At 69.5% G+C, this 57,671-nt stretch carries 47 protein-coding genes and 1 pseudogene (1 of these 48 running past the window's edge); 22 read left to right on the forward strand and 26 right to left on the reverse strand.

All coding sequences use genetic code 11. The features are described 5' to 3' along the window. Positions 1-158 precede the first annotated feature (158 nt). Together AB0B61_RS52530 and AB0B61_RS52535 are read right to left on the reverse strand one after the other, a co-directional pair. Positions 159-1,061: a universal stress protein gene (locus tag AB0B61_RS52530; RefSeq protein WP_358448974.1), complete on the reverse strand. Its 903-nt coding sequence runs from the start codon at positions 1,059-1,061 to the stop codon at positions 159-161. A 122-nt stretch (positions 1,062-1,183) separates the two neighbouring features. Then, entirely contained in the window at positions 1,184-3,700 is a 2,517-nt protein-coding gene (locus tag AB0B61_RS52535; RefSeq protein WP_358448976.1) for a cation-transporting P-type ATPase, read from the reverse strand. Positions 3,701-4,001: 301 nt separating this feature from the next. Between AB0B61_RS52535 and AB0B61_RS52540 the strand changes: the two are divergent. After that, positions 4,002-4,196 (forward strand): annotated as a pseudogene (locus AB0B61_RS52540) (hypothetical protein); the annotation flags it as partial. Positions 4,197-4,355: 159 nt separating this feature from the next. Beyond that, positions 4,356-4,826 (forward strand): CBS domain-containing protein, encoded by a 471-nt coding sequence (locus AB0B61_RS52545; RefSeq protein ID WP_358448978.1) that lies wholly within the window; start codon positions 4,356-4,358, stop codon positions 4,824-4,826. Positions 4,827-5,049: 223 nt separating this feature from the next. Here the strand turns inward: AB0B61_RS52545 and AB0B61_RS52550 are convergent, their stop codons facing one another. The 5 genes from AB0B61_RS52550 to AB0B61_RS52570 all read right to left on the reverse strand — a co-directional run bounded on the left by AB0B61_RS52550 (position 5,050) and on the right by AB0B61_RS52570 (position 9,820). Continuing rightward, positions 5,050-5,835, reverse strand: a complete 786-nt coding sequence (locus AB0B61_RS52550) for a FadR/GntR family transcriptional regulator (protein WP_358448980.1) — start codon at positions 5,833-5,835, stop codon at positions 5,050-5,052. Continuing rightward, entirely contained in the window at positions 5,801-7,276 is a 1,476-nt protein-coding gene (locus AB0B61_RS52555; protein WP_358448982.1) for a nitrilase-related carbon-nitrogen hydrolase, read from the reverse strand. Before AB0B61_RS52555 ends, AB0B61_RS52550 begins: the two co-directional genes overlap by 35 nt. Before the next feature lie 104 nt (positions 7,277-7,380). Beyond that, on the reverse strand, positions 7,381-8,043 hold the full coding sequence (locus tag AB0B61_RS52560; protein ID WP_358448984.1) for a response regulator transcription factor: 663 nt from the start codon (positions 8,041-8,043) through the stop codon (positions 7,381-7,383). A 4-nt stretch (positions 8,044-8,047) separates the two neighbouring features. Beyond that, positions 8,048-9,187: a histidine kinase gene (locus AB0B61_RS52565; protein ID WP_358448986.1), complete on the reverse strand. Its 1,140-nt coding sequence runs from the start codon at positions 9,185-9,187 to the stop codon at positions 8,048-8,050. A gap of 189 nt (positions 9,188-9,376) precedes the next feature. Beyond that, a complete protein-coding gene (locus AB0B61_RS52570; RefSeq protein WP_358448988.1) occupies positions 9,377-9,820 on the reverse strand; it encodes a helix-turn-helix domain-containing protein in 444 nt (147 codons plus the stop codon). 131 nt (positions 9,821-9,951) lie between these two features. On the opposite strand from AB0B61_RS52570, the gene AB0B61_RS52575 reads away from it, so the two are divergent. From AB0B61_RS52575 to AB0B61_RS52595, 5 genes are all read left to right on the forward strand, one after another. Beyond that, positions 9,952-10,824, forward strand: coding sequence for an aldo/keto reductase family oxidoreductase (locus AB0B61_RS52575; protein WP_358448990.1), 873 nt, complete (start codon positions 9,952-9,954; stop codon positions 10,822-10,824). Positions 10,825-10,880: 56 nt separating this feature from the next. Next, complete coding sequence (locus tag AB0B61_RS52580) at positions 10,881-11,807, forward strand: aminoglycoside phosphotransferase family protein (protein ID WP_358448992.1); 927 nt, start codon at positions 10,881-10,883, stop codon at positions 11,805-11,807. Between the two features lie 253 nt (positions 11,808-12,060). Further along, positions 12,061-12,504 carry an RbsD/FucU domain-containing protein gene (locus AB0B61_RS52585; protein WP_358448994.1) on the forward strand — a complete coding sequence of 148 codons (444 nt, stop codon included), beginning with the start codon at positions 12,061-12,063 and terminating at the stop codon, positions 12,502-12,504. Between the two features lie 57 nt (positions 12,505-12,561). After that, positions 12,562-12,990, forward strand: a complete 429-nt coding sequence (locus tag AB0B61_RS52590; protein ID WP_358448995.1) for a hypothetical protein — start codon at positions 12,562-12,564, stop codon at positions 12,988-12,990. A gap of 165 nt (positions 12,991-13,155) precedes the next feature. Next, complete coding sequence (locus tag AB0B61_RS52595) at positions 13,156-14,052, forward strand: hypothetical protein (RefSeq protein ID WP_358448997.1); 897 nt, start codon at positions 13,156-13,158, stop codon at positions 14,050-14,052. Between the two features lie 11 nt (positions 14,053-14,063). On the opposite strand, the gene AB0B61_RS52600 is transcribed toward AB0B61_RS52595, so the two are convergent. The 3 genes from AB0B61_RS52600 to AB0B61_RS52610 form a co-directional block, all read right to left on the reverse strand. Then, a complete protein-coding gene (locus AB0B61_RS52600; protein WP_358448999.1) occupies positions 14,064-14,366 on the reverse strand; it encodes a glyoxalase/bleomycin resistance/dioxygenase family protein in 303 nt (100 codons plus the stop codon). Positions 14,367-14,376: 10 nt separating this feature from the next. Next, positions 14,377-15,297: a hypothetical protein gene (locus AB0B61_RS52605; protein ID WP_358449001.1), complete on the reverse strand. Its 921-nt coding sequence runs from the start codon at positions 15,295-15,297 to the stop codon at positions 14,377-14,379. A gap of 70 nt (positions 15,298-15,367) precedes the next feature. Further along, positions 15,368-16,411 carry a LacI family DNA-binding transcriptional regulator gene (locus tag AB0B61_RS52610; protein WP_358449003.1) on the reverse strand — a complete coding sequence of 348 codons (1,044 nt, stop codon included), beginning with the start codon at positions 16,409-16,411 and terminating at the stop codon, positions 15,368-15,370. Between the two features lie 174 nt (positions 16,412-16,585). On the opposite strand from AB0B61_RS52610, the gene AB0B61_RS52615 reads away from it, so the two are divergent. The 3 genes from AB0B61_RS52615 to AB0B61_RS52625 all read left to right on the forward strand — a co-directional run bounded on the left by AB0B61_RS52615 (position 16,586) and on the right by AB0B61_RS52625 (position 22,530). Next, positions 16,586-20,614 (forward strand): glycosyl hydrolase 115 family protein, encoded by a 4,029-nt coding sequence (locus tag AB0B61_RS52615; protein ID WP_358449005.1) that lies wholly within the window; start codon positions 16,586-16,588, stop codon positions 20,612-20,614. Between the two features lie 651 nt (positions 20,615-21,265). After that, on the forward strand, positions 21,266-21,955 hold the full coding sequence (locus tag AB0B61_RS52620) for a hypothetical protein (RefSeq protein ID WP_358449007.1): 690 nt from the start codon (positions 21,266-21,268) through the stop codon (positions 21,953-21,955). Beyond that, positions 21,955-22,530 (forward strand): XRE family transcriptional regulator, encoded by a 576-nt coding sequence (locus AB0B61_RS52625; protein ID WP_358449009.1) that lies wholly within the window; start codon positions 21,955-21,957, stop codon positions 22,528-22,530. The genes AB0B61_RS52620 and AB0B61_RS52625 overlap by 1 nt, the downstream gene beginning before the upstream one ends. A 115-nt stretch (positions 22,531-22,645) precedes the next feature. Here AB0B61_RS52625 and AB0B61_RS52630 read toward each other — a convergent pair whose 3' ends face one another. Further along, positions 22,646-23,041, reverse strand: coding sequence for a RidA family protein (locus AB0B61_RS52630; protein ID WP_358449069.1), 396 nt, complete (start codon positions 23,039-23,041; stop codon positions 22,646-22,648). A 125-nt stretch (positions 23,042-23,166) separates the two neighbouring features. Between AB0B61_RS52630 and AB0B61_RS52635 the strand changes: the two genes are divergently transcribed. Further along, positions 23,167-24,141 (forward strand): WYL domain-containing protein, encoded by a 975-nt coding sequence (locus AB0B61_RS52635; protein WP_358449011.1) that lies wholly within the window; start codon positions 23,167-23,169, stop codon positions 24,139-24,141. A 55-nt stretch (positions 24,142-24,196) separates the two neighbouring features. Here the strand turns inward: AB0B61_RS52635 and AB0B61_RS52640 are convergent, their stop codons facing one another. The 4 genes from AB0B61_RS52640 to AB0B61_RS52655 form a co-directional block, all read right to left on the reverse strand. Further along, positions 24,197-26,332, reverse strand: a complete 2,136-nt coding sequence (locus AB0B61_RS52640; protein ID WP_358449013.1) for an RICIN domain-containing protein — start codon at positions 26,330-26,332, stop codon at positions 24,197-24,199. Continuing rightward, positions 26,332-27,645, reverse strand: a complete 1,314-nt coding sequence (locus tag AB0B61_RS52645; RefSeq protein WP_358449015.1) for a ricin-type beta-trefoil lectin domain protein — start codon at positions 27,643-27,645, stop codon at positions 26,332-26,334. The genes AB0B61_RS52640 and AB0B61_RS52645 overlap by 1 nt, the downstream gene beginning before the upstream one ends. 652 nt (positions 27,646-28,297) lie before the next feature. Further along, entirely contained in the window at positions 28,298-28,957 is a 660-nt protein-coding gene (locus AB0B61_RS52650; RefSeq protein ID WP_358449017.1) for a response regulator transcription factor, read from the reverse strand. Continuing rightward, positions 28,942-30,117, reverse strand: a complete 1,176-nt coding sequence (locus AB0B61_RS52655) for a histidine kinase (RefSeq protein WP_358449019.1) — start codon at positions 30,115-30,117, stop codon at positions 28,942-28,944. Before AB0B61_RS52655 ends, AB0B61_RS52650 begins: the two co-directional genes overlap by 16 nt. A 157-nt stretch (positions 30,118-30,274) precedes the next feature. Between AB0B61_RS52655 and AB0B61_RS52660 the strand changes: the two genes are divergently transcribed. Both AB0B61_RS52660 and AB0B61_RS52665 read left to right on the forward strand, forming a co-directional pair. Next, a complete protein-coding gene (locus AB0B61_RS52660; protein WP_358449021.1) occupies positions 30,275-31,192 on the forward strand; it encodes an ATP-binding cassette domain-containing protein in 918 nt (305 codons plus the stop codon). After that, positions 31,189-33,429, forward strand: a complete 2,241-nt coding sequence (locus AB0B61_RS52665; protein ID WP_358449023.1) for an alpha/beta fold hydrolase — start codon at positions 31,189-31,191, stop codon at positions 33,427-33,429. The genes AB0B61_RS52660 and AB0B61_RS52665 overlap by 4 nt, the downstream gene beginning before the upstream one ends. A gap of 331 nt (positions 33,430-33,760) precedes the next feature. Here AB0B61_RS52665 and AB0B61_RS52670 read toward each other — a convergent pair whose 3' ends face one another. Both AB0B61_RS52670 and AB0B61_RS52675 read right to left on the reverse strand, forming a co-directional pair. Further along, positions 33,761-34,705: an acyltransferase domain-containing protein gene (locus AB0B61_RS52670; RefSeq protein ID WP_358449025.1), complete on the reverse strand. Its 945-nt coding sequence runs from the start codon at positions 34,703-34,705 to the stop codon at positions 33,761-33,763. A 246-nt stretch (positions 34,706-34,951) separates the two neighbouring features. Beyond that, positions 34,952-36,433: a hypothetical protein gene (locus tag AB0B61_RS52675; protein WP_358449027.1), complete on the reverse strand. Its 1,482-nt coding sequence runs from the start codon at positions 36,431-36,433 to the stop codon at positions 34,952-34,954. A gap of 314 nt (positions 36,434-36,747) precedes the next feature. On the opposite strand from AB0B61_RS52675, the gene AB0B61_RS52680 reads away from it, so the two are divergent. From AB0B61_RS52680 to AB0B61_RS52690, 3 genes are read left to right on the forward strand one after another with little or no spacing between them, the layout of a single operon-like run. After that, complete coding sequence (locus tag AB0B61_RS52680; RefSeq protein WP_358449029.1) at positions 36,748-37,110, forward strand: hypothetical protein; 363 nt, start codon at positions 36,748-36,750, stop codon at positions 37,108-37,110. An 11-nt stretch (positions 37,111-37,121) separates the two neighbouring features. After that, positions 37,122-37,718 carry a hypothetical protein gene (locus AB0B61_RS52685; protein WP_358449031.1) on the forward strand — a complete coding sequence of 199 codons (597 nt, stop codon included), beginning with the start codon at positions 37,122-37,124 and terminating at the stop codon, positions 37,716-37,718. Between the two features lie 5 nt (positions 37,719-37,723). Beyond that, positions 37,724-41,170, forward strand: coding sequence for a CHAT domain-containing protein (locus AB0B61_RS52690; protein ID WP_358449033.1), 3,447 nt, complete (start codon positions 37,724-37,726; stop codon positions 41,168-41,170). 15 nt (positions 41,171-41,185) lie between these two features. Here AB0B61_RS52690 and AB0B61_RS52695 read toward each other — a convergent pair whose 3' ends face one another. Together AB0B61_RS52695 and AB0B61_RS52700 are read right to left on the reverse strand one after the other, a co-directional pair. Beyond that, positions 41,186-41,404 carry a helix-turn-helix transcriptional regulator gene (locus AB0B61_RS52695; RefSeq protein ID WP_358449035.1) on the reverse strand — a complete coding sequence of 73 codons (219 nt, stop codon included), beginning with the start codon at positions 41,402-41,404 and terminating at the stop codon, positions 41,186-41,188. After that, complete coding sequence (locus AB0B61_RS52700; protein WP_358449037.1) at positions 41,401-41,802, reverse strand: hypothetical protein; 402 nt, start codon at positions 41,800-41,802, stop codon at positions 41,401-41,403. The genes AB0B61_RS52695 and AB0B61_RS52700 overlap by 4 nt, the downstream gene beginning before the upstream one ends. Before the next feature lie 110 nt (positions 41,803-41,912). Between AB0B61_RS52700 and AB0B61_RS52705 the strand changes: the two genes are divergently transcribed. Beyond that, positions 41,913-43,004: a lipase gene (locus tag AB0B61_RS52705; protein WP_358449039.1), complete on the forward strand. Its 1,092-nt coding sequence runs from the start codon at positions 41,913-41,915 to the stop codon at positions 43,002-43,004. 171 nt (positions 43,005-43,175) lie between these two features. Continuing rightward, positions 43,176-43,394 (forward strand): hypothetical protein, encoded by a 219-nt coding sequence (locus AB0B61_RS52710; protein WP_358449041.1) that lies wholly within the window; start codon positions 43,176-43,178, stop codon positions 43,392-43,394. Between the two features lie 40 nt (positions 43,395-43,434). Here AB0B61_RS52710 and AB0B61_RS52715 read toward each other — a convergent pair whose 3' ends face one another. From AB0B61_RS52715 to AB0B61_RS52745, 7 genes are all read right to left on the reverse strand, one after another. Continuing rightward, entirely contained in the window at positions 43,435-44,670 is a 1,236-nt protein-coding gene (locus tag AB0B61_RS52715; RefSeq protein WP_358449043.1) for an epoxide hydrolase, read from the reverse strand. Positions 44,671-44,843: 173 nt separating this feature from the next. Beyond that, positions 44,844-45,650, reverse strand: coding sequence for an alpha/beta hydrolase (locus AB0B61_RS52720; protein ID WP_358449045.1), 807 nt, complete (start codon positions 45,648-45,650; stop codon positions 44,844-44,846). A 94-nt stretch (positions 45,651-45,744) separates the two neighbouring features. Next, positions 45,745-46,698: an alpha/beta fold hydrolase gene (locus AB0B61_RS52725; protein WP_358449047.1), complete on the reverse strand. Its 954-nt coding sequence runs from the start codon at positions 46,696-46,698 to the stop codon at positions 45,745-45,747. Positions 46,699-47,288: 590 nt separating this feature from the next. After that, the gene (locus AB0B61_RS52730) at positions 47,289-48,356 is read right to left on the reverse strand and encodes an MBL fold metallo-hydrolase (RefSeq protein ID WP_358449049.1); all 1,068 of its coding nucleotides are present in this window, start codon (positions 48,354-48,356) and stop codon (positions 47,289-47,291) included. Positions 48,357-48,438: 82 nt separating this feature from the next. Beyond that, the gene (locus AB0B61_RS52735; protein ID WP_358449051.1) at positions 48,439-49,290 is read right to left on the reverse strand and encodes an alpha/beta hydrolase; all 852 of its coding nucleotides are present in this window, start codon (positions 49,288-49,290) and stop codon (positions 48,439-48,441) included. Positions 49,291-49,399: 109 nt separating this feature from the next. After that, positions 49,400-49,873: a cupin domain-containing protein gene (locus AB0B61_RS52740; protein ID WP_358449053.1), complete on the reverse strand. Its 474-nt coding sequence runs from the start codon at positions 49,871-49,873 to the stop codon at positions 49,400-49,402. Between the two features lie 14 nt (positions 49,874-49,887). Next, entirely contained in the window at positions 49,888-50,964 is a 1,077-nt protein-coding gene (locus tag AB0B61_RS52745) for an alpha/beta hydrolase (protein ID WP_358449055.1), read from the reverse strand. 209 nt (positions 50,965-51,173) lie between these two features. On the opposite strand from AB0B61_RS52745, the gene AB0B61_RS52750 reads away from it, so the two are divergent. From AB0B61_RS52750 to AB0B61_RS52765, 4 genes are all read left to right on the forward strand, one after another. Beyond that, positions 51,174-53,468, forward strand: coding sequence for a helix-turn-helix domain-containing protein (locus AB0B61_RS52750; protein ID WP_358449057.1), 2,295 nt, complete (start codon positions 51,174-51,176; stop codon positions 53,466-53,468). A gap of 115 nt (positions 53,469-53,583) precedes the next feature. Then, a complete protein-coding gene (locus AB0B61_RS52755; RefSeq protein WP_358449059.1) occupies positions 53,584-54,255 on the forward strand; it encodes an alpha/beta hydrolase in 672 nt (223 codons plus the stop codon). A gap of 45 nt (positions 54,256-54,300) precedes the next feature. Next, positions 54,301-57,168, forward strand: coding sequence for an AAA family ATPase (locus AB0B61_RS52760; RefSeq protein ID WP_358449061.1), 2,868 nt, complete (start codon positions 54,301-54,303; stop codon positions 57,166-57,168). A gap of 347 nt (positions 57,169-57,515) precedes the next feature. Continuing rightward, on the forward strand, positions 57,516-57,671 hold the start of the coding sequence (locus AB0B61_RS52765; RefSeq protein WP_358449063.1) for an alpha/beta hydrolase. Its footprint extends 645 nt past the window's final position; 156 of the gene's 801 nt are visible here — the first part of the coding sequence; it begins with the start codon at positions 57,516-57,518; its stop codon lies beyond the right edge, outside the window.

Below are 57,671 nucleotides of genomic sequence, written 5' to 3' on the forward strand. Positions count from 1 at the left end.
TACCACCTGCGCGAGTTCCTCAGGCAGGAGCTGTGCTCGCAGGAGTACCCACAGATGATCATGCGGCTCGGGATCACCTTCGACGACAAGGAATCGGTCCGCCGGCCACTGTCCGACGTGCTGGCATGAGAGCCGGGGTCGCGGCACACCGTGGCGGTTCATCCCGGTGGGAACAGCGGTCTCAGATTGGCGGTGGGGATCACCGCGACCGGGCACCAGGCTTCGAGCAGCGCGGTCTGGGTGACCGGTCCCAGCAGCAGGCAGGCGGGTGACTCGTTCCCCCGGGTGCCGAGCACGAGAAGCGTGGCGTCCTTGGCCGAGTCGATCAGCGCGCGCTGGGGCCGCTCGGTCACGAAGTCCGTCCTGACCGGCACATCGGGGTGCCGGCGAGCCAGCTGGGCGGCGACCTCCCGGAAGCGGGCCTCCGCTCCCTTGCGCAGCGCGTGCGAGTCCACGAAGGGAAGCGGCTCCTGCCACGTCGATGATCGGCATTCTCCCCAGCAGCACAGGGCCGTCACGGTGCCGCCGCGCAGCGCGGCCTCGTCCAGAGCGAAGTCGAAGGCCGCCAGGCTCGCCGGCGAGCCGTCGATGCCGACCACGACCCGGACGTCCTGGCCGCTCGGCTGCGGGAGGGGCCGGACGATGACGACCGGCCTGACACTGTGCGCGGGCACCTGTACCGCGGCCGACCCCACTTGCAGGCCATCGAACCCGCCCCGCCCGCGAGTGCCGAGCACGGTCATCTCCGCTTCGCGGGTGGCCTCCAGGAGCACGGCCGAAGGCGTACCTCTCCCCAGCAGCGGCTGGGCATCCACGTCCGGAGCCAGGGCGCGGGCCCGGCGGACGCCATCGTCCACGACGCCGAGGGCGACCTGCTCGATCTGCGCGAGGACCTCCTGTGCGACGGGCCTGAGCACATAGGGCCAGTGCAGAGCATGGCAGACCAGTACGGGGAGCCCGCGCAGCCGCGCCTCTTCGACCGCCCAGCGCAGCGCCTCATGGGTCTCAGGCGAATCGTCGTAGCCGACCAGAATGGGCCGACCAGCGTATCGATCGCTCACCACCGCCTCCTGGAATCTCTCTGTCCATGCGGCATTTCCCCCAGCCGATGAGAAGAGACCCATCGGCGATGAAACTCTTGGCCCTGTCTCGCTTGCCCTCGCCCGCCCATCGGACGTGATGATCAGGTGGCGCGCCGGCGGGATGGGTGCAGGATCCGATCAAGCCGGACGGCGGCGTAGCCGAGGGTGGACAGCGCGGTGACGATCAACAGGTCGCCCAGGGGCAGCGGTTCGGTGCCGAGCAGCTCGCGCAGCGGCGGCACGTACAGGCCCGCGAGCTGCAGGACGAACGCGCCGGCGACGGCGAGCAGCAGCATGGGGTTGGCCAGCGAGCCGGGCCTGGTGCGGGAACCGAGCGCGACGCCGAGCTGGGTGGCGCCGAGGGCGAAGAAGGCCATGCTCTGCCACGGGCGTCCTGTCTGGTGGGCCCAGACGGCGACGCCCAGGGTGACGGCGGTCAGGACGACGGCGATCCGGATCACCCGCTGCCACAGTCCGGCGCCCAGGATGCTCTGGGCGGGCGGCCGTGGCGGGGTGGTCATGGCTCCGGGCAGGGCCGGCTCGCCACCGAGAGCCACGCCCGGCAGTCCGTGCGTGAGCAGGTTGATCCACAGGATCTGGGCGGGAAGCAGGGGGAGCGCGAGGCCGGCGAACGGCCCCAGCAGCATCACCGCGATCTCGGCGGCTCCGCCCGAGAGGGCGTAGACCAGGAACCGGCGAATGTTGGCGTAGACCCGGCGGCCCTCCTCGACAGCCGCGACAACGGTGTCCAGGTTGTCGTCGGCGAGCACGAGGTCGGCGGCTTGGCGGGCGACCTCGGTGCCGCGTTTGCCCATGGCCACGCCGATGTCGGCGCGTCGTAGCGCCGGTCCGTCGTTGACGCCGTCACCGGTCATGGCGAGGGTCTCGCCGCGATCCCGCAGACCCTGGATGATCTCGAGCTTCTGCCCGGGGGTGGCGCGGGCGTACACTCCGGCCCCGGCCTGATCGGACGCTCCGGGGTCCCGGCAGTCCACGACCGGGTCGCCGGCGGCGATGATGCCCAGCTCGGTGGCGACGGCTCGGGCGGTCCCAGGGTGATCGCCGGTGATGAGGAGCGGTCTGATTCCGGCCTGCTTGCAGGCGGCGATCGCGGCGGCCGCGGCGGGACGCGGCGGATCCAGGATGGCGACCAGCCCGAGCAACGACAGTCCGCTCTCCCGCGCTGTGTCCGGGACAGCGCTCAGATCGGTGCTCGCCACCGCCATGACCCGGTATCCGGCCTGGGCGAGCTGCTCGGCGCGCTCGGCCGCGCGGGCCAGCAGCGCGGGATCGTCGGTCAGGACAGGCGCGTGGAGCAGCGCTTCGGGTGCTCCCTTGCAGATCACCCGGCCGCCTCCGCCGGGCAGGCGGTGCACGGTGCTCATCCGCTTGCGTTCACTGTCGAAGGGACGCTCGGCGACGCGCGGGAAGCGCCCCTGCAGTTCCCCGCGGTCCAGGCCGAGCTTGGCGGCGGCGGCGAGCAAGGCCGCCTCCGTCGGGTCGCCCAGCGCCGTCCACTCCTCGCCGACGTCCTGCGGCGGCGACAACCGCGCGTCATTGCACAGTACGGTCGCCGTCAGCAGATCGATGAGGCTCACCGTGTCGAGGGAGTCGCTTACGACCTCGCCGTCGGGCGCGTACCCGGAGCCGGTGATCGTGGCCTCCCCCGTGGGGGTCCAGAGGTGCCGGGTGACCATCCGGCCCTCGGTGAGAGTCCCGGTCTTGTCGGTGGCGAGCACCGTCACCGAGCCCAGCGTCTCCACGGCGGGCAGCCTGCGTACGAGCGCGTCGCGCGCGGCCATCCGGCGAGCTCCCAAGGCCAGGCTCAAGGTCACGACGGCGGGCAGCGACTCGGGCACCGCCGCGACCACCAGACTGATCGCGGTCACCACCATCAGCTCGACCGGTTGCCCACGGACCAGCCCCAAAGCCAGCACCACCGCGGACAGCAACACCGTGACACCGGCCAGCAGGCGGCCCACCCCCATCAGCCGCTGCTGCAACGGCGTCAGAGCGGCTCCCTTTACCATCATGGAGGCGATGCGGCCGCTCGCGCTGGCCGCCCCGACGGCCGTGACCACCGCCCGGCCACGCCCTCGCACCACGACGGTGCCCGAGGAGACCGGATCTCCGTCGGCCTTGTCCACCGGCACCGACTCACCGGTCAAGGACGACTCGTCGATGAGCAAGGCCGCCGACTCCACCACCGTGGCGTCGGCCACGACGATGTCGCCTTCGGCCAGCACCAGCAGATCTTCCACGACGACATCGGCCGCCGGAACCCGTACCTGGGATCCGTCGCGGATCACCCGGGCCTCCGGGGCCGTGAGCTGTGACAACGCCGTGATGGCCCGGTCGGCGCGGACCTCCTGCGCGACCCCGACGGAGGTGTTGACCACGACCACGAGCAGGATGACGGCCGTGTCGGTCCAGTCGCCGGTAACGATGGTCAACGCCGCCGCCACGAGCAGGACGACGATCAGCGGATCGCGAAGCTGGGCGAGCACCCGCCGCCACAACGGAACGGGCGGCTTCTGCGGGAGCAGGTTGGCCCCATCCCGCTCCAGACGCACTGCCGCCTCCACGGACGACAACCCAGAGGGTGCGCGGACCACCATGTCTTCCTCTCTGACCTTGTTGTCGTCCGGTCGGCCACCCCATGCTCGGTGATCTCCTGGACGAACGGCGCGTCCTTGACCAGTCCGAGCCCGTGCACGGTGGGCGCGCCCGGCTCGTCCCCGGCTTGCGATGCCCCCGACGCTACGCACTCCTCATCTGGGCAAACAGAGTCGTTCGGATCCTGTCCGACGGACTTCCGGCCCTATGGCGACGCTCCGCGAGCGGGTCCGATGGAGAGTCGCTGCTGTTGGGCCGCGGGGACCAAGATCTCGGGCGGCAGCCCGACGGCCGGCTTCCTCCCTGGGCGTCGGCACCCGGATCGCCGCGGTCACCGGCACGCTCATGCTGGTCCTGATGTGGGCCGCCGAACTGCCGCTGGCCAACAACCCCTTCATGGACGAACACCTCATCTACGCCGTCGTCCTGGCCGACGCCGGAGCCACGCTCGGGCTGGGCGACCTGCCCATCGTCCGGCGTACCGCCTGGCTGACGTAGCCCGCGACCGAACGCCCACCTCTGGTAACGGAGATGGGCGTTGGCCGGTCGGGGGCTGATTCGGGACCAAAGGCACCTATATCGAGGACTTCGTCCCCGGGTGCCGGCGGGCTTGTTTCGCGAGGCTGGAGGTGGCAGGAAGCCTCGCGAAGGAGACGCATGATGAACATCGAGCTGCTGACGGCGAAGCAGGCGATGAGCAGGATCCTGGTGGCGATCAGGCCCGAGGAGTCGCCACTGATGGCCTGGGAGATGATGCGCCGGGGCGAGGTCCATCACCTGCCGGTCGTTGAGAACGGGCACGTGCTGGGCGTGCTCACCCGCGAGGACGTGGCCGCGTCCTGGTCGGGCGGGCTGGAGGAGCAGTCCAGGCGCCAGGTGCGCGGGCTGCTGGACGGCAGGCGCCGGCCGCGCGTCCAGCCGGACACCTCGCTGCCAGAGGTGGCGGCCGTGATGCTCGACGCCGGATGCGACGCGCTCCCCGTGGTTTCGGAGGAGGGGCTGATCGGGCTGATCACGGCCAGGGATGTCCTCGCCGCGGTCGCCGGCCGGGTCAGGGCCGCCGACAGACCGGGCGAGCTCATCACCGGGATGTTCCACCTCGACCCCGTCCTGCCCGCGGGCGACTGAGCGGATGCCGTGGCGGCCTGTCCCGGATGCAGGTGTCCGTCGGTGAAGGTGTAGGCGTGGGGGAAGACGGAGGCGGCTGAGGTGGTGGTCGATGTTGGACATGCTCATGATCGGCTTTCTGCTCGGCGCGTCCCCCGAGTTCCCTTGGTCCAACTGGTATGACCAGTTGGACCATAACAGGCCGACCTCATCATGGCCAACCCTGGACTGTGCGGGTAAGTGACTAGCCGCGGCCCTTCGCCTGACTCAGCAGCGTCTCGATGTGCTGCCTGGCCATCACGTTCACGCTGAGGTCGAGATCCTTGCCGTAGGTGCGCAACCCCAGAGTGAGGTGCTCGCGCATGTAGCGCCGGGCCCGTTCGACATCCCTGGCCTCGATCGCCTCGAAGATCTCGGGGTGGTGGGGCACACCCGGCTCGCCGATGGCCGGGTCGGAATGCGAGCGGAGCATCATCTCGAACATCATGCCGCTGATCGACGACAGCATGATCCGCAGCACCGGATTGCCGCTCGCCTGCGCGATCGCGTCGTGGAAGTCGAGGTCGGCGTAGGCCTTGTCGACGACATCATCGGCCTTGAGCAGCGCGTCGTTGGCCTGCCGCATCGCGGCGAGCTGGTCGTCGGTGGCCCGCTCGGTGGCCAGCCCGATGATCTCCACCTCGAGCGAGATGCGGGCCTCGATGAGCTGCCGGACCGTCGGCCGTTCGGCCCGGTAAAGAGCGTCGTAGCTGCGGGCCGGTACGGACGACTGCTCCCGGACGAACGACCCTCGACCGGGAGCGACCTCGATCAGGTGCTGCGCTTCCAGCCGCCGCAGCACCTCACGCACGACGTTTCGGCTCGCTCCGAACTGGGCGGCGAGCTCACGCTCAGAAGGGAGCTTGGATCCCGCCTGGATCTCCCCGGCGCGGATGTCGTGCTCGAGCTGACGCGCGATGCGCTCGGTCAGGAGACCTCGGTGGGAACGCGACAGATCATCGCCCATCCGTGCTGACAGGTCGGTGGGCATGCCCCGAAGATACAGGAGCGGGGGAGGGGCGCAGGAATGCCCGGGAGGCGAATATCGCGACCAGCAGGAGGGCGCAGATCCACGCGAACCAGTCGCCGAGCCTGGTGTACAGAGTCGGCACCGCACGATCCGGCAGGTCCGCGGTCACCGACACGAAGGACGTGCCGGTGGTGCGCGCCTCGGCCAGGAGGCGGCCGTGCGGGTCGCTCACGGTCAACGCGCCCTGCCGGGCCGCCCGTGCCACCGCGAGCCCGTTCTCGATGCCGCGCGTGATCGCCATCCGGCTGTGCAGCCACGCGTCGTCATCGAAGTCCCAGGCGGGTACGAACAGCGCGCTCGCCCCGGCGCGCCGATAGTCGCGGACCAGGTCGGGGAAGTCGAGGTCGAAGCAGATCGCGATCGCCCATCGCCGGCCGGATCCGGGCACGAACGCCTGCGCCTGACCGGCCTCGAAATCGCTCTCCAGCCCGGGGACGAGGTGGCGTTTGACGTACTCGACGGGCCGTCCGCCATCGGCGGGGAAGTCGATGGCCGCGTTGTACTCGCGCCCGTCCCTCACGAGGATCAGCCCCGCGACGATGTCGACGCGGTGGCGGGAGGCGAGCCGGGACAGCGGTCCGGCGAGCGACGGCAGGTCCGCGTCATCCACCCGGAACGTCTTCTCGGGAAGGACGACGACGTCGGTCCCGCGCTCGGCCAGGGCCGGGATGCGGCTCACGTATCCGGCCAGCAGGTCGCGCCCTTCGGGATCGGTCAGCGCCACCGGGTCGATCGACCGGTCGGTGGCCAGCAGCGCCACCTTGACCGCCGCCCCGGCCTCGGCCGGTCGTAGCTGCCACCACCCGTAGCCCGTCACCAGGGCCGCGACCGTCGCGGCGACCACGGCGACCCGCACCCGGCCGACCGCACCGGGCCGCAGCAGGACGGCGGCCGTGGCCGCGAGACCCATCAGCACGAACGTCACGCCCCATGGCCCGGTGGCCGAGGCGATCTGGATGACGGGAAGGACGTCGGCCTGGGTATAGGCCAGGCTCCACCAGGCGCCGTTCGGGGTGATCAGCGACAGCGCGTACTCGATGACGACCCACGCGGCCGGGACGACGCCGACGGCCATCAGGGGGTGTCCGCCTAGCGTCAGACCCCGGTAGGCGATCACCACCAGACCGAACAGCAGCGCCGAGCCGACGAGCAGGAGCACGACCAACATCGGCGGGATCTGCACCGTGTTCAGGAAATATCCCCACATGGGGGTCTGGCCGCCGAGCCATGCGAGGGACGCGACGGCCAACGCCGCACGCGCTGAGCAGCGCGGCGCCACGACAAGGATCGGGATCGGCGCGATCCACGTACACCATGGCACCGGCCGCAAGCCGGTACCGAACAAGAACAGCGTGGCCGACAGCACCGCCGCGGCGATCAACCACCATCGTTGTGATCTCATCGAGCAGACTCCTTCGCCAGGGAAACCGCCTCGATACTCCACACCGGCGCCCCGCGCCCACATCGGCGGCGAGAGTGAACTCCGCACTCCCTCTCACGGACGGCTCAGGCGTCGCCGGCGACGATGAGTCCCGACTCGTAGGCGAACACGACCGCCTGCACCCGATCGCGCAGCCCCAGTTTCGTCAGGATCCTGCTGACGTGGCTCTTGACGGTGTACTCGCTGACGACCAGCTGGCCGGCGATCTCCGCGTTGGACAGCCCCCGGGCCACCAGTCGCAGCGTCTCGGCCTCACGGCTGGTCAGCTCGGTGAGGCGGGCGGCCAGCCGGGGCGCCACCCCATGGCCCGGCCGCAGGACCAGATCCTCGATCAGGCGTCTGGTCACCGTGGGCGCCAGCAGCGACTCGCCCGCCGCCACCACGCGCACCGCCGCGGCCAGTTCGTCGCGACGGATGTCCTTCAGCAGGAACCCGCTGGCCCCCGCGCGTAGCGCGTCGTAGACGTACTCGTCCAGATCGAACATGGTCAGTATCAGCACCTTGGCGGAGGTCGTCGCGCAGATCCGCTCGGTCGCCTCGATGCCGCCCATGCCGGGCATCCGGACGTCCATCAGCACGACGTCCGGGCGCAGCTCGGTGGCTGCTCGAATGGCCTGCGCGCCGTCGGCCGCCTCGCCGACGACGGTGATGTCGGCCTGGGCGTCAAGGATCATGGCGAAGCCGGCGCGGAACAGATCCTGATCGTCGGCCACGAGAACGCGGTGCATACGCCTATCCAACCGGGAGCGAGGCCGCCACGACGAAGCCTTTCTCCCCCCGACCGGCGCGCAGCGTCCCCCCGCAGGCGGCGGCCCGCTCGCGCATTCCGATCAGGCCATGCCCCTCGCCGCCGGCCCCCTCGCCGTCCGTGCCCTTGCCGTCCGTGCCCTTGCCGTCGTCGGCCACTTCGACCGCCAGAGCGCCCGGCGTCCAGCGCAGCCGCACCCGCGCGGAGCGCGCGTCCGCGTGGCGCAGCACGTTCGTCAGCGCCTCCTGCACGATCCGGTACGCCGCGACGTCGACCTCGACGGGGATCGAGCGCGGCACGCCGTCGCTGGTCAAGGTCACCCGCAGCCCGGAACGGCCGGTCTGCTCGAGAAGCTCCGGCAGGGCCGCGAGCCCGGGTTGCGGCTCCCGGCTACCGGGCTGGCCCGAGCGCATCGTGCCGAGCAGGGTCCGCAGCTGGGCGATCGCGCCCCGGCCGGTGTCGGCGATCGCGTCGAAGGCGGCCCGCGCGCGTACCGGATCGGCCTGGAGCATCAGCGGCCCGGCCTCGGCCTGGACGACGATGAGGCCGACCGAGTGCGTGAGGATGTCATGCATGTCCCGGGCGATGCGCGCCCGCTCGTGAGCCGCGGCGATGGCCCGCTCCCGCTCCAGCCGCAGCGCCCGTTCGGCCAGCTCGGCGGCCCGGGCGCGGCGGGCACGGGTGCTGGTGCCCAGCGCGTACGCGGCGACGAACGCCGTACCCACCACGCGATAGGAGTCCAGTCCTTCGTGCGGCAGGGCGAGCGAGACGTACACCCCCGCGCCGATGACCGGAACGGCCGCCAGCCGCAGCAGCGGCGGGCTCAGAGCGGCGATGGTGTAAGTACCCACCAGCGGCCCGTACGGCAGCATCGGCTTCTCCCACATCACCAGCGCCGTCATCGCCAGCCCGACCACGCAGGTCACCACGAGCGGTGCCCTGCGCCGCCACAGCACAGGCACCGAGGCCAGCACGGCCAGCGCGACGACCCACCACGGCTGTGCGGAGGGGACGAGCGCGGGACCGACGGTGGCCGCCGACACGGCGACCGTGATCGCGATGTCGACCACTCGTGGCGGCACGTCCGTCAACCAGGTGCGCAGCCGCTCAATAAGTCCGGGCATCTCGCCCAGTATCGGGATCCAAGCCGCCCGGCGCATCCCTCCCACGACGGATAGCGCCTTTCACTCTCAGGAGTGATCACCAGTGGTGTTCGAACCGGCCGATTTCATCGGTCTCAGCCCTTGAGGGCACCGGGGAGCATGCCGCGGATGAACTGCCGACGGCAGTGTTCCTGACGGCGCGGTCCCGGTTCAGGCGACGTGCGTGTCGTACGTCGCGCGGTTGGCGAGCACATCGTCCATGTGCGTCTCGGCCCAGCTCTTGAGGCCGCGCATCAATTGGTGCAGGGAGAGCCCGAGGTCGGTCAGCTCGTAGGTGACCGTGACGGGCACGGTCGGCGTCACGGTGCGGGTGATGAGACCGTCACGCTCCAAGGAGCGCAGCGTCTGCGTGAGCATCTTCTGGCTGACGCCGGCCAGCAGGCGGGACAACTCCGAGTAGCGCATCGACCTGGGCTCACCGGCGCAGTCGGCGCCGAACTGATGCGAGCCGTCGCTGCCCAGCGCGGCCAGGATCAGCGTGACCCACTTGTCGGAGATCCGGTCGAGCAGCTTGCGGCTCGGACATTCCGCCACGAAGGCGTCATATTCCGCCTTGGCCTGTGCCTTCTTCTGGGCCGCCGTCATCGTCGTCATCGACCGCTCCTCCAACCCGTGGGCGACTTACGCACTCTGAGGTGCCTACTTCCCATCGGGAAGTTACCTCCCCATATTTATACAAGGCGCCGTTAGGCCCCACCACCCAGCTCAACACGAAAGGCAGAGGCGTGAGCACGCTCTCCACTTCACTCCCCGGCGGCACCTGGACCCTGGGCGACCTGACCGTCACCCGGTTCGGCTACGGCGCTATGCGGCTCGCCGGCCCTGGCGTCATGGGGCCGCCCGCCGACCGCCACAGCGCGCTCGCCGTCCTCCGCGAGGTCGTCGGCCTCGGCATCACCCATATCGACACCAGTGACGCCTACGGTCCGCGCGTCACCAACCAGCTGATCCGCGAAGCGCTGCACCCGTACCTCGACTCGCTGCACATCGTGACCAAGGTCGGCGCGATCCGGGACCGGCAGGGCGGCTGGCCCCCGGCCCGAAAGCCCGACGAGCTGCGCCGCTCCGTCCACGAGAACCTGGAGAGCCTCGGCCTCGAGGCGCTCGACCTGGTCAACCTCCGGCTCGGCAACGCCGAAGGACCCCAGCCCGGCTCGCTCGCCGAGCCGTTCGAGACGCTCGTCGAACTCCAGCGGCAAGGCCTGATCCGGCACCTCGGAGTGAGCAACGCGATCGCCGAACAGGTCGCCGAGGCACAGGCGATCGCGCCGATCGTGTGCGTGCAGAACATGTACAACCTCGCCTACCGCCAGGACGACGAGCTGATCGACACCCTCGCCAAGGAGGGCATCGCCTACGTGCCCTTCTTCCCCCTCGGCGGCTTCAGCCCACTGCAGTCCTCGGCGCTCTCGACCGTAGCCACCCGGTTGGACACGTCGCCGATGGCTGTCGCCCTGGCCTGGTTGCTGCGGCGGTCGCCGAACATCCTGCTGATCCCTGGCACCTCCTCGCCGGCGCACCTGCGCGAGAACGTCGCCGGCGCGGGAGTCCCCCTCTCCGACGAGGAGCTCGCCGAGCTGGACAAGATCGGCCACTAGCGGCAATCCCCGACAGGCCCGCGCACCCCGCGCCGTCCGTGCCAGCATGCTCGACCATGGTGGAGTACGAGACGAGCGAGGAAACGCTGGCCGCCATCGCCGGCCGGCACGGGACCATCGCCGAACAGGTACGGCCCCTTCCCCCAGGGGCGGCCAACCATGCCTTCCTTCTCGGCGACGACCTGGTCCTGCGCATCCCACGGACCGAGCGGTACCTCCCGGACTTGGTCAAGGAGGCCGCGGTCATCCCCGCCGCCTTGCGCGCGGGCGTGCGCACTTCGGAAGTCATCGCCTTCGATGACACCTGTTCGGTGGTGGACGTGCCCTACATGGTGCTCACCCGAACGCAGGGAGTCGATCTCGCGCGTCTCGACCTGCCCACCGCCGACACGGAACGTGTCTTCCAGCAGGTGGGGCGGGAGCTGGGCAAACTACACCGGCTATCCCCGGCCAGCGCGCCGGCCCTTGCCGCCGTCCCCGCGGAGGACGGCACCCCAGACCCCTGGGCACTCACCAACCGCCTCCTCAAAGAAGGCTGGATCGACGCCGAGACCGCCCGCTGGCTCACCGGCTGGTTCGACCGGCTCTCGCCGCATCTCCCCGCGAACCCACCTAAGGTTATGGTCCACGGCGACATCGCTCCGCAGAACCTGCTCGTCTCCCCGACGACGGCTCAGCTCAACGGGATCGTGGATTGGGGTGATGCCGAATGGGCCGACCCTGCCGTCGACTTCGCCAAGATCCCCCTCACCGGCGTCCCAGCCATGCTCGACGGCTACCGACGAGAAACCGGCCAGGAAACCACAACGACCTGGGAAGCTCGCGTGCTGTGGTTCCACCTCACCTGGGCTCTCGGCCGCCTGCCGGATCCAGTCCCACGCCCGGGCGAACGCCACTGGACCGCCCCTCCGGCCAGCCGGCTCCTGGGCCTGCTCCGCTTCTTCGCCTCAGCTCCACCAGCTCCTTGGGCTGATCTGTCCTGATCCCACCCGTCGAACTCGGCCACGACCCGAGCGGTCGCGGCGGCGGCTGATCAGACGACCAAGCCGGCCGGCCGGCTGCTCGCCGGGCGCCGAGCCAGGGCCCAGCTAAGATGATGGCCTGGGTGAGCTGGAGGTCAAGCTGGCGCTTGCGCGCGGCGACCCTGGCCGGAACCTTCGCCGCCGCAAGGGCCCGCGATCCGCGGAGTCTCCGGACGGGCCGGCCGCGACGCCCGACTCCTGAAGAGGGAACTTCATGCTCAAAGGAATAGACCCCCTGCTCAACGGGGACTTGCTCAAGATCCTCGATGACATGGGCCATGGCGACACTCTGCTCGTCGTCGACCGCAACTACCCAGCCTTCGCCTCGGGGCGACCCGTGGTTCGGTTGGGAGAGTGCGGGGTCGTACGAGCCATCGAGGCCATCCTGACGGTCTTTCCGCTGGACGCCTTCGTGGCGCACCCGCTCGAGCGGATGGAGGTCAAGGACGACCCGGCCCTCATCGCGCCGCACCAGGAGCGAGTGCTGGAGATCGCCGGAGCGGCTCACGGCGGACCACTGGAGTACGGCGTGGTCCCGCGGCACGACTTCTACGAGCGTGCCAAGCACGCCTACGCGGTCGTGCACACCCTGGAGCCCGCTCCTTACGGCTGCTTCATCCTGCGGAAGGGCGTCGTGTTCCCGGAAGGCACGGATTGAGCCGCGTCGCCTGGCGGCGCACACTGCACGAGGGGCGGTGTTCGAGGGGAGGGCTTGATGCTGACGGAGACGCTGGTGGCGCTGGCGGCCTCAGGGGCGACGACCTTGGTGGGCGCGATGGCCACCGACGGGTGGACCGCGGCGCGGCAGGGGTTCGGGCGGCTGTTCGCGCGTAAGGGCAAGGACGAGCAGGCCAGGCTGGAAGCCCAGCTGGACAGCAACGCCGAACGCGTCGCGGCCGGCGATCCGGATCGCGCCCGTACGGCGCTGGCCGGCTCCTGGCAGCTGGAGCTCGAAGGCTTCATCGAGGCGCATCCCGAGGCCGCCGAGGAGCTTCAGGCCCTGGTGGCGGAGATCCAGGACGGGCTGCCCGACGCGGCGCGGGCCTGGGTCCAGACCAACATCGCCCGTGACAATGCCACGGTGTTCGCCGCCCAGGGCGGTAACGTGATCATCCAGGGCCGCCCAGACGACGTCGGCTGGTGAGCCTTCCCCAGCCATCGCTGATGTGGCAGAACGTCACGGCGAGCGGAGGCTACGCCTACGGCGTGATCGGCGCCGACCTGCACGTCTTCCAAGACCGCGGACCCCTCTACGTCCTCACCCGTTGGGCGGGCCCGCCGCGGAGCGACCCGGAATGGCTGGACGGTGGTGACCGCGGTCAGCCCCATGGGGTCGGTCCAGGCATCGCCGGGGTCTCAGGACCTGAGCCCGGGCGCGGCCAAGGGCGTCCTGTTGCTGGTGGACTACGCCGACCGGTGGCCCACCTCCCATCTCACCTGGCTGATGGCGAACGCGCTCCTGCACGGCACCGTTCCGGCCCGTGTCCTGCTGCTGGCGCGTTCGCCGCATCCGTGGCCCGCCTTACGGGCCACGCTCGCCGATCACCAGGCACACACCAGCGATCAACTGCTCGGTCCGCCGACCCGGACGGAAGCCGAGCGGGCCCGGCTCTACCGCATCGCATGTGACTGCTTCGCGGCCAGGTACGGCGTGGCGGACCCGGAGGCCGTACCCTCTCCCGTCTGGCTCAACGATCCGGGGCTGGAGCTGACGCTGACCCTGCACATGGCGGCGTTGGTCGCCGTGGACGCTCATGTACGCGGCACTCGCCAGCCGGACGACCCCGCCGACCTGTCGGCCTACCTGCTCGACCGCGAACGCCGGCACTGGCGCGCCCTGTACGAGAACCACACGGAGGGTCTGGCCTTCCACACGCCGCCCGACCAGATGACCAGGATGGTGTTCACCGCGGCACTGGCCGTTCGCCCCACGCGTCACAGCGGCGCTGATCATGTATGGCGGCACAGCGTCGCTGGTGATCTTCTTAGGCCTCCTCGCTGGTGCCGAGCCGCTCAACGCCGCGCTGTTCGCGGTGTCGATCGCGGTGCTGGCCTGGCTGATCGGCTCCAGGCGGCAGTGACCCAAGAGGGAGGAATCCCCGCGAGATCGCGATCCTCGCCGTCGCCACTGGGAGCGACTTCGAAAGGATGGAAGTCTTCGCGATGGGCGCCGTCCTTTGACCACGCTTACGAATCTACATTGTAAAGGCGCTCGGCCTACTCGCTGACGATCTCCAGGTCCACCATGCGGCCGTCTGGATCAGTGAGAAGGTGCCTGCCGGTCGGGAGCCTGCGGACGACCGCGTGCGCGGGGACGCGGAAACCCAGCCGCAGGCTGCCTGTGGGAGGTCGGCGATCGGAGGCCGGGTAGACCTCGAAGACCGTCGCGCCAAGCTCGGCGGCGTAATGCTCGGGGCCGTTGCCGTGCTGTTCGGCCTGTAGGGGCAGCCCGAGGCTGAGGTAGAAGTCGGCGCACTCCTGCAGGTGGTCGGTGTACAGGACGATCAGGCTGGTGTGCATGTTGATCGCTTCAGAATCCCAGGCCGAACAGCACCGTGTGGGCGTTCTCCGGGCCGTGGACGTGTTTTCCCAGCTTCGCCATGGAGGCCACTTTCTCCGTCTTGAGAATGTCGATGAGATGCCGCGCCAGCCAATCTCCATCCACCTCGCCGGGGCCGCCCGCGTCGAGCGTCCACGATCGGACGGTCCGTTCGAGCCGCTGCGACCAGCCCAGGTCCTCGCCCGGCGAGAAGTATTTGAACCAGCCCGTCACGGTGAGCCGCTCGGCGGAGCGGACGGCGAGCACGGAGCGACTTCCGCCGTACATGGTGACTCCCACCGCCCTGCCGGTCGCGTACGTCTCGGCGGGCAGCGTCCGGACGAACGCCGCCAGCAGGGGCGGCAGCGCGGTCCACCGGGGTACCCGCCATCCGCCCGGCGTGCTGAGCCCCTCGTTGGCGGCATCCAGGTATTCGATGACGAACCCACCCGGTGAATGCGACGGCTCTCCCCACTCGAACGTGGCACGCCGCCATTCCTCGTAAGGCTCCGTCGGTTGCAGGCAAAGCTCGGTGCCGGTCTCGGTGGCGCGTAATTCGAGCGATTCGGCACCGGGCCGTCGCCAGCGCAGGAAAGGGGCTCCCCATTGCGGCGAAGGCTCGTACCAGGGCCCCGTCGGGCCGTGGCTGCCGACGCTGCCGGCCGGACCGATCGCGCCCTCCACCGTCTCGGCGAGCTGCCGGAAAGCGGCGGCCGGTTCGCCTGCCGAGGAGACGGGGACGGTCAGACCGCGATATTCCCGCTCGCCCGCGTACCGCCGCTCGTGCTCCGCCACCGGGATCAGCCGGCCGCGTCCCTCAGCCAGCGGCTGCAGGACCTCGCCGGACCAGTCGCCGGGATCCACCTCATGCCATAACCAGCTGGCGAGGGCACCGGTCTCGTCCTTGCGCATAGGCGTGATCTTAGGGGGAGCCGTCATCGCGAGCAGTCCCGTCTGCTTGCCCCCGCCGCGTCCGCTCGCTTCATGCGCGCCTTGTCTGTTGGGAGGTGGTGTGTGAGGGAGGGCACTCCGCTTGGGGGCGGCGTTCGGCTGGGCCGGACGACTCGCGAAGCACCAGCTCGGTAGGCAGGCGGATCACCTCGCCCTCGCGTAATGATCGGGCGGCGAGCCGCTCGATCAAGAGCTCTACCGCGAGCCGACCGGCGTGCGAGCCGGGCCCGGCCAGGGTGGTCAACGAGGGATGGACGAAGTCGGCGGCGAAGATGTCGTCGAACCCGATCACGCTGATGTCGGCCGGGACTCGAACACCGCGCTGGGCGAGACGTCGGATGATGCCGATCGCCAGGAGGTCGTTGTGCGCAACCACTGCGGTCACCCCGGTGCGCAGTGCTCCGTCGGCGGCGGCCCCGCCGTTGGCGACGTTGGGGGCGTACGGACCGATCCGGTGTGCCGTCAGACCGTGCGCTTGGGCCCCGGAGCTCAGTGCCGCCCAGCGCGCCGCCCCCATCCAGGAGCTGGGTGGCCCGGCGCAGTAGGTGATGCCCTGGTGCCCGAGCGAGGCCAGGTGTAGCAGGATCTGCTGACAGCCGGCGACGGTGTCGAACGTCACGCTGGTCAACCCGGGCAGCTCTCGGTTGAACAGCACGATCCGGTGCACTTTGGCGAGGTCGCGCAGGACCTCGTCGCCGAGCCGGCTGGAGGCCAGCACGAATCCGTCCACGCCGGCGGCCAGGTCGCGGATCTGGTTCTCCTCGATGCGCCGGGATTCCTCGGCGTTGACGATCACCAGAGTGACGTCGGAGGCCTTCGCGCGCTGCTCCGCGCCGCGGATCAGCTCGAAGAAGTGGGGGTTGGTGATGTCGGAGAGCACCATGGCGATGGTTCGGTGGCGGGTACCCGCGAGAGCGCGGTTCTGCGGTCTGTGCTGGTAGCCGAGCTGCGCGGCGACGGCGACTATCCGCTGTCGCGTCGCCTCGTTGACCCGGCCGGGCTTGTTGAACGCCCGGGAGACCGTCGACGCGGCCACTCCGGCGGCTCGCGCGACGTCGAAGATGGTGGGCTCCACGAACGCATCTAGCCACGAGAATGAAATTCTGGCAGCAGCTTGCAGAAGTTGTCGCATGCTACCTACGTTTCGATCATGCCGGCCACGCGATGACGTGCCGGACGAGAGGAGCGGGGCATGTCGCAGCCCGGGCGGAGACTGCAGCACATCGCGGGTCGGGCCAGGCGATGGTCCGTGGCTGTGACGATCGGCGCCCTGCTGGCCGCGTCGCTGACGTCGGTGGGGGTGGCGCCGGCGCAGGCGTCATCGGCCGGCTTCATCCTCTTCAACGGTCGTACGACCGCTCCGATCCTGATCGACGCGTCCTATGGCGGCGATCACGCCGAACGGGACTACACGCAGGTACGCCGCGCGGTCCAGGACCTGCGGCAGGATGTCGCCATGGTGACCGGGGCGATCGATCCCGGCCAGGTGCAGAGCCTGTTCGCCGACGACGAGCCGGCCAAGCAGGCGCGGCTGGCGAAGGCCGACCAGCGCAAGCTGCCGGCCCTGCTGACCCAGGCCGCGGGTCAGAAGACCGCGATCATCGTCGGCCAGATCGGTCAGAGCCGGCTGATCGACGACATCATGGCGGCCGGCAAGTTCGACGAGGCCGCCGGGATCAAGGGCAAGTGGGAGGCGTACGCGACCAAGACCATCAAGAACCCGGTCCCCGGGGTCGGCAACGCGCTGGTGATCGCGGGCAGCGATGCCCGCGGGACGATCTACGGGATCTACTCGATCTCCGAGGAGATCGGCGTCTCGCCGTGGTACTGGTACAGCGACATGCCGGTCAAACGGCGCGACGACATCGAGGTCGAAGGCGGGACCCGGGTCGAGGACGGGCCGGACGTCAAGTACCGCGGAATCTTCATCAACGACGAGGAACGCACCGTCGTGTGGGCGAAGAAGAAGTTCCCCACCGGTAACGGCACGCCTGATGTCAATTACTACCGGCACGTCTATGAGCTGATGCTGCGGCTCGGGCTGAACACGCTGTGGCCGGCGATGCACCTGGCCTCCAGGGCGTTCAACGCGGTCACCGACACCGGGACGTACGACAACGGGACCCCGATCAACGCCCGCGAGGCGGCGGCGTTCGGCGTGGTGGCCTCCTCCTCTCACGCGGAGCTGATGCTGCGCAACAACGAGGGGGAGTGGCGGCAGTGGTACGAGCGCAACAAGGACGCGCTGGACATCAAGGGCGCGGACGCCGTGGCGGCCTACGACTATTCCATCAACAAGCCCGCGATCCTGGAGTACTGGCGCCAGCGGGTGGTCGCCAACGCCGGCTTCGAGAACATCCTCGCCTTAGGTATCCGAGGTGTGCACGACAGCGATCCGGTGTTCACGCCCGGTAACCCGTACGGGTTCAAGGACAAGATCGAGATGCTGGCCGACGTCATCAGCGAGCAGCGCAAGCTGATCGCGGCGGTCTACGGCAGCGCCGACGCCGTGCCGCAGGTGTTCATCCCCTACAAGGAGATGAACGATCTCTACAACGCCGGGCTGAAGAACTACATCCCCGCCGACGTGACCCTGATGTGGGCCGAGGACAACCAGGGCTACCTGCGCCAGGTGCCCACGCGAAGCGAAGCCGCCCGGTCCGGCGGGAACGGCGTCTACTACCACATCTCCTACTGGGGCGAGCCGAAGAGCTACCTGTGGCTGAACTCGACGCCGATGTCCTTGATGGTGCAGCAGCTGCGCCGGGCGTGGAACTCGGGTGCGGGGCGCTACTGGATCCTCAACGTCGGCGACATCAAGCCCGGCGAGATCAAGCTCGACCTGTTCGCCAAGCTCGCCTGGGACGTCAAGGGCTATGACGACACCAACATCGGGAGCAAGTTCCTCACCGAGCACCTGCGGGGAGACTTCCGGCTGAGCGGCGACAACGCCGCCGTGGTCGCCGACGCGCTGGAAAGGTTCGACGCGCTGGAGAACACCAAGCGCGCCGAGTTCTGGGGGGAGATCAACTCCTCCAACGCGGGCTCGGGGAGGATCCACAACGGTCAGGTCTTCCCGTTCAGCGCCACCTCGGACGGGGATGAGCTTCAGCGCTACGTCAACGAGTCCAACAAGCTGGTGGCGATTCTCGAGGGTGTCTCCGCCAAGCTCGACCCGCGCTATCGCTCCGCGTTCTATCAGCAGGTGCTCCACCGAGTCCGGTCCTACCGCAACATGGCTGAGCAGATCGGCTACTACTGGAAGAACCAGCTCGCCGCCGCCCAAGGTCGCTACGCCAGCGCGGGCAGCTACGAGTTGCTCTCGAAGCAGGCCCGTGAGCGCATCGGCACCGACGAGGACTACTGGAACACGATCAGCGACGGCAAGTGGGACCACGCCATCGGCCACAGCCATCCCGAGGGCTTCCCGAACGAGGGCACCGTCATGCTGACCAACGACCGGTATGCCCGGGTGGCCACACCGGCCGACGCGGTGGGCGCCGCCGCCGAGGGGAGCAGGGAGCCTGGCCGCGGCACGCTGCGGTTCAACTCGGCCGCGCCCGACGACAAGCGGTTCTTCGACGTGTTCTCCCGGGACGACGTGGCGAAACCGCAGGAGTGGGTCGCCGAGGCGGACGCTCGGTGGATCACCCTTTCTCAGCGCTCGGGCACGACCGCGACAGAGCAACGCGTCACGGTGACGGTCGCCAAGAACCACCCGGCCGCGACGGGGACGATCCGGGTCTTCAACGCCGTCAACAGAGCCAAGGCCGGCGACCCGGTCGCGACGTTCACGGTCGAGGCGGAGCGGGCCGCCGTGGATCTGCGCCGTGGCGAGCCGGCGCACTTGGAGGCCAACGGATACGTGGCCCTGGAGGCCGAGCACTTCTCCGAGAACGTGCCCGGCGCCGACGGGAGCCGGTGGGCCCCCCTTGAGGGGGTGGGTCAGCGCGGGGCGTCGATGGGTGGTTTCCCGGAGATCGCGCCCCGGGTCGACTCCGGCTTCGAGACGACCGCCCGCCTCAGATACCGGGTCTACTTCACCTCCACCGGGACGTTCACCGGGACCTTCTACCGCATTCCGACGCTGAACGAAGGCACAGAGGACGACGGCACGCCGCGAACCGCGCGTACGGCGATCGGGCTGGACGCGCAGGTCCCCAGCCTGCTGCGCGGCAACTCTGTCGCCGGTACGAGCACCAGCCCCTGGGGCTTCAACATCATGCGTCAAATCGAACCCCTGAATTTCACCATCGACGTGACCACCCCGGGGTGGCACGACCTCGTGGTCTACCGCTCGGACGCGGCGATCCTCTTCGACCGGATCATCATCGAGACCCGCGCCGGCGCGGCCGGTGACGGCCTCGTCGGCCCGCCCGAGAGCCCGAACAACATCGCCGCACCCCAGAGGGCCACCGTGGCGCCTCAACCTGACACGATGCCGAAGCTCCGCCGGCTGCCCGCGATCCAGACGTCGGTGGGTAAGACGAGCACGGTCGAGGGCGTACGGGATGTGGCGGCCGCGGAGTCGGACAACGAGACCGCTGCGTCGGTCGCGGTGAAGGACGGGCAGGTGCTGGTCACCGGCCGCCGGGCTGGGAAGGCCGAGCTCTCCATCACCGCTGCCGGTGGTGAGGCCTGGGTGGCGCCTGTCACCGTGGGCAGCGCCGAGGGGACGCCGGTCGGCCCCTATCTGGAGCGGGACGGTTCGGTCGTCTTCGACGCGGCCGACGCGCTGGAGAAGAGCGCCGCCGCCAACGCGACCGACAGCAACAACGGCACGCACGGCTGGGCGCTGGCTCGTAACGGTCTCCAGGTCGTGCCGCCGGCCGACGCCGGCGCGAAGGCGCAGTGGCTGGCCACCTCGGCCGCCCAGGCCGAAGCGTTGTTCAAGGCCGGGCCGACGCAGAAGGTCAACGGGAGCTCCGCGGCGGGAGCACCACCGCGGCTCGACTTAACCGTCGACATCCAGACCGGTGGCACGTACTACCTGTTCGTCAACACCAGCAACCCGAACGCCGACGCCGACTCCTACCATGTGGTCGTCGACGGGCAGTGGAGATACCAGTCGAACAAGTCCGGACCGGAGACCGGGTTCGAGACCTGGTACGGCAGCACGAGCCTCGCCGCGGCCGCGCTGGCGCTCGCGCCGGGTGCGCACACGATCTCGCTGGCGCCTCGTGAGGCCGGGCTGGTGCTCAACCAGATCGTCTTGACCGCGAAGAACACCCCCGGCCTGACCGGCTTCCAGACCCCCAGCGGCCGGGGCGCTTCATGACGCTCTGACTCCGTCAACAGCCCCCATCGATCGATCGGCCGATGGATGGGGCCTGTCCATGGGGCGTTGGCGATTCGGTTGCCGTGGCCGATTCTTGTACCCGAATCATGGGGGCGCACGAGGTAAACGCCCGATTCGCTCGGCAACCAGTACCAGGTGGCCGTGGTACCGCCAGCTCTATCCGTGGGTTCTCGTCGGGATGGCGGCCGGCGCCGTCACCGGGCTCCTCGCGCCCGGAGTGGGGAAGTCGCTGGAGCCGCTCGGCGACGCTGTGCTTCTCAGAGAGAGCGGCCGCCGCGTCCGCGGCAACTCCTGGAGATGCCCGCCCCCCACGAGGCGCACCGCATGCCGATAGCACGCGAGCACGACAGCGGGCGCGATCCTGCTCGGTCTGCTCGTGCTCCTCTGGCGGTCGTCGCCGCGATCTACGTCGGCGTGATCATGCGTGCTTCCCGCCCCACCGCCGCTCGGTCCTGACGCCGGACACCCCGACGTCCACCGCGACTCGCCCACCACGACGCCATACCCGGGCCGAGAACCGCTCGGCCGAGGTCGGCGGCGGTTCACCGCTCGGGCAGGGCGATATGCGACACCCGCGAGCGTTCGATATACTGAACGAAGAGTTCATCAATATGTGCTAGTGAGGGTGTCATGCAGGTCCCCGCCTACTACGCGGACACGTACGAAGAGCAGGCCCATACCCAGGTGACCGCCATGGGTGAGCGCGACGGCGCCCCGTGGGTGGCGGTCGAGCACTGTCTGTTCCATCCGCAGGGCGGGGGACAGCCCGCCGACCGAGGGTGGATCGATGGCCACGAGATAGCCCCGTTCCGGGACCACGACTCCGGGCTGGTCGTGGCCGTGGTCTCCGGCGGGGCCGCGCGGCCGGTCTTCTCGGTCGGGCAGCCGGTCGAAGTCCGCATCGACCTTCCGACGCGCATCGCGCATGCCGCGCTGCACACGGCCGGCCACTTGATCGAGGCGGCCGGACGGGCGCAGGGATGGGTGCTGGCCGCGAACAACCACTTCCCCGGCCAGGCCAGGATCGAGTTCACCGCGCCGCAACCCGACGCCCGCCTGGAGACCCCGGAGGGCCGGGAGGACGCCACCGAGACGCTGCGGACGGAGGTCGCCAGGGCCATCGCGCAGGACCTGCCCGTGACCTGGGAGAACGACGCCGAGGGACACCGCGTCGTGCACCTGGCCCAGCTGCACTCGGCCCCGTGCGGGGGCACCCACGTACGCAGTCTCGGCGACCTCGCCGACGTCGTGCTGCCCACGCTGAAGGTCAAGAAGGGGCGGATCCGCGTCTCCTACAGCGCTGCCCACGGGGAACGCTGATGACACCTTCATCCGGCGATCGCCGGCCCGCCAGCAGCACGGCGATCGCGGTCGGGGCGCAGATCCGCCAGCGCCGTGAGCAGCGCGGCATGAGCAGTGCCGAGCTGGCCCGCCGGGCGGGCTTGAGCAAGGCGACGCTGTCACAGCTGGAGGCCGGTCGGGGCAACCCGACCATCGAGACCCTCGACGCGCTCGCGATCGCCCTGCGCCTCCCGCTGACCGACCTCCTGGCCCGCGACACCGACCCGGGGCCGGTGTACGTACCGGGCACCGACCTGGCCGCCGGCGAAGTGGGACGCGAACTGCTGCGCCGTATCAGCAGCGGCAACAGCCTGGAGATCTGGCGGCTGCGCATGCCCCCCGATACGCACCTGGACGGCGTGCCGCACGCGACCGGCACCATCGAGCACCTGCTCGTCTCCTCTGGCCATCTCACCGCCGGGCCCGCTGACGCCCCCACCGACCTGCGCTCCGGTGACCTGCTCGCCTTCGCGGGAGACGCCCCGCACATCTACCGCACCGGCCCTGAGGCGGCCGACGTCACCGTCGTCATCGCCTCCCCCATCATCGGCTGAAAGGCACCCCGCCCGGCCAGGCCTGTCAGCCGACAACATCGTCACCATTCTGAGCACCGGAAATCACCCAGCCTGTGCCGCCGCCGGCAGCCCTGCCGGAGGCGGCGAGGTCGTATTACACGACAGCGGTTCCCTCAAGCTCGACCATCAGGGTGGGGATCGCCAGCCGTGTCACCCCGAGCATCGTGGTGGCCGGCGCCACCCCGGCGGCGCCCAGCCGCGACGCCAGTACGCCGTAGTGCTGGAAGAGCAGATCGACGTCGGTGGTGTAGACGTTGAGCCGGACGAGGTTCGCGAGGGACATGCCGGCCTCGCCGAGCACGGCCTCCAGGTTGTCGAGGGTCAGCGCCAACTGCGCCGCCATGTCACCGTCATGCTGGGGCTTGCCCTCATCGCTCATCGCGGTCTGCCCGGAGCAGTAGAGGGTCCGGGTGTGCCCGGAGACGATCTCACCCTGGTTGTACCCCATCTCCACCGACCACGCCCACGGGTTGACCGCCGTTCGCTCCATTGCCATATCGGCTCCATTCGATTCGTCGACATCACGTACGTCGACCGGCCCATCAGCCGGTCGCGTTGATGAGCCTCCCAACAAATCACGACATCCTGTGTCGTGTATTTCGCTAAAGTTCGCGTATGCGCGCCGACCGGTTGGTCTCGCTGGTGCTGCTGCTGCGCCAGCACGGTCGGCTGTCCGCGGCCGCGCTGGCCCGCGAGCTGGAGGTGTCCACCCGCACCGTGCTGCGCGACATCGAGGCGCTGTCCGCGGCCGGCGTCCCGGTCTACGCCGAACGCGGCCGGCACGGCGGGTTCGCGTTGTTGCCCGGTTTCCGGACCGAGCTCACCGGACTGAACCCCGATGAGGCCCTTGCCCTGCTGGTCGCCGGATCGCGGCGCGGCGCGCAGGCGTTCGGCCTCGGCTCGGCGCTCGCCTCGGCGATGCTCAAGGTGGTTGACGCGCTGCCCGAAAGCTATCGGGACACCGCGGCCGGCGCGGCCGAGCGCTTGCTCATCGACCCGGAGACCGACCTGCTGTCGCGCCGGCTGGTCGCTGAGGAGGTGCCTGACGCCATAGCGGCCGAGGTCCTGCGCGCGGTGTTCGCCGGGCACAAGCTGCGGATCCACTACGCGGCCATGGACCAGACCCCGGAGTGGCGCACGGTTGACCCGATCGGCCTGGTGACCATACGCGACCGGGGCTACTTGCTGGCCATGCGGTCCGGCGCGGACCGTACGTACCGGCTGTCGCGGATCTTGGCCGCCGAGGAACTCGCAGAACTCGCACAGCGACCAGACCGGGTCGACCTGGACCGGGCCTGGCAGGAACGCAGCACCCGGTTTCGGGCCGGCGGTGACCAAGTCACCGTACTGGTACGGCTGAACCCGGCGCGGCGGGAGGAACTGCTGGGCACCGCGCTGGCCGTCCGCACCGAAGAAGCCGACGAGGACGGCTGGCTGCGGCTGGAGGTGACCTTCCAAGATCGTAGACACGCCGAATGGGCGCTGTGGCAGCTCAGCACGGGCGCGGAAGCCCTGGCTCCGCAGTGGTTGCGCGCCTCCCTGCACAACCGCGCCGCCGCGGTCGCCACCCGCTACGGAGCGTCATCCTGAGAGTCGCGTGTCCTCCCCCTTTCGGCATCGGCGAAGGAGGAGGACACATTGGTGGTTACGGGTATTCGGTGAGGTTCGCGACGTTTGTCGAGGAGTTGCTTGGGCCTCCCGTGGAGTTGATGACGTGGGCGATGGTTCCGGTGCCGCCCAGGGAGACCGTCACCATGTGGTGGAAGCGGACCCCCGGTGTGTTCGGTGCCTCGAAGGCCCGGTCGGCCACCACCGCGGAGTTGGCGCTGAAGTAGCAGTAGCTGCCCAGCCCCCAGGCCTCATGCGAGGTGACCGAACCCGCGACCTTGTAGGCGGCCCAGCCCCGGGTGGAGCCGTTCATCCAGGACCCCTGGTCGGGCGGATCGTAGGGCATCTCGTTCTGGAAGAAGTAGGTCCGCCCGCCGTTGCCGTTCCAGATGACCTGGTACTGGTGGTAATGCTCGACGAACAGCCCGTAGAACGTCACGTTGTCGCCGTTGACGACGAGCCCGTTGACGGTCGTGTTGGTGTTCCACCCGACGCCGCTGCCGTGGTCGGCCCGCCAGATCCAGGTGTGGTCACCGATCACGTGGTCGCTGTTGATCACCAGGCTCTGTGACGCCTTGCCCACCCCGGCGCCGCCGACGCGGAAGAAGACGTCGTGCAGCGACGTGGGGTCGGCCGCGTGCGAGGCCGCCGAACCCGCCGGGCCGACCTGCATGAGCGTCGCCGAGTTCACGGTCCCGGCGTCGATCAGCAGCCCGGCGATCTTGACGCCGTCCACATCGGCGACGGTCATCGCCGTGATGCCGTTGTCGGGTACGAACGTCGCCAACCCGAGACCCAGCACCACGGTGTCGGCCCTGGTAACCCTGATCGTGTCGTTCAAATGGTAGACGCCCGGCGTGACCAGCAGGTCCTTGCCCGCGGCCAGTGCCGCGTTGATGTCACCAGCGGTGTTGCCCGGCTTGACGACGAAGAACTGACTGATCGGCAGCGAGGCGCCCGCACCCGGCCACGACACCCCGGCGGAGTTCGACTTCAGCGCGGGCACGAACACCTGGTAGGCCCCCGCCGCGTCGATGTAGAGGAACGGCTTCTCCCGTACCACCGGCGCCTGCGCCACCGTCGTGTACGGCGGGCTGGGGAAGGTGTTGCCCGGCGCGCCGGACACCCCGACAAAGGTCATGTTCCAGTTCGAGCCGCTCCAGGACCCGAACGCCGAATTGCGGGAGATCCACTGCTGTTGCGACCCGGACCTGACCTGACCGTCGATCCGCGAGTCGGAGATCCACCCGCCGCTCGACCAGCCGCCGTCGTCCAACTGCAGGTTTCCGCGCACATGCATGCGCCGGTACGGCGCCGCCTGCGAGACCGCCCACCGGTCCGTGCCGCCCGCCGGGGTGACCGAGAGGTTCTCGGCGGAGCGCCAGAAGTTCTGCGTGGCGTTGCCGCCGAACCAGTCGGCCTCGGCGTGCACGGCCCCGTTGATCGTCACCGCGTCCGGCGTCTGCCCCAGGCCGAGGACCTGGGTGTAGAAGCCGACGTTGACGTCCACGCTGTAGGCGCCCGGCTTGAACAGCAGCGCGTACCGGTTGGACCCGAACTGGTTGGACTGCTGCTGGCTGAACACCGAGTTGAGCTGCGACTGGATGGTGGAGGCGGGCATCGACGGGTCGAAGACGCGCACGTTCGGCCCCAGGTCGGGATTGGGACCGGCGCCGCCGCCCGACAGGGTGAACGACTGCGCCGCCGTGCCGTTGCAGGTGTACTGCTGCAGTTGCACGCTGTCGGCCGTGGAGGCGCCCGGCACGTCGAGGCACTTACCGCTGTTCCTGTTGACCAGGTGGTACGCGCCTCCGGATTCCACCACCGGCAGCCACTGCTGGTTGGTGCCGCCGCCGTAGGCCCACAGCTGGACCGGCGCGTTGTCGGCGGTCGAGACACCGGTCACGTCCCAGGCCTGCGCGGCGTTGAGCGAACTGGTGACCTGGTAGTAGCCGCCGCCGGTGGCCTGGAACTGCCACAGCTGCGCGCCGCTGCCGTTGCACGCGTACTGCTGGACGGCGGTGCCGTTGGCGGTGGCGGCGGCGCGGGCGTCGACGCACTTGCCGCTGTGCTTGGCGACCACGCTGGTCAGGCCGGTGGGGACGGCTGCCTGCGCGACCGGCATGAGGACGAACCCGGCCGCGATCAGCACGAGGACGAGGAGAGTACGCATCAGAACCCCGCCGTCACTCTGGTGAAGTCCCAGGCGTTCTGGGAGACGCCGCTACAGGTTTCGGACAGGCCTCCGGAGCAGGGGCGGTCGCGGTTGACCGACCAGAAGGCGAGCCTGGTCAGGCCGTGGGAGTCGGCGTAGTCGCGGATCTGGCTCCAGGTGGCGACCGAGGTGACCTCCGACTGGTCGGACAGGCCGTTCATGCCGGAGATGCCCATGTGCGCGTACGCCGTGGCGTCCGACCAGCCGAACGCCGCCTTCAGGGCGTTCTTCAGCCCTTCGGCCGCGTTGACCGTGCTCTGGTACATGTTCGAGCCGCCACCGAAGTCGAACGGCATGATCGTGTAGTTGTCGATCGGGACGCCGAGCTCCCTCGACCGGTTGATCAGCCGGGTGCCCGCGCCGGCCGGGCCGCTGGTGGAGGTGCCGAAGGTGAGGATCACCTTGACGTTCGGATTGCTCGCCTTGACGATCTTGAGGCCGTCGAGTATGCGGTCCTGGACGGTGTAGTTCTCGTACTCGTCGGTGTTCTCGATGTCGAAGTCGACGGCCGCGGGTCCCAGGGCGTTGATGACCTGCTGCACGGCGCCCGCGTACGCCTCAGGCGTCGCGCAGCTGGGGCCGAGCTTGTTGCCCGACCAGCCGCCGAAGGAGATCTGGACGCTGCCGCCCTTGGACTTGATCGTGTTGATCGCCTGCTGGTCGGCGCCGCCGGTCAGCGCGCGCGAGCCGTCCCAGCGTGGCGTGCAGCCGCCGCCGGACAGGATGAAGGCCATCGTGAAGGACTTCACGCCGGTCGCGTCCATAACCGATCCCGGGTTGGGCGGGCTGGCCCACCCCGTGTAGAGGTACGGGGCGCCGGGCAGCTTGCCGGGATGGGGGGTGCCGTCGCCGGAGGGCAGCGTCCACTTCTGGTTGGCGCCGGTGCCGCAGCTCCAGATCTGCAGCGGTGTGCCGTCGGCCGAGCTGACGTTGGTGGCGTCCAGGCACTTGCCGAGCGCTCGCAGCGTGCCGTCGGAGGCGGCCGTCCACTGCTGCGCGGCGGTGCCGTTGCAGTCGTAGATCTGCAGCTTGGTGCCGTTGGCGCTGCTCGCTCCCGCCACGTCCAGGCACTTGCCGAGTGCGCGGATCGTGCCGTCGGACTGCGTGGTCCATGACTGGGCGGTGGTGGCGTTGCAGGTCCAGAGCTGGACCTGGGTGCCGTTGGCGCTGTTGGCGCCCGCGACGTCGACGCACTTGCCGCCGTAGCCGGTGATCTGGCCGGTGGCGGCCGAGGCCGGGGAGGCGAGGCCTCCCACGGCTAACGCCGTCACGCAGGCAAGGATGAATCCTCGTCTTTTCATGGGTGGTGTCACTTTCTGTGGGGGGTGTACGCCGGTGGCCGGCCGCCGGCGTGGGTGAGCACCATGGGGCTAAGAGGAATTCACGGTCGTGACCTTACGGTGACCGTACGGTGACCGTACAAGAGCGTCAATACTTAATTTAAGAGTTGACGCCACCTCGCCTGGCTCATTCTCACGTGCCGGCCCCCGCCGGCTGTCGGGAACGCGGCGGCGGTCGACGACGTGCCGATGGACCAGTGGAGCCCGGAGGAGTTGTCGGCCCACGTGCAGTGCATGCGTGACTTCGCCGCCCGGCTGGAGGACACGGGCGAGTTCCTCGACAGCCCGTCACCAAGTCTCCCCCGGCTGCTGCCCCGCCTGCTGACCGGCTGTACCAGCGGGGGAGTGCGGGGCCGGTCCCGCGAGAACTGCCCAGGGCGGCCGTCCTCGCAGGCCCGGTCTGGCTTGTACCAGCGGGGGAGTGCGGGAACCGGCGGTCGGGGTGATGCTGTCGGGCTGTCAGTGGGGTGGATCAGTCAGACGATGGCAGTCGGCTGGCAGCTGTCGGCGGTTCCAGAGCCGGGTCCTGTTCGTCGGGTGTTCTCGGGCGGGGCCTGGGGCGGTTGGGTACTCGTACGTCAGGTCAAGCAGTCTCCGGGGCGGCCTGCAGGTAGGCGAGCACCGCCATCACCCGCCGGTTGTGGTCGTCGGACGGCGGCAGGCCGAGCTTGGCGAAAATGTTGTTGGTGTGCTTGCCGATCGCCTTGTCCGTGATCTGGAACCGGGTGGCGATCGCCATGTTGGACAACCCCTCCGCCATCAACGACAGCACCTCCCGCTCCCGAGGAGTCAGCTCACCCAGCGGCTCGTCGCGGCTGTGACGGCTCAGGAGCTGCGAGATCACCTCGGGATCCATCACGGTGCCGCCGGCGGCCACCTGACGCACCGCGTCCACGAACCGGTCGACGTCACCGACGCGATCCTTGAGCAGGTAACCCACCCCGCCAGGCCGGTCGGAGAGCAGCTCGCGGGCGTACAACTGCTCGACGTACTGCGACAGGATCAACACCGGCAAGCCCGGCACCAGCCTGCGCGCCTCGAGGGCCGCGCGCAGCCCCTCGTCGGTGTAGCCGGGCGGCAGCCGCACATCGATCACGGCGACATCCGGACGGTGATGGACGAGCGCGTCGAGCAGCATCGGAGCGTTGTCCACCGCCTTGACCACCTCGAAGCCGTACGCCGTCAGCAAGCGGATCAACCCATCCCTGAGCAGGGCGAGATCTTCGGCTATGACAACGCGCACAGCAACTCCATGGTGAGCTCGGTAGGGCCGCCGAGAGGACTGCGGACGATGAGCCGGCCGTCGAAGGCCGACAGGCGCGCGTCGATGCCCCGGATGCCGCTGCCGCGGGCCCGGTTGGCTCCGCCGCGGCCATCGTCGCACACCTTCACGCGCAGCAGGCCGCCCACGTGAGACAGCCGCAGCCACACACGCGACGCGCCGCTGTGCTTGGCCACGTTGGTGAGCGCTTCGGCGACGGCGAAGTAGACCGCGGACTCGACCGGCGCCTCCAGCCGGCCCGGCAGCTCGATCTCGACTGTCACCGGCACCGGGCACAGCAGTGCGGCGGCCTGGATCGCCCCGGCCAGTCCGCGGTCGGTCAGCACCGGAGGATGGATGCCGCGCACCAGGTCACGCAGGTCGGTCAGCGCCTGGCCGGCGACCTCCCTGGCCTCGTCGATCATCAGCTGGGCCTGGGTGGGATCGCGGGCGTTGCGGGCCAGACCCAGGTTCATCCGGATCGCGATCAGCTTGGCCTGCGCGCCGTCGTGCAGATCGCGTTCGATCCGGCGCAGCTCGGCCGCCTGCGCGTCCACCACCACGGCCCGCGACTTGGTCAGTTGCCGGATGCGCGCGGCCGGGGTCGCGTCAGGCAGGAGCAGCTTCCCCGCCAGCCGCGCCTGCCCGGTGCGCAGCACGGGCACCGCCATGACGGTGATCACCGCGATGGCCACGACGGCCACGCTGAAGGCGAACGTCGTCAGGCCGCTGACCACGACCACCTGCACCTGCGAGAAGATGTAGTCGAACGCGGCCAGCAGCGCCCAGATGACGAGCGCCGGGCCGTGCCAGGTGAGGCCGTGCACCACCAACCACGCCAGATCCCGCCAGGTCCCCGCATCCCGCAGCGCGAGGACCAGCGGGATGCGCGGTCTCCTGTGCCATCGGTACAACCGGTCGTTGGCCGGATCGAGCACCCGGCTCGCCCAGTCACGCTGCAGCCGCGCCAGAGACCGCACGAGCGCGAGCACGTGGACCAGCAGCGGCAGGCCGAGCCCGGCCACCGGGACCAGCGCGAGGCTCACCAGCAGCATGGCGAGCAGCGCCAGCGCGGCCACGCCCGTGGCGGCGTTGAGCAGCAGCCCACCACCTGCGGAGATGAGGTTTCGAATGCCGGTCACGCCAGAAGTCTGCCCGATGCGCGGCTCGCGGTCGGTAGGTCTAGGCCTACCTCCGGAGGTGGGAATCTTCGCCCCGGCCGGTGGGCGCACCCCCATCGAGATCGGCGGCTTGAGCCGGAAGGCTGGCGGCCGTCAACCGAAGAAGGGAGGGCAGGCCGTGATCGAAGTGAGCGGGCTGACCATGAGATATGGCGACAAGGTCGCCGTGGACGACCTGACATTCAGCGTGAGACCGGGACTGGTAACCGGCTTCCTCGGCCCGAACGGCGCGGGGAAATCCACCACCATGCGCGTCGTGCTCGGCCTGGAGGTGCCCCACGCCGGCAAGGCCCTGGTGAACGCCCGTCCATACGCGTCGATGCCCAGGCCCATGCGCTCGATGGGAGCGCTGCTCGACGCCGGGGCGGTGCACGGGGGCCGCAGTGCGCGGGCGCATCTCGCCTGCCTGGCCCGTAGCAACGGCATCGGCCGTGCCCGGGTGGCCGCCGTCCTCGAGCAGGTCGGCCTGACGGGCGTCGCCGACGAGCGGATCGGCGGCTTCTCGCTGGGCATGCGGCAACGCCTGGGGATCGGGGCGGCGCTCCTCGGAGATCCGGGCGTGCTGATGTTCGACGAGCCGCTGAACGGCCTCGACCCGGAGGGCATTCGCTGGCTGCGCGACCTGCTGCGCTCGCTGGCCGACGAGGGCCGCACCGTGCTGCTGTCCAGCCACTTGATGAACGAGATGGCGCTCACCGCCGACCACGTCATCGTCATCGGACGGGGCCGGCTGATCGCTGATACCCCCATCGATGCCCTGGCCGGCCACTTCCAGCGCGACGTGCTGGTCCGCACGCCCGACCCGGCCCGCCTCACCGCCATCATGCACGCGCAAGGTGCGACGGTGATCCCTGAGGACGACGGCGCCTTGTCCGTACGGAACCTCGACGCGGCCAGGATCGGCGCACTGGCGCTCTCCGGCGGCATCGCGCTGGCGGAGCTGTCCCCGCGCGGCGCCTCCCTGGAGGAGGCCTTCATGCGGCTCACCGAGGACAGCACGGAATACAGGGCCGGTGCCGGGGAGGCCGTCCGATGATCGATGTGATCGCTTCCGAGTGGCTCAAGCTCCGCTCGCTCCGCTCGAACCTCTACCTGCTGGCCTGCTCGGTGGCGGCCGTCCTGGCCTGCGCCGCCGTGGCGTTCATGATCGGCCGCGGGTTCGACACCGAGTCGCCTGACGAGCGGATGGCCTTCCCCGGCAACGGTGACGGCCTTGGCAACGGGATCGCGGTCGCCTACTTCGTGTTCGCCACGCTGGGCGCCCTCACGATCACCTCCGAATACAGCACCAAGATGATCCAGACGAGCCTGGTCGCCGTGCCGCGCCGGCACGCGTTATTGCTGGCCAAGGTTCCGGGTCTGGCCGCGGTCGCGCTGGTGGCGGGTCAGATCCTGGCGTTCGCCATGCACGCGGCCGCCATGGTGGTGCTCGGCGACCGGGCCGGCCAGTTGCTCCGCGACGGCCAGACGCTGGGCACGTCACTGTCGGAGCCGGGCGTGCTCGCCTCGGTGATCACCGCCGGGTTGTCGATGGCGGCCTTCGCCTTGATCGGGCTGGGCGTCGGGGCAGCTGTCCGCTCCACCCCCGGTGCCCTGGTCGTGCTGACCGTGATCATCGTGGTGCTGCCGGTGGTGGCCAAGACGTTGCCCTCAACCCTGCGCGCCCAGGTCGTCTCGTTCATGATCGAGAATCTGCCGCTCCAGATCGCGGGGGTCGGCGGTGGGCTGCTGTCGCCCGCGGCCGCGGCGGGGCTGCTGGTCGCGTACGTGATCGCCGCGCTGACGGCGGGCGCGACGGCGATCGCGCTCAAGGGACGCCGGATCAAAGCCCTGGCCCTCGGTGCGGCCGCCACCGTGCTGCTGTCGGTGGTTCCCGCCGCCGCGTCCGGTTCGCCCGACTCTGGCTCGTCCTCGCTGGACTGGGCGGCCTGCACGGACAAGGAACTGTCCAAGGAGATGAGGTGCGCCTCGATCGAGGTGCCCGTGGACTGGGCCAAGCCATCCGGCAGGAAGATCCGCCTGACCGTCGGCATGCTGCCGAACACCGGTGCCGAACGCCGCATCGGCGCGGTGTTCGCGGTCCCCGGCGGCCCGGGCGGTTCAGGCGTGAAGGACCTGAGCACGTACGCGGGCAGTTTCTCCGAACTGCGCAGACGTTTCGACATCGTCACCGTCGAACCGCGTAACACCATCGACAAGGGCGTGCTGCCGTACAAGTGTCTGATCGGCGGCCCGTGGATCACTCTGCCCGACAGCCCCGCCGAGTACGCCGAGCTGGGCCGGCGCAACGGGGAAGCCGCGCAGCGCTGCCGCGCCGCCGACTCGGAGTACTTCGACCACCTCGACTCGGCGTCCGTGGCGCGTGACATGGAGGCGATCCGTGTCGCGCTGGGCGAGGCGCGGCTGAGCCTCATCGGCTCCTCCTACGGCGGCGTCCCCAGTGTCACCTACGCCCGCCTGTTCCCCGCCCGCGTCCGGGCGGTGGTGGTCGACGGCACGGTGAGCCCGACCATGGATGACGTGGAGGAGAGGCTCACCAGCGAGAAGTCCTTCGAACGCTTCGCTGTCTGGTGCGCGGCGACCACCGCCTGCGCCCTGCACGGTCAGGACGTCGGCGAGGTATGGCGGGCGCTGATCAAGCGCGCCGACCGATCGCCGATTCCGATCAGGGGAGAGCCGTCGCAGGTCTCCTACAGCGGGTTCGACCTCAAGGAGGCCGCCATTCCCAGCGTCATCTCGCCTGGTCAGAAGCCTGACTATCCGCGATGGACGCAACTCGCCGAAGCGATCAAACGGGCCGTGGGCGGCGATGCCTCCGGATTCGCCGACTACGTCCGGCAGGGCACGTCCAGCCTCAAGGTCCCCTCGGCCATCGGCATGAACATGACCCACTGCGCTGATGGCATGGGATACGACTCCTACGAGGAATACCGCGAAAAGCGCCGTAAGGGGGAGCGGCTGCTGCCCAACTTCTCCGGTATCGAGTTGTGGCACCGGCTCGGCTGCGTCGGCTGGCCCACCTCCGTCACCAACCCGTTCGAACCGCTGCCCACCAAGGGACTGCCGCCATTCCTCGGCGTCGGCTCCTGGACCGACTTCGACCCGTCCGCGGACCTCGTACGGCGCGTACCCGGCTCGGCGGCGATCCAATACCAGGGGTACGGCCACGCGCTCTACAACAGCGGCGTCTCCTGCATCATCGGGCACGTCAACCGCTACCTGACCAGCCTGCGCCTCCCTCCACCCGGCACCGCCTGCCGCCCCGCCGAGTGAAGCTCGGCATGGCGGTGCAGACTTTGGCTAGGACGTCCAGATCGAGGCATTCACCGTGCCGGTGCCGCGGGAAGCGTGAGCCATCCGGCCACGGCACGGGGGCGGGCCACGTCTTGGAAGCGGGCGGATCCCAACCTTCACACCTGGCCGGTGAAACTGCGGCAATGCCAGGAAGGATGTGAAGAGATGAGGTGAGCCGCGAAACGGAAACGCGCCCCGAGCCGCCGACGTGAACACCAAGACCCCGGCAACCCCACTCACGTTGCCGGGGTCTTCCCGCTTCCATGACTCCTCTTGATCATGAGGCAGATCTGTGGATGTCCCGGCCCAGCTAGATCGGGAAGCTGCCGCGGCGGATGCGCCAGTGGCGGCCGGCCTTCAGATGGTCGACGATCGCGCGCTGGAGCACGGTGCGACGCGGCAGCTGGTCGAGCGGCGTGGTCAAGGTGCGGAACACGAATCGCAGCACCTCGACGTCGGCGTCCTGCCCCTCCGGCTCCTCGTAGGGCTCCAGCTCGAACCTCCGCTGGAACCGGACGATGTTGGAGTCCCCGGGCAGGTACTCCAGTAGCTGCGGGTCGAGCAGCCACGAGCCGCAGGAGAACGTCGTGTAGCGCTCATCGGGAAAGTGGCGAGGGAAGAACGCGCGGGCCTCGTCGAGAGACGCGGCGACCGCCTCCGGGGTCATCGGTCCCGACTCGGGGATGTGCAGGTCGATGGTGGCGCCGCCGCGATGGTACTGCAGCCGGCCCAGCTCGTAGATGGCGCCGCGCGCGTGCAGTGTCAGCCAGCTCTGCATGACCGGCCAGCCCTCGCGGTGCATCCGCCGGTCGATCGCGAGATTGCGGCCCAGATCCGCGAGGGTCACCCACGACACGGCATCGGCGATGCCGTGGTCGCGGTGGTAGCCCATGGCGACGTCGACCAGGGCCAGGTACGCGTAGACGTAGAGATGCCGCCAGGCGGGGCCCCGTTCACGCGCCAGCTCCGGGCCGGGCGGCAGCCAGCCGTGCCCCCCGAGATCGGCGCGGACCAGGGCGATCGAGCGGTCGAGCAGCCAGCGCAGCTCCGGAGTCCACAGGGGAGAGCCGGGGTCGGGCCAGCCCGCCATGATCTCGGCGGCGTCGTCCGGCCGCGCCGCGAGCCGGTCGAGGATCGCGGGCGCGTCGGCCTTGGCGGGCAGCGGAGCCGACGGCCGGTCACCGGCGAGCCGGCGCACGCGGTCGACGTCCTCGACGGGTACCCCGAGCCGAGCGGCGATGTCGTCCAGAGCCACGCGGACGATCCTACGATCACCGGCCACGCCACGGCGAAGAGTCAGGGGATCTGCCTTGTGTCCTGTTTTGTTGACCTCCTGCTCTCCTCGGCACGAGAGGGCTGCGAGCAAGGTCACCAACTGCTGACTGTGAAGCGCGGAAGATTGACCGAGCGTTTCCTTCTTTACGGGTTGACCGTACGGAAGGCTGATGACCCCGCCGCCGGGAGAGTTCTCCTGGCGGCACGGCGAGCGGTGGTCTCACAGTCAGCTGTTGTCGCGGTGGCTGCCTTTGAGGAAATACCCTAGGAGCGCGGAGTGGTGCGCTTTCAGCGCGTCGGGATGCACGAGCCAGTATGAGTACGCCTCGGCGTAGAACTCCCTGCCGTATTTGTCGACCGTCGACCAGTACGACTTCGAGTAGTTCGTCAGCTCAACGTCGATGCTGTTGGCGTTGGCGTAGTGGACGAAATTCTGCTCGCGACCGGTGCGGTTCTGCTCACGCCCCGTATGCGTCTCGTTCCAGGTTATCCGGCGGAGTTTGATGTCGCACCAGCGGATGAGCTCCTCGTAGAAGGGCCGCCAGGGCGTGTCGGCCGGCATGGCCTGCGCCTCCCGCTTGAGATCTGCGTATTCGTGCGTCTTGAACTCGCCTACGATCAGCTTCTTTCCCCAGTTGTACAGGCGGGTGAGTGCCTGGTATTCCGCGCTGACCGCGTCCACGAGATCGGAGGCGGCGGAAGCGCTGGCCGCTTCCTTCTTCATCTTTTTGAGGTGCTCGGCGAGCGTCGTCAGCTTCCCGCCCGCCTTCTCGCACTCGGAGATCAGGCCGGCCGCCTGGGGCGAGTTCTGCTGCACCGCGTTGTAGGCGTTGACGGCGAGGCTCTGCACCTTGCCGATCTCCACGAAGTTCTGATACCGGAGCTGTATGGCATCGTCGATCAGGGCCTGTGATATCGGCCCGTACCCTTTGACGGTGCCAGGCTGGCGGCCTTCCACAGTCAGTTTGGTGTTGTTCCACGCGTCGATCCGGGGGGGTGCGGATTCGACCGCGTGGCCGACCTCGTGGAGGATGGTCCGCACGCTGGGCGGGTACACCTGGGCGCCGCTCCCGTGGAAGCCCTTGTCGTCGCCCTCGAACGCCTTGTTCGCCACGCTGATCTTGCCGAGCGAGGTGATGTGCGGAGCCAAGCCGTATTCGAACACGGCAAGGACGTAACCGTTGTGCACGGTGGTCTGCAGGGAGTCCACGCGAGCGATCTCGAGGCCGCGCACCGCGTCGAGGTCCGCGTCCGGGACCAGGGACAGCGCGCGGCGGAGCTTGGTCAGCTCGACAGCGCTCCAGTTGCCGGTGATCGTGACCGCGTACTTCTGGGTGATGTCCTGCTGCAGCTGGCCGATGCCGGCCTCCGCCGTGCTGAGGGGAACGCCGCGGCCCACGAGGGTGGCGGTTCCGTTGCGCTCCTTGTCGTAACGGAAGACGACCTGCCCGACGCCCGAAGCGCCGAGTGGCACGATCTGCCGGTAGGTCTTGCCCGCCCCGTACCGGGAGTATTCGGCGAGCAGCCACACCAGGGCATGCTGTTCCTGCTCGGCGATGTCGTGCACGCTGTTGGGGTCGATCTCGGCCCGGAGTATCCCGGAAGAGACCACCTTCGTCTTGACCACCTCGGCGGTGAGGGGGGAGGGCAGGTTGACCTGTGGCAGGGCGCCGGTCTCGTAGCCGACGTTGTACTTGCTGATGTGCATGATCGGTTCCTTGCATGGTGTCGTGGTCCGACTGCGGCACGGAACGTTCCAAAAGCGCCTTCAGCGGAATGGAGGACGCGCGGTGGGGTGACACTGGGTGGGATGCCCGGGACGCTATGCGCGGGGGCAGGACATGTCAATGAGTCTCGAGACACCGAAATTTAGGGCAGACGTTTGGGTCTGGCCGTTGCCCGGCAAATGATCAAATCCCATTTCCCAGAAGCGGGCACCGGCGTCGCGCATGACCACATCAGGACGTCACCGGCAGCGAATTTCTCCAGATACGCCGTCATAATCGACGGCAGGAGGTGTCCATGCCATTCTTTGTCCGGCCGGTGGAGTCGTTGCTGTTGCCGGCCCTGCGAGACCATGGCGACAGCTCGGTCGAAGCGCTGGTCGCCTATTCAGGGCTGTCGCCCGAGGACGTGCGCAATGCGCTTCCCGCATTGCAGCGCCGCGGCCTGGTCATCGAGAGCGGTCCCGGCCGGTACACACTGACCGATTACGGGGTCAAGACCAGCCTGAACGCCACCCCGGGCAGCCCCCGCGACCGGGTGACCGGCGTCTTCCTCCTTGACGACGAGGCCGAGGAAGCGGCGAGCGGCACCTCCGAGGACGAGCTCAACAGCGCGCTGGACGACGCGCTGGGTGCCGGCGACGACGTACCCGACCAGTAGGGCGGCAGAGGATGCAGCATTCCGCGTGGTTCTCCGTGCTGTCGGCGGCCATCGCCGGCGGGGTGACGCTCTTCGACATGGACCAGACGTTCATCGTCGGCGACGTGTCGGGCTACCGGGTCTACCGATCCGTATGGTGGTGGGGGTTCATCGTCGTCAACAGTGTGACGGCCGTGGCGGTCTTCTTCGGGCTGCGCGCGCTGACGGCCTTCCAGGGCTGGAACTCCTGGCTGTTCGCCTCCGGCATCGGTGTGACCTACCTGGCCTTCGTCCGGTTGAAGTTCGCCACCGTGTCCTACCAGAACACCGAGATCCCCATCGGGCTGGACACCTTCTATGAGTCGGGACGGCAGTTCGTCTTCAAGAGGATCAATGAGGAGATCAAGGCAAACCGGGCACAGCGGGCGCAACGGCTGATCGACGACAACGACCTGAAAGGGCTGGGCAACAAGGTCCGGCTGGACATCAATCTGGACGCGTTGCTCACGCCGGAGGAGCGGAAGACGCGGCTCGCCTGGCTCCTCACGGTCCTCCAGGATCCCGGCTTCGACGAGGAACAGAAGAAGACGACCCTGGCCGTCTACCTCGCCTCGGGCACCCAGGTCTGACCACGGTGGCCATCCCCTACACGCCGGGAGCCTTCGGGGATCTGGTCTGCCCGCGCTGTGGAGAGCTCCTGCCCGAGGCCGTCTACTGGATGGTGCTGACCCCGGACAGCGCCCCCGAACTGCTCGACCTGCTCGACGAGGGCCGCCTGAACCTGGTGGAGTGCGCCGTCTGCGGCGACCTCGGCGACCTCAGCGCCCCTGTGCTGTGGGCCGACGATGACCGGAGCATCCTCCTCTACGACACCTTCACCGCCTCCCGCGAGGAGTCGGCGGTCCGGGCGGAGATCTTCGCGCTGCTGGAGGAGCGGGGCGGGTTCGACGTGGGGGCGCTGCGCGGCAACTCTCTGTCCGTACGCAACTTCCGTGAGCTGAACGACTTCCGTGAACTCGACGACGAGTGGTTCGCCCTCGCGCTCGAAGGGATCCGGCTGCGCGAGGCCCGGATGGGCATCTTCGGGCAGGCCAGGGTCGAGGCGATCTGCCGGGACATCCGCACCTCGCCGATCTTCTTCATCAGCGACTACGAACGCTCCGCCGAGCTGCTCGGACGCCCCGAGCTCTGGCACGGGGACGAGGCGCGGAGCGTCCGTGAGGTGCTCGACGGCGCGCTCGACCCGGACGACGAGACGTTGTCCCCCGGGTCGAAGGTGAAGAGCCTGCCGCCGTCCGCGCTGGAGTGGTTCCACACCGCGCTCGACGCGGCCAGGCAGGTCATCACCGGCGAGATCGACGATATCGGCGAGCTCATCGGGGCGGAGCGGGCCGTCGGCGTCCTCCTGGACAGGGACATCTCTCTGACCCCCGCGGAGGCCGAGCGCTTCGGCGAGGCCGCGATCGGGTGGGACGCGCTCCTGAACGGGCTGCCGGACCTGCTCGAACACCTCGCCGGGGAGCCGGCCGAAGAGCCTCCGGCCGCCCCTGAGAATCGCGGGGTACGCCAGGTCATGCGCACCCTCGGCGGAGGAGAGTGGCAGCCCTTCGCCTGGAACGACACCGACGTCATCGAGCCGCCCGACGGACTTGAAGAGGCCGTCGCCGCGTACGAGGCCGGACGGTACGAGGAGGCATTGGAGCGGACGCTGCTGGTGGAGCGTTCCTGCCGACCCGACCAGAGGCGGCTGTGCGCGCTCTACACCGCGATGCTGACCTTGGAGTGCGGCCGGCCCTATGGACGCGGCATGGCCTGGGACGCGATCGAGGCGACGATCACCGACATCCAGCGCACCGGCCGGGTGGAGCTGAACGAGCTGACCGGGCTGGCGCATGTCCAGCGCGTGGTCGGCGAGGTGGAGAGGTCGATCGGGGAGTTCCAGTGGGCCCTCAACCATCAGCTCAGCGCGTTCGACCTCTATCTGAGTCTCGAGGACTGGGGCTGGCTGTCCGAAGTCGGCCCTGCCCTCGTCGTCTCCCTGGTGGCGTTCGGCCGCCAAGGCGAGGCGTTCGAGATCGCCGACCTGCTGGACACGGAGGAGATCGGGCACAGGATGCCCCGCGCGCTGCTCGCGGAGATGTTCGGCGCCCTGGCCTCGGCCGTGAACCCCGGACTGGAGATCGTCTGTGATCTGGGCACCGGGGAGATCGGCGCCATATACCTGGGCGGGGCCAAGTCGATGGCCGTGGTGGAGTTCCGCAGCCCCGACGCTCCCGCCGAGGCCGGCACGCTGATCGTCGGGAATCACTGCCTGAACGAGCTGGTCCGGGCGCTGGCCGACGCGGAGGATCCCGCTGACCGGTTACGGCTGCTCCTGGCGATCCTTCAGGCGGAGGCCGGCTTCCTGGCCGGCGGCCGCGCGCCACGGGAAACGGTCAACGGCAGCCTGATCCGGAGCGTGCACCAGCTCGTGGTATTGGCGCTCCAGGCCGCGGGAGACGATCCGCCGCAGAGCCTGGTGACGGACATCGCCCTCGCCTTCGCGCTGGCCTGTCAGGTGGCGGTCACCGAGGCGCTGCAGGCAGACGAGATCTTCGCCCGTGGCGGCGCGACAGGCGACCTGTCGGTCCGGTTGTGGGGATCGGCGCTGCTCACCGGCAAGGTGGCCTACGCGCTCGACCGCATCCTGGACGAACGGCGCCGCAACACCATGACCGCGCACGGATGGTTGACCGAGGCGGTCCTCACCGGCTACGCGCTGGCCTTGGAGTCCGCGGGAGAGCTCGACCAGGCCATCGACCTCTACCAGGAGCTGATACCCCGCGCCGAGAAGCGGCGTTCGGCCTTCCTCAACCGGATGCTCACGCTCTGGGCCCAGGCCACGATGACCCCGCCCTACATCCGGCTCTCGCGCTGCCTTTTCGCCCGCTACGTGTCCGGTGGAGACTTCCAGGACGCCCTCCTCGCGGGCGACGCGCTCGAACGGCATCGCGCCCGGGAGCTCAGGCAGCGGGGTATCGTCCTGACCGGGACGGAGCCGTCCCGGTGGCTGGTCTCACCGCTCACGTCGGCCGCGGCCACGCTGCCGGACGGGCACGCCGTCATCTGCGTCGGCATGCATCCCCACACGGTTCGCGTCGAGGGCCGGTGGATGGCGGTCGGGCTCCCCGCCGACGGAGTCGGCGGGTGGGCGGAGGAGACCACCCCGCCCGAGCTGCTCTTCGAGGCCCACCTGTGGTTCTCCGACCGGATGCAGGAGGCGGCGCAGGCGGTACGCGAGGCACGGATCGCCACCATGGAGGAGTACGCCGGCATCCTCGAACGGTTCGTCCCGGCCGCGGACGTCCACGAGCGCCTCGCCACGCTCTGGCAGGCACTGGGGGCGGGTGCCGGACGCTTCGGCGAGCTGCACCTCAGCACCGAGGGCTACGCGCTCCAGCTGCCGTGGTCGGCGGCCGCCCTGGTCTCGGCGGGAGAAGAGCCCGTGGTGCGGGTCATGGCGACCACAGCGCTGGTCGGACGGCCTCAGCGGCCGGCCGAGCCGGTTCCGACGATCGTCGTCGCCGTTCAGGACGACCGGTCGGAGCGCGCGAACGCGCAACTGCTGGAGGCGGGTGGCGACCTGGCCGAGCTGATCTACTCGGAGCAGCCCTCGGACGAAGCCGACGTCGGGGTCCGCCTCCAGGCGGATCTCCACCGGGTGAGCTCGGCCGACGCCCTCGTACTCCTGGGTCATGGCCGTCGCGGCCGCGGCCTCACCCACGCGCTGCACGATCTCACCACGCAGCCGCGCACGGTCGTCCTGCTGGGCTGCTGGTCGGCCCACATCGACCAGGACCTCTCCCACATGGAGGTCGAGGGCCTGGCCGTCTCGCTGCTGGCCTCCGGCGTCGAGGCGGTCCTCGCCTCCCTCTGGCCGGTGACCCTGGAAGCAGGTGCCCTGCTCACCTCCCGCTACCTCGCCGAGCTGAGCCGCGGAGTCCCACCCGGACGCGCCTTCGCCACGGCCCGCACCGTACTCCGCTCCGACCCCCGCTTCGACCATCCGGCCGTTTGGTGTGGCTTCACCCTCTTCGGCTGAAGCGCGCGGTCAGGATCAGGCCGGGTCGTTCGTCGTGTCCGCCCGGTTGGGCAGGAAGATCTCCTCGATGGTCAGGTCGAAGACGTCGGCGATGGTGAACGCCAGGGGCAAGCTGGGGTCGTACCGCTCGGTCTCGATGGCGTTGATGGCCTGTCGGGAGACTTGGCACCGGTCGGCCAGGTCGGCCTGGCTCCACCGGCGGGCTGCTCGCAGTTCGCGTAGCCGGTTCTTCATCGGTGCAGGCGGGTGCGCAGGTCGGCGATCACCAGCCAGATCGCCACCCCGCCGATAAGGATCAGCTGCGTGAGCTGATGGAGCTGGATGACGCCCGCGGCGTCGAGCACGGTGGCCACCTGCAGTGCCACGAGGACTGCCGCGAAGGCGATGGCCATGCTTTCCAGCTGGACCTTGCGCAGGTACTCGTCCGCCCGCCGGAACGCCCGCAGCAGGACCCAGGCCACGGCGAGCGCGAACACGGCGGTGGCCGCAATCCACCAGGCCTTCTGGACGGCGCTCTGGTCGGGATCACTGCCTAGCGCCAGGGCCACCGGGCCCAGAGTGGCCACGGGTAGGCCGTCGATGAGGACAGCGCGGCGGGCCGCGCGCGTCACTTGGTCCTGCTGTTTCACCATGGCACGAAGGTAAAGCAGACCTTCCATACAGTCAAGCGTCCTTGTCTTTATGGAAAGCAGACCTTACATTCATGCCATGCTGAACGAGAAGCGACCCCGCTCGCTGTCCGGTGCGGCTCACGCTGCCCGCACCGAGCGGCCCCCACCCGATCGGCACCGTCTGGTTGCACCTGGTCGACCGGTCACGCATCGATCCATGGCAGCCTTCCCGCCCGGCCCGTGAACTCATGGTCCAGCTCTGGTACCCCGCGCGCGCCGCCCATGGCCACCCGTTCGCGCCGTGGATGTCACCCGCCGCCGTCCCCTTCTTCGAGCAGGCGCAGCGCATCCCACCCGGCACACTGCTCCTGCCGACCTCCCATGCCCGGGTGGCCGCACCGGTGGACCGCGGCCGGTACGGGCGGCCTGTCGTCGTGTACTCGCCCGGCCTGCGCAGCGATCGCAGCCTTGGCACCCTTCTGATCGAGGAGTTGGCCAGCCACGGCTACCTCGTCGCGGCCATCGACCACACCTACGACGCCGACCAGGTCGAGTTCCCCGGCGGACGCGTGGAGAGTTTCGCCATCACCGGTGAGGTCGACGACGCCCTCATCGGCAAGGCCCTGATGGTGCGTACCGCGGACACCCGGTTCGTGCTGGATCAGCTCACGGCGCTCAACGCCGGACACAACACGGACGCCGAGCGGCGGCCCCTCCCACCCACCCTCACCGGCGCGTTCCACCTGCCCCGCACCGGCATGCTCGGCCACTCCCTCGGCGGCGCCACGGCCGCCGCCGCCATGCGCGCCGACCGGCGCCTGCGGGCCGGCGTCAACCTGGACGGCAGCCTCTTATCACCCGCCACCGCGGGCACCGACCGGCCCTTCCTGCTGTTCGGCAGCGACCCCGGTCCGGGTCCGGAGGATCCCAGCTGGGACCAGTTCTGGGCCGGCCAGCACGGCTGGAAACGCGAACTGGCCCTCACGGGCTCCACCCACACCTCGTTCACCGATCTCGAAACACTCCTGCCCCAGGCCGCGCCCCGCCTCGGGCTCACACCCAGCCAAGTCACGCAAGCGATCGGCACCCTCGACCCGTACCGCGCCATCCACGCGCAACGCGACTACGTACGAGCGTTCTTCGACCTTCATCTACGCCACCACGACAACCACCTGCTCCAGCGCTCCTCACCCCGCTACCCGCAGATCCGGTTCATCCGCTGAGGGATCGACCGTCTCCCTTGGAGGGTCGCACTGCCAGCCGCGAGCCGGTGGCCGGCCCTCAGCGAGGGCTTGATCTTCCCCGAGGATTCCGCAGGTTCTGATATCCGGCTCTCCCATCGGCTTCGCCTGATCGCGGCGGCGCCCAAAGAACGTGCCCGGCGTCGGGGATCGATGGGGCAGCCGTTAGCGCGAAGCCCGTTCCTGGGCCGCAGCCGTTCGAACGAGCGGCAGTACGACCAGACGGTCAAATACGCCACCGCGCTCCGGCTCGGGACGGCGGAGGCCGAGCAGGTGCCTCGCCCCCGCACCTCGGTGGCAGCGAGCGGGGTCCCGCAGGGAGGTCGGCTCAGGCAGGCGGTGCGGGCCGACACGCACGCCCCCGCAAGGTAACGGTCGCCTGGCCCGTCGCCAGACGAGCTGGCAGGGTCGTTCAGGGCCTGCGGCCGTGGAAGGTGCGGCGCAGGTCGCTCACCCAGGCGTCGGGGTTCTCCCAGGGGATGAAGTGGCCGCCGTGGTCGTGGGCGTTGACGTTGACGTGGTTGAACCAATCGGCCTGCGGGCCGGTCTTGAACGCCCGGACGCGCTCGCCGGCGGTGTGGATGCCGGGCGGGTTCTCGTACGTGACGAAGGTGAGGCCGACCGGGGCCCGCACGACCGGGGTGCGGTCGTGGGCGGGGGCCCAGGGGTAGCGGTTGGCGTTGGCGTAGTAACGCATCGACGTGGCGATGGAGTTGTTCACCCAGTAGATCGTGGCGTGGGTGAGAAGGTCGTCCTTGGTGAAGACGGACTCGACGTCGCCGCCGTTGTCGCTCCAGGAGTTCCAGCGCTCCAGCAGCCAGGCGAGCAGTCCGGCGGGTGAGTCGCTCAGCCCGTGGGCCAGGGTGGCGCCGTCGAGCATGTGCACGGTGAGGTGGGACGCCGAGCGGTGGTCCAGTTCGATGATGCGGGCGCGGACGTCGGCCGGCTGGTCGTCGGTGAGGGGCCGATTCCGGGCGAAGTCCCAGGCGCGGGGGCCGGTGAAGAAGTCGAGCGGCAGCCCGGAGCCGATGTGGATGCCGTACAGCTCATCGGCGTACTTGTGGCCGAGCTGGCTGGAGACGATCCCGCCGATGTCGCAGCCCCCGGCGGCGTACTTCTCATATCCCAGGGTCTCGGTCATCAGGGTGTGCCAGAGGTCGGAGACCTTCCAGAAGTTGACGTCCGAAAAGCCGGTGAGCGGGCCGGGGAAACCGAATCCGGGCAGGGACGGCACGATGACGTCGAACGCGTCGGCGGGGTCACCGCCGAACGCCGCCGGGTCGGCGAGCGGGTCGATCACCTTGGACCAGTGCCAGAACGTCCACGGCCAGCCGTGGGTGAGGATCAACGGGATCGGGCGAGGGCCGCGGCCGGGCTTGCGCATGAAGTGCACTGGGACACCGGCGACGCTCACCTGGTAGTGCTCGTAGGCGTTGATGGCGGCCTCGGCGTTACGCCAGTCGTATCCGTCCCGCCAGTAGGCGACCAGCTCACGGAGATAGCCGTCCGGGACGCCATAGGACCAGTCCTCATTCGCCTCGTCCAGCGGCGGACGGGTCAATGTGAGACGGGTGCGCAGGTCATCGAGGACCTCGTCGGACACATGGATCGGGGTGGGCTCTAGGGGGAAGGCGCGCGGGGTGGTCATGGCTTGGTTCCTTACTGGGAAAGGGGCCAGCGGTGTCGTCGGCCGGTTGGGTGGCGAACCGGGCCGTTTCCGGAGTGCGGGCAGTTGATGATGGTGCGGGTCGAGTTGGCCGGCCAGGCGACCGATGCGCTCCTTTCGCCGCGACTCGACCACCCTGGCACCGGCGCGGATACTCAACGGCTCTGACGATGGGATGTTTCCACATCCGCCCCGGGGAGGATCTCGTGTGTCGCTGCCTCTAGGAAGTTCGAAATCTCGTTCGCGACGACGTCGGGCATCTCGAGACCACACAGGTGGCCGAGCTCGCTCAGCAGGACCGCACGGCTTCCAGGGATGCGCCGCACGTCGTCGAGCTGCTTGGCTTGATCTACGACGACGTCCTTTCCGCCGAGTATGTAGCAGGTCGGTACGCGTAGCTCAGGTAGCTCGTCGGCCTGGCTGGTCAGCGCGCCGCCCGCCAGCCAGCCGTGCCACATCTGTTCGGTGACGGTCAGCATGCTGCTCGTCAGACTCGAGGTCTTCGAGGGATCCACCGAGATCGCCGCCACTCCTTGCGTGAGAGCCTCGACGTTGCCGTACGCGGCATCGAAGCCGGCGATCACCTCGTCCCCGGCCGTCGTCCCCGCGGCGTTCCACGGAACGACGCCGACCAGCGCACGGACCTCGTCCGGGTAGTCGAGCGCGATACGCACCGCGATCGCACCGCCAAGGGAATAGCCGACCAGGCAGTAGGTGTCGACGCCCGCGTCATTGATCGCGTCGTGCAGGGTCGCGGCCAGCGTGGGCAGCCTCCCGTCCGCCGGCGCGCGTACGGACTGACCATGTCCGGGCAAGTCGAAAACCAGGACGCGGAACCCGCTCAGGTGTCGCGCGATTCCGGTCATGAGGTCAGCCGAGGCGCCGAATCCCGGCAACATGACAAGTGTCAGCGGGCCCTGGCCGTGTTCCTCCCAGTAAATGCCTGAACTGGTGTGGGGCATCGCGATCTCCTTAACTTCGGCGAAGGTTGCCGGGTATGCACGTACGGCTTCACCCGCACCGCAGACGGGTCCCGCCTTGGGCGCATCATCTCGTTCAGTGCGCCTGGGTGGTGTGGCTCGTGGCGAAGGCCAGAAGAAGCGCGGCGGTCCGCGGTGGATCCTCCATGACGGGGGAGTGCCCGACACCGGGCAGCAACTCGACTTTCGCGCCCGGAACGGCGCTGTATTCGGCGGCGGAGGAGGATCGCCATCTCCGGTCTTCCTCTCCGAAGATCACTAGCAACGGCTTGCCGAGGGGAATCAGCCGATCGGGGAGCGCGCGCTGATTCACATAGGCGTCGCCGGTCTGCGTGGTCGCGATGAGGGCGTGATAGGTCATGCCGCGCGCGTCGTCCACGACCGCCTGCGGGACCTGGTAGCCGCGGCGGCTGAACGCGCTGCTCGCGGCGTTGCGGATCAGGCTGTCGGTCCGAAGCCGCCACAGCAGCGGCCCGATGACGGGGGCGTACAAGAGCTCGCCGACGCCGCCGCCGCTTGAGACGGCGGCGGCCAAACGGGGCGCGGTGTCGATGAGCACGAGCGAGGTCACCAGGTCGGGGCGTTGCTCGGCGAGCGCGGTGGCGACCGCGCCACCGGTGGAATGGCCGACCACTGTCGCGTGCTTGACCCCGAGCCGGTCCATCGCCTCGCCGACCCGGCGTCCCTGCTCCGGCATCCCGTAGCCGCCGCCGGCCGGTTTGGCCGACCGGCCGTGCCCGAGCAGGTCGATCCGGATGACGCGATGGGACTTGGTCAGCAGCGGAACGAGCGCGTCCCACGATCGGGTCGACGCGGCGAGCCCGTGGATCAGTACGAGTGCCGGGGCATCAAAGGGACCGTCCTGGCGCACGTAGATGTTCCCGCCGGCGAGGGGCAGGGTCGGATTCCCACTGGCCTCGGCGCTCTGCCGCGTCACCACCTCGGCGTTCACGAGAAGCGACCCGACGACGACGAAGAGGACAGCCGAGGCGATCAAGAGGCGCCGCCGGCGCCGTGCCGCGCTGCTCATATCAGCCTGCCGGTACGGAAACCGCAGGTCGGCGTCGTCGAAACAGCGGGGTCATGGAGCTCCAGGGAGAAAATCATGGGCCTACTGTCGCCGCCGGTGAGCGCCGGTATCTTGTACAAATGTTCCGGGTCAGGCGGCTCGTCTAGACGAGCAGTGGTCATAGGCGATCAGCGATCGGGTGACCGGCGGGTCGGGTCTCCCGGACCGTGGCCTCCGCCCTGCACAACGCGGAGGTCGCTTGGCCCCTGCGGATCACCCCTGGGCTGAGCCCAAGAGGCGCTCCGTCGGGTCTGTGGAGCAGCGCCTCGAACCGGTACAGCTCGTCCAGCGTGACCGCGCCCGTCTTCATCGCCTGCCCCTCCTCCGAGCCGGTTCACCAGTGAACCGGCCCGGCATGCGGATCGGCCGCTATGGGCGCGTCGAGCGTGGTGGCGAAAACTCCCGTACGGGGGCCTCGACGTGCCACGGTTTCAGCGCCTGCGGGAAATCCTGGACGTAGGTGAGGGAGCGGGTGGAGGCGACGCGCGAAGCCCACGAAGCGTTGTCCAACATCCACGACCCCATCCCTTGGCTGGCGTCGAGCGTGTGGGTCAGGGATGGATGCCGAAGGGCCCGAGCAGGCCGGCATCGATTCGCATGGACTCCAGCAGGCCGGAGGCGTTGTCCTTGGTGAACACGTCGGCGGCGGCCAGCGTACCGAGGTAGCCGGCGACGACCGGGGCGGCGGCCTGCTGGGCGACCGCGTCCAGGTAACCGGCGAAGACAGCCCACGCGTTGCCTGCCGGACCGTACTTGCCGAAGTACGGCGCCGGGTCGAGGCTGGAGACCGTGTCACGGACGCTGGCCTGCAGGTCGGCCAGGTATCGCTGTTGCAGGTGGCCGTCGGCGCGGATGCCGAGGCGGCCGAGGTGGCCGCCGACGAGGGTGCGCCACGGATATCTCATGGCGGTGTCGTGGGCCCGCAGCCAGCCGGGGATGTCCTGGGAGACGGCGAGGTTCTTGAACGGCACCCAGCCGGGATAGAGCACGTCTACCACCATCAGGGTCTCCTGCTTGGGGGCGTAGACGAAGATGTTGTCGGGGGAGTGGTTGGGGCCGTGGTAGGCCAGTTCGAGACGCTCACCGCCGACCCGCAGGACGTGGTGATCGTCGAAGGTGAGCGTGGGCGCCGGCCGGGTCGGGTCCGCGTCCCGGCGCAGGAGCCTCGCGGTCTCGGTATGTCCGATGCGGATGACGTCCTTGCCGAAGATCGAGGCGGCTCCGATATGGTCGGCATGCGAGTGGGAGTAGATGAGGTGGGTCACCTTCTGGGGGCGGCCGTTGGCCCGGGTGACCTCCTCGATGGCGCGCAGCAGGTTATGCCCGATGGTGGGTGGCGCATCGACCAGGACGACGCCCTGGCGCGTGGTCAGGAACATCGCCTGGTAGAAGGAGTCGGTGACCCAGTACAGGTCGCCGTCGATCCGGCCGACGAAATAGCCCTTGTCGTTGGGCGCGGGGCCCTTCGACGCCTCGGGGATGGGCGCGTAGTCGGGCAGGGCGCCGGCTGCCGGCGCGTCGCCGGGCCCGAACAGGCCGGCGGCCAGGGGCAGCGCCGATGCGGCAGTCGCTCGAGTGAGGAAGGTTCGCCTGCTCGAGTGGGCGGTGGCGGGGACCATGGGGATTGTCTCCCTTCGGAAGATGCGGCTGCCAGGCGAACGTGCGACAGGTCCTGGCAGCCGGTGTCCTGGGATGGAGCGATCAGCTGGTGGCGCGGGCCGCCGCTGTGATGAGGGCGGTGGTGGCGTCAGGCCGGGAAATCATGATCACGTGTGAGGCTTCCCTGACCTCGCTGGTCCGCGCGCCGGCGCGCTCGGCCATGAAACGCTGGGCCGCGGCTGGGATGGCCTGGTCGGCGCCGGCGACCAGGTACCAGGAGGGGATGGTCTTCCAGGCGGGCGGCCCGCTCGGGGAGGCGAGCGCGGCCAGGGCGGCCGGGCGCTGGGTGGCGGCCATCAGAGTGGTGTCTCGGGCCGGCAGGTCGGCGGCGAAGGCGGCGCGGAACTTGGCCGGATCGATGTAGGCGTCGGTGCCGGGTCCGCCGCCGGGCAGCGGGTACGGGCGGGTGATCAGGCTGGTGGGCAGTTGGCTGCCGGGGAACTTGCCGGTCAGGTCGAGCGCCGACTCGGCCTCCTCGGGGGCGAATGCGGCGATGAAGACCAGGGCCTTGACATTGGGGTGGCCGGTGGCGGCGTTGGAGATGACCGCTCCGCCGTAGGAGTGACCGACCAGGATGACCGGCCCGTCGATGGTGGAGACGATGCTCGACAGGTAGGCCGAATCCCCCATCAGGTCGCGCAGGGGGTTGGCGGGGGCGATCACCGGGTAGCCGGCCCCTTGGAGCCGGGCGACGACCTTGTTCCAGCTCGAGGCGTCGGCGAACGCGCCGTGGACCAGCACCACGGTGGGTTTGACCGTATGCCGGCTCGCCGCGGCGGAGGCGGTGGCCGATGAGCCGAGAACCGTGACCAGGATGGCCAGCATCACGGACAGCAGGATTCGGGTTCTCGGCCGGGAGAGCGGAGAGGTCTGTGGGGACGCGTACACGGACATGGCGGATCTCCTTGGTCGGGGTGGGAGTTCTCAAGCGAGGCTCCAGCCGTTGTCCGCCTGTCGGGCAGGACCGGAGCACGGGGTTGCGCGGTGTGGTGGAGCGGTGCGCCTAGGCCGCCGGCGGAGGACCCGCCACGCGCAGGCGGTACGCGTCGGCCGAGGCGATGATGGCTTCGATGTCGAAGGCGGCCGGCGCGTCGTTGACATCGGAGATGGGCGAACTGTTGGCGGCGAACCACTGCTCGATGCCGGCGGGGCCGAAGGCGACGACCATGCGGGCGTTCGGTGAGCGGACCAGGTAGCTGTGCGGGACGCCTCGGGGGCCGTGCGCGATGGCACCGGCGTGCAGGTCGTAGCGGTCGTCCCCGACGAAGAAGGTGATCTCACCATCGAGCACGATCCAGATCTCGTCCTCTGCCTCGTGAACGTGCAGGGGCGGCGCGTGGCCCTTGGGGTCGGTGAACTCCATCAAGCTCAAGGTGCCGCCGGTCGCCGTCCCCGGCACCAGGATCTGGACCCGGCCGCCGAGGAACCAGAAGGGGTTCCGCGTGTCGCCGGTATGGGATGGACGTCCCTTGTTCATGGGGTGCTCCTTAGTTAGTTCTTCTTGAGGAAGCGCAGGAGTGTGCGGGTGAGCTGTTCGGGTTGTTCCTCGAAGATCCAGTGACCGGAGTGCTCGATGACGATCCCGGTCACATGGCTGGCGTACTGGCGGACCTGGGTGGGGACGAAGTCGCCGAGGCTGCCGCGGGCGCCGATGGCGAGCACCGGCATGGTGAGCTTCTTCTGGCCATATGCGCTGTTGTCGGCGATGTCCTTGGGAAAGGCGCGGAACCATGCGAAACTCGCCCGCAGGTGGGCATCGTCGCGCAGGTGGCGGGCGTACTCGCGGACTTGCTTGTCGCCGACGCTGTTCTTTTCGACTTCGAGGGAGTCGACGAAACGCTCCACCCACTGCTCTTCCCTGCCGTTCACCATGCGCTCGGGCAGGCCGTTGGTGACGCTGAAGTAGCCGAAGTTCCAGAAGCCCGGGCCCTTCGCGGTGAGGGCGGGGAAGGTGTAGAGGGTCTTGTCGGGGATGGGTGCCTCGCTGAGCACCAGCTTGGCGACGTCGCGGGGATGGGCGGCGGCGTAGGCGTAGGCGACCATCGTGCCGATGTCGTGCCCCACGAGCCTGATGTCCCGCTCGAGACCGAGCTTGGTCAACAATCCGTGCACGTCGGCGGCGAGGGTCTTCTTGTCGTAGCCGGCGGCGGGTGCGTCGCTCTTGCCTGCTCCGCGTAGGTCCGGCGCGATGACGGTGTAGTGCTTGGCGAGTACGGGCAGGACTTCGCGCCAGGTGTACCAGGTTTGCGGATATCCGTGCAGCAGGACCAGCGTCGGCCCGTGCCCACCGCGCACGTAGTTGATCGCGACGTCGCCGACCTGAACTCTCCGCTCGCGGAAGCCCGCCGGAACGCGCGGCTCATTGCCGGTCTCCGACGGCGTCTTGGAGGCGATGGCTGTGATGGGCACCGGGGCGGCCTGGGCGGGGGAGGCGAGGGAGGCGAGCATGCCGATCAACGCGATCGGGATGCCGACGCGGCCACGGATCTTCGGGACGGTGGATCGGGGCGTCGCCGGCGGTTTGTCGGGAGCCCCGGCATCGCTGCTCAAAGAGCGCTGGGCGTTCATGGGGCAAACGGTAGAAACCGGCTCGCTTGGCGCGCGAGCGTCACCTGACTGCGTCACGAGCGCTATGTGACTGCAGGTCTTGTTCCAGGCTGAGGGAGAAGCGTCATTCACGGGTTCCGTACGCTCAACGCCCCGCGCGGCACCCGTGCCGCGCGGGCCGGACAGATGTGACAGTAGACCGATGACAAAGGCCGTGTTCCCCGTAAGCTTTGGGTGATCTCCACTGGTTCGCGGAGAAGGAGCACTCGATCAGCGCACCCAGCTTCGCGGAGGTGCTGCGTCGCCATCGGCACGCGGCACGTCTGACGCTGGAGCAGCTCGCCGAGGCCTCGGGCGTCAGCGACCGGACGCTGTCGGACATGGAACGCGGACGCAGCAAGGGCCCCCAGCATCGGACCGTCACCGCGCTGGCCGACGCCCTCGGACTGGCGGACGCCGACCGCAAACAGCTCGTCGAGCTGGCGCGCGAGGGCCGCCTGCGCGATCGCTGGGCCCGCCCGACCGGGCTGTGCGAGCTGCCGCGCTCCGTCGACGACTTCACCGGCCGAGCCGCGGAACTGGCCTGGACCAGCGAGCTCTCACACGCCGGGGACGCGCCGGGCGCTCCGGGCGTGCGGCTCATCACCGGCTCCGCCGGGCTGGGCAAGACCACGCTGACCGTCCGCGCCGCCCACGCCCTGCGGCCGGACTTCCCTGACGGGGTGTTCTTCCTCGACCTGTTCGGTATGTCCGCGCAGCCACTGCCCGTCGACGAGGCCCTGGGCATGCTGCTTCGCGCACTCGGCATGGCGGATCAGCAGATCCCGGGCGACGTCGCCGGGCGTGCGTCCTTATACCGGTCCCTGCTGCGTGACCGGCGCGTACTGATCGTGCTCGACAACGCCGCCTCCGAGGAGCAGGTCCGGCCGCTGCTGCCGGGCGGCGGCGCGGGCAAGGCCCTGGTGACCAGTCGCCGCCTGCTGGCCGGTCTGGAAGGAGTACGCCGACTCGGCCTCGGGCCCTTGCCCCTGCTGGAGGCCACCGAACTGCTGACCGGAATCCTGAAAGACCGCGGCGCCTCGGACGAAGGCTCGGCCGTCGGGCAGCTCGCGCAGCTGTGCGGCGGTCTGCCCCTCGCACTCCGTATCACCGGGAATCGGCTGGTCAGCCGGCCCGGCTGGAACGCCGCAGACCTCGCCGCCCGGCTGACGAACGAGGAGCGCCGCCTGGACCAGCTCAGCGCCGGCGACCTCAAGATCGCCACCGCGTTCGGGTTGTCGTACGAGCAGCTGGCCCACTCGACGCGGCGGGTCTTCCGCCGGCTCGCCCTGGTGCCGGGTCGCAGCTTCGACGCCGCTCTCGCCGCCGTGGTGGGCGGCACGTCGATCGAGGGGGCATGGGACGCCCTCGACGAACTCGTCGACCTCGGCCTGCTGCAGGACAGCACCTCGGGACGCTACCGCTTCCACGACCTGGTCCGGCTGTTCGCCCGCGACCGGCTTCGGGAGGAGGAACCCACGGCCGAGCACGACGCGCTCACCGTGACGATGGCGTCGTGGCTGGTGCGGATGGCCACCACCGCCGGGCGGTGGTTCGAGCCCATGTACGGCCGTCCCGACCGCCCTGACCCCGACCTCGCCGACCTGTCCTCCCCCGAGGAGGCCGACCACTGGCTGCGCGTGAACGCCGACAACTGGCTGGGCGCGTTACGTCACGCGGCGAGCATCGGCCGGTTCACCGCCGTCCTCGACTGCGCCGAGTCGATGGACTGGTTCTCCGACCGGTGGATGCACGCGCCGCACTGGTACGAGGTCTTCACCCTCGGCGCCGAGGCCGCCGCTGCCCTGGGCGATCCGGCCCGGCAGGCCGCGCAGCTGAACATGCTGGCCTGGGTCCATCTGGTGCCGCGAGACGACCTGGAGACCACACTGCGCTACACGGCCCAGGCGATAGACCTGGCAACCCGCAGCGGCGCCACCACACAGATCGCCCTGGCCCACCACCATGCGGGGGGCGCGCTTCGACGGCTCGGGCGGCTGGATGAGGCCATCGCGGCGGAATCCCAGGCGGCCGAGATCCACAAGGCCAACGGCGACATCGATCGGTACTGCCAGTGCCTCGGCGCCCTCGGCACCTGCCTTCGCGATGCCGGACACCACACCAAGGCGCTGGAGCAGTACCTCGACCTGCTGGCCCTGCTGAACGACGATCGCTCGGGGATAACGCCGAGCGTCGCGGCGTTCACCCGGCCGATCGCGCTCGCCCGCGTCGGCGAATGTCTAGGGCTGCTCGGCCGCCGGGCCGAAGCGATCACCAAGCTGACCGAGGCGATCAGCCTCATGGAGCAGGCTCAGTTGCCCGCCCCGCAGGCACGCTCCCTGGAGACACTGGCGGCCTTGCTGGCCGACGAGGACCGGACCGGCGAGAGCCGCCAAACCTACGCGCGGGCGGCCGAGGTGTACGAGGCCATCGGCGACGCCGAGGCGAGCAGCCGCTGCCGCGACCTGGCGAACGCCGCGCCCTGACGGTTTTCCGCGCTACTTCTGCGTCCTGTTCTGCGTGGCCGCGCCACGTGCGCGCGACTTGAATGGAGGGCACCGGGACCGGCGCCGGGCCCGCCCATCCAGCTCAGGAGCGACCATGACCACCATCAGGAACATCGTGCTCGTGCACGGTGGTTTCGTGGACGGATCCGGCTGGCAGGGCGTCTACGACGAGCTGACCAGGGCCGGACTGCGCGTCTACATCGTGCAGAACCCGACGCGGTCACTGGAGGATGACGCCGCGGTGACCCGCCGGGTCCTGGACGGCCTCGACGGCCCGGCCGTCTTGGTCGGCCACTCCTACGGCGGGGTCGTCATCAGCGAGGCCGGCACCCACTCCAACGTCGCGTCGCTGGCGTACATCGCCGCGTTCGCTCCCGACAAGGGCGAATCGGTCAACACCTTCATCGCCGCCCCGCCGGTGCCGCCGATCCTCCCTCCCGTGGAGGGCTTCCTCTTCCTCGACCGCGACGAGTTCGCCGCCTCGTTCGCCGCCGACCTGCCCGACCAGGTGGCCGCGTTCATGGCGGACTCCCAGGTCCCGTGGGGCGTGGACGCCCTCGCCGGGCCGGTCACCGAACCGGCGTGGCGGCACAAGCCCAGCTGGTACCTCGTGGCGACCGAGGACCGGATGATTCCGCCGCCGGCCCAGCGCATGATGGCCGAGCGCGCCGGGGCGAACGTCGTCGAGGTCATCGGCAGCCACGCCGTCCACATCTCCCAGCCCGCCGCGGTCGCCGAGCTCATTCGCGAGGCCGCCGCCAGATGACGTCCGCCCGCAGAACTGAGCGCATCAGTGAAAGGCCGGAATCCCATGGTCCTCGTCCTCGGCGACACCCTCATCACCGCCACCCCCGAAGAAGGCGCGACGTACGACCGCAGGAACGCCACACCCTCAGATCCCGTCACAGCGCACGACCGGGCCGGTCGAAATATGTCAGCGGACCGGTCGGCGACCGCGCTCTTTGGGCGGGAGTCTGAGAAGCGGCATCTCGGCGATTTCGTGGACGGCGTCCGCGACGGCGGTGGGGCGATGCTGGTACGCGGCGAGGCGGGCATCGGGAAGTCGGCCTTGCTGCTGGACACGGCGGCGATCGCGGCCGCTCGGGGCATGCGGATCCTGCGGACGACCGGCGTGGAATCAGAGACGCACATGCCCTTCGCCGGTCTGCATCAGATACTGCTTCCCCTTCGTACCGAGATCGGGCAACTGCCCGCCCCCCAGCGTGACGCGCTGGGAGCGGCGTTCGGGCTGACCGACGCGCGGGTGCCCGACCCGTTCCTCGTCGCCTTGGCGGCACTGAACCTCCTGGGCGAGGCCGCCGCCCGCTCGCCCGTGCTGCTGCTGGTCGAGGACGCTCACTGGCTGGACCGCGCCAGCGCCGATGTGCTCGCGTTCGTCGCGCGGCGGCTGGAGTCCGAACCGATCGCGCTGCTGGCCGCGATACGCGACGGTTTCCGGAGCCCCCTTGACGGGGCAGGGCTGCGGGAGTTGCTCCTCGATCGGCTCGATGACACGGCCGCGACCGCCTTGCTGGACGCGTACAGCCCCACCCTGACGCCGACGGTGCGCACCCGGTTGCTGCGGGAGGCCGCGGGGAACCCGTTGGCCCTGGTCGAGCTGCCGATCGCCGCGGAAACGCGGCGGGGGAAGGGGCATCTGCCGCCAGGGTGGCTCCCGCTGACCACCCGGCTGGAACAGACCTTCACCGCCCGCATGTCGGGGTTGCCCTCGACCGTTCGGACCATGCTGCTGGTGGCCGCGCTCAACGACAGCACCGCCCTTTCTGAGATCCTCGATGCCACCGCGCTGATCACCGGCGTTCCGGTCACGGCGGACGATCTGGCGCCCGCTGTCACCGTACGGCTGGTCGACGTGCACGAGACCGGAGTGTCGTTCCGGCACCCGCTCATGCGCTCGGCGATTTATCAGCGGGCGACCATCTCTCAGAGGCACGCGGTGCACGCCGCGCTGGCCGACGTCCTCACCGGCCGGCCGGACCGTCGCCTCTGGCACCGCGCGGCATCCACCCCCAAACCGGATGAGACCATCGCCGCCGAGCTGGACACCGTGGCCAAAAGCGTGCGACGCCGGGGCGACCTGTTGTCGGCCGTCGCGGCGCTGGAGCACGCGGCCAGACTCAGCGAGAACCCCGCTCACCGGTGTGAACGGCTGGTGCGGGCCGCCGAGTACGCCGCTGAGATGGGACGGCGCGATATCGCCGTACGACTGCTGGGCGAGGGCGAGCAGTCGCAGCTGTCGGCCCAGCAGCGAGCCCGTATCGTGTGGATCCGCGAGAGCTTCGAGGATGGCATCCGCGACGACAGCGCGGCAGCGCATTCTCTGGCCGACCTCGCCGAGAGCATGGCGGCGCAGGGCGACGTCGACCTCGCGCTGAAACTCCTGTCCAGTGCGTCCATGCGCTGTTTCTGGGCTCATGCCGACGAGCGGTCGCGGCAACGCGTCGTCACCGTGGCCGAGGGACTGCCCGTCGACGATCTGGATGGGCGGCTGCTGACGGTCCTGGCGTTCGCGGCTCCGATCGAGCGTGGCAAGGCCGTGATGGAGCGATTACGCCATCTGGCCGCCCATCCGCCCGGTGGCCGGCTGGCGGCCCGCCTGCTCGGCAGCTCGGCGTTGATGGTGGGGGCGTTCGACCTGTCGGAGGAATTCTGTGCCGCGTCGCTGCCGGCCCTGCGCGCGCAGGGCCGGCTCAGCCACCTGGCACGAGACCTCGGCGCGCAGGCGTGGAGCGCGGCCCGGCTGGCCGACCTGAGCGTGGCCATCCCCGCGGCCGAGGAGGCCGCTCGTCTGGCGCACGAGACATCCCAGCCGCTGATGCACGCCATCGCTCAGGCCTCAGGCGCGGTGCTCGCCGCGCTACGTGGCGAGCGAGATCGCGTGGAGAGCCTCGCGGTGGCGGCCGAGCAGGTGGCCCTGCCCATCGGAGCCCGCCCCGTGCTGGCCACCGTGCAACTCGCGCGCGGGCTCGGCGCGCTGGGCGCGGGACGTTACGCCGACGCCTTCGACCACCTGCGACGGATGCACGACCCCGCCGATCCGGCCTACCACCTGGCGTTACGCTGCTTCTCCTTGGCCGAACTCGCAGATGCCGCGGCGCACAGCGGTCAAGGCCGCGCGGTCGCCGGCATCGTCGGCGACCTGGAGACGGTGGCGCTCACCACACCGTCGCCGTCCTTGCACGCCGACCTGCGCTACGCCCGGGCCGTCCTGGCCGATGAGGCCGCGGCAGAGCCCTTCTTCGACGCCGCGCTCGGGGCCGACCTGCGGCGATGGCCCTTCGTACGGGCCCGGACGCAGCTGGCGTACGGTGAATGGCTGCGACGCCAACGGCGTACGGCCGAGTCGCGGGCGCCCTTGCGCATGGCTCGCGAGACGTTCGACGCCTTGGGGGTGATCCCCTGGAGCGAGCGAGCGCGCCAGGAGCTGCGGGCCTCCGGCGAGAGCAGCCGCAGCCGCAGCAGCGAAGCACGCGACGTGCTGACCGCACAGGAACTCCAGATCGCCCAGATGGCGGCCGAGGGCCTGACGAACCGGGAGATCGGCGAGAAGCTCTACCTGTCCCATCGAACCGTCAGCTCCCACCTCTACCGGATCTTCCCCAAACTGGCGATCACCTCGCGATCGGCTTTGACCACAGCCCTGCGCGTATCAGCCTGACCTGACCGCTTCGCCCAGATGACGCTCGGTGACGCAGTCATGTGACGCTAGCGAGGCGCGCAGGCGACTTCCTACGGTGAGGCCATGGCCACAGGGAACTCCTTCAAGAACGGCAGCACGCCGACCGTCGTGACCGCGGTGGCCAACCCGCTGCGCGGACCGGCCCGGGGCCGACACCATCGAGGCCGACACCATCGAGGCCGACACCATCGAGGCCGACGCCTCACACGCGATCGCGCCGTCGCAACCGGGAGCCGTGGCCGCCCACATCCGCACCGCCGCGACCGCGACCCAGGCGGTCAAGCACATCCATCCGGCAGGACAGTCGTATTCCTGAGGAGCAACCGATGACCGCACCGACCATTCCCGTCATCTTCATCCACGGCCTTTGGCTGCACGCCACCTCCTGGTCCTCCTGGACCGAACTGTTCACGACCGCGGGCTACGACGCGGCGGCCCCCGGCTGGCCGGGCGAGGGCGAAAGCGTCGAACTGTCCCGCAAG

Source organism: Nonomuraea sp. NPDC049158 (assembly GCF_040648335.1).
Taxonomy (GTDB): domain Bacteria; phylum Actinomycetota; class Actinomycetes; order Streptosporangiales; family Streptosporangiaceae; genus Nonomuraea.

Excerpts from the sequence above, each read along its gene's own strand:
- AB0B61_RS52535 (WP_358448976.1), bottom strand. The coding sequence starts at position 3,700 with ATGGTGGTCCGCGCACCCTCTGGGTTGTCGTCCGTGGAGGCGGCAGTG.
- AB0B61_RS52545 (WP_358448978.1), top strand. The coding sequence starts at position 4,356 with ATGATGAACATCGAGCTGCTGACGGCGAAGCAGGCGATGAGCAGGATC.
- AB0B61_RS52550 (WP_358448980.1), bottom strand. The coding sequence starts at position 5,835 with ATGCCCACCGACCTGTCAGCACGGATGGGCGATGATCTGTCGCGTTCC.
- AB0B61_RS52555 (WP_358448982.1), bottom strand. The coding sequence starts at position 7,276 with ATGAGATCACAACGATGGTGGTTGATCGCCGCGGCGGTGCTGTCGGCC.
- AB0B61_RS52560 (WP_358448984.1), bottom strand. The coding sequence starts at position 8,043 with ATGCACCGCGTTCTCGTGGCCGACGATCAGGATCTGTTCCGCGCCGGC.
- AB0B61_RS52565 (WP_358448986.1), bottom strand. The coding sequence starts at position 9,187 with ATGCCCGGACTTATTGAGCGGCTGCGCACCTGGTTGACGGACGTGCCG.
- AB0B61_RS52570 (WP_358448988.1), bottom strand. The coding sequence starts at position 9,820 with ATGACGACGATGACGGCGGCCCAGAAGAAGGCACAGGCCAAGGCGGAA.
- AB0B61_RS52580 (WP_358448992.1), top strand. The coding sequence starts at position 10,881 with ATGGTGGAGTACGAGACGAGCGAGGAAACGCTGGCCGCCATCGCCGGC.
- AB0B61_RS52585 (WP_358448994.1), top strand. The coding sequence starts at position 12,061 with ATGCTCAAAGGAATAGACCCCCTGCTCAACGGGGACTTGCTCAAGATC.
- AB0B61_RS52590 (WP_358448995.1), top strand. The coding sequence starts at position 12,562 with ATGCTGACGGAGACGCTGGTGGCGCTGGCGGCCTCAGGGGCGACGACC.
- AB0B61_RS52600 (WP_358448999.1), bottom strand. The coding sequence starts at position 14,366 with ATGCACACCAGCCTGATCGTCCTGTACACCGACCACCTGCAGGAGTGC.
- AB0B61_RS52605 (WP_358449001.1), bottom strand. The coding sequence starts at position 15,297 with ATGCGCAAGGACGAGACCGGTGCCCTCGCCAGCTGGTTATGGCATGAG.
- AB0B61_RS52620 (WP_358449007.1), top strand. The coding sequence starts at position 21,266 with ATGCAGGTCCCCGCCTACTACGCGGACACGTACGAAGAGCAGGCCCAT.
- AB0B61_RS52625 (WP_358449009.1), top strand. The coding sequence starts at position 21,955 with ATGACACCTTCATCCGGCGATCGCCGGCCCGCCAGCAGCACGGCGATC.
- AB0B61_RS52630 (WP_358449069.1), bottom strand. The coding sequence starts at position 23,041 with ATGGAGCGAACGGCGGTCAACCCGTGGGCGTGGTCGGTGGAGATGGGG.
- AB0B61_RS52635 (WP_358449011.1), top strand. The coding sequence starts at position 23,167 with ATGCGCGCCGACCGGTTGGTCTCGCTGGTGCTGCTGCTGCGCCAGCAC.
- AB0B61_RS52640 (WP_358449013.1), bottom strand. The coding sequence starts at position 26,332 with ATGCGTACTCTCCTCGTCCTCGTGCTGATCGCGGCCGGGTTCGTCCTC.
- AB0B61_RS52665 (WP_358449023.1), top strand. The coding sequence starts at position 31,189 with ATGATCGATGTGATCGCTTCCGAGTGGCTCAAGCTCCGCTCGCTCCGC.
- AB0B61_RS52675 (WP_358449027.1), bottom strand. The coding sequence starts at position 36,433 with ATGCACATCAGCAAGTACAACGTCGGCTACGAGACCGGCGCCCTGCCA.
- AB0B61_RS52680 (WP_358449029.1), top strand. The coding sequence starts at position 36,748 with ATGCCATTCTTTGTCCGGCCGGTGGAGTCGTTGCTGTTGCCGGCCCTG.
- AB0B61_RS52685 (WP_358449031.1), top strand. The coding sequence starts at position 37,122 with ATGCAGCATTCCGCGTGGTTCTCCGTGCTGTCGGCGGCCATCGCCGGC.
- AB0B61_RS52695 (WP_358449035.1), bottom strand. The coding sequence starts at position 41,404 with ATGAAGAACCGGCTACGCGAACTGCGAGCAGCCCGCCGGTGGAGCCAG.
- AB0B61_RS52700 (WP_358449037.1), bottom strand. The coding sequence starts at position 41,802 with ATGGTGAAACAGCAGGACCAAGTGACGCGCGCGGCCCGCCGCGCTGTC.
- AB0B61_RS52710 (WP_358449041.1), top strand. The coding sequence starts at position 43,176 with ATGGGGCAGCCGTTAGCGCGAAGCCCGTTCCTGGGCCGCAGCCGTTCG.
- AB0B61_RS52715 (WP_358449043.1), bottom strand. The coding sequence starts at position 44,670 with ATGACCACCCCGCGCGCCTTCCCCCTAGAGCCCACCCCGATCCATGTG.
- AB0B61_RS52720 (WP_358449045.1), bottom strand. The coding sequence starts at position 45,650 with ATGCCCCACACCAGTTCAGGCATTTACTGGGAGGAACACGGCCAGGGC.
- AB0B61_RS52725 (WP_358449047.1), bottom strand. The coding sequence starts at position 46,698 with ATGAGCAGCGCGGCACGGCGCCGGCGGCGCCTCTTGATCGCCTCGGCT.
- AB0B61_RS52730 (WP_358449049.1), bottom strand. The coding sequence starts at position 48,356 with ATGGTCCCCGCCACCGCCCACTCGAGCAGGCGAACCTTCCTCACTCGA.
- AB0B61_RS52735 (WP_358449051.1), bottom strand. The coding sequence starts at position 49,290 with ATGTCCGTGTACGCGTCCCCACAGACCTCTCCGCTCTCCCGGCCGAGA.
- AB0B61_RS52740 (WP_358449053.1), bottom strand. The coding sequence starts at position 49,873 with ATGAACAAGGGACGTCCATCCCATACCGGCGACACGCGGAACCCCTTC.
- AB0B61_RS52745 (WP_358449055.1), bottom strand. The coding sequence starts at position 50,964 with ATGAACGCCCAGCGCTCTTTGAGCAGCGATGCCGGGGCTCCCGACAAA.
- AB0B61_RS52755 (WP_358449059.1), top strand. The coding sequence starts at position 53,584 with ATGACCACCATCAGGAACATCGTGCTCGTGCACGGTGGTTTCGTGGAC.
- AB0B61_RS52760 (WP_358449061.1), top strand. The coding sequence starts at position 54,301 with ATGGTCCTCGTCCTCGGCGACACCCTCATCACCGCCACCCCCGAAGAA.